Annotated in this window: 51 protein-coding genes (2 of these 51 cut by a window edge); 46 read left to right on the forward strand and 5 right to left on the reverse strand. The window is 47.9% G+C overall.

Features of this window, described 5'->3' with window-relative positions; genetic code table 11:
• From HZF10_RS08105 to HZF10_RS08115, 3 genes are all read left to right on the forward strand, one after another.
• Nucleotides 1–1,869 carry the 3' portion of a TonB-dependent receptor plug domain-containing protein gene (locus HZF10_RS08105; protein WP_176005693.1) on the forward strand. Its footprint begins 255 nt before the window's first position, so 1,869 of the gene's 2,124 nt are visible here — the last part of the coding sequence; its start codon lies off the left edge, out of view; it ends in the stop codon at nucleotides 1,867–1,869.
• On the forward strand, nucleotides 1,866–3,257 hold the full coding sequence (locus HZF10_RS08110) for an HmuY family protein (RefSeq protein WP_176005694.1): 1,392 nt from the start codon (nucleotides 1,866–1,868) through the stop codon (nucleotides 3,255–3,257). The genes HZF10_RS08105 and HZF10_RS08110 overlap by 4 nt, the downstream gene beginning before the upstream one ends.
• Before the next feature lie 68 nt (nucleotides 3,258–3,325).
• Complete coding sequence (locus HZF10_RS08115; protein ID WP_176005695.1) at nucleotides 3,326–4,567, forward strand: T9SS type A sorting domain-containing protein; 1,242 nt, start codon at nucleotides 3,326–3,328, stop codon at nucleotides 4,565–4,567.
• A 276-nt stretch (nucleotides 4,568–4,843) separates the two neighbouring features.
• Here the strand turns inward: HZF10_RS08115 and HZF10_RS08120 are convergent, their stop codons facing one another.
• The gene (locus HZF10_RS08120; protein WP_176005696.1) at nucleotides 4,844–5,473 is read right to left on the reverse strand and encodes a MarC family NAAT transporter; all 630 of its coding nucleotides are present in this window, start codon (nucleotides 5,471–5,473) and stop codon (nucleotides 4,844–4,846) included.
• Nucleotides 5,474–5,649: 176 nt separating this feature from the next.
• On the opposite strand from HZF10_RS08120, the gene HZF10_RS08125 reads away from it, so the two are divergent.
• Nucleotides 5,650–6,015, forward strand: a complete 366-nt coding sequence (locus HZF10_RS08125; RefSeq protein ID WP_176005697.1) for a CoA-binding protein — start codon at nucleotides 5,650–5,652, stop codon at nucleotides 6,013–6,015.
• A gap of 62 nt (nucleotides 6,016–6,077) precedes the next feature.
• Here the strand turns inward: HZF10_RS08125 and HZF10_RS08130 are convergent, their stop codons facing one another.
• The 3 genes from HZF10_RS08130 to HZF10_RS08140 form a co-directional block, all read right to left on the reverse strand.
• On the reverse strand, nucleotides 6,078–6,215 hold the full coding sequence (locus HZF10_RS08130; protein ID WP_176005698.1) for a hypothetical protein: 138 nt from the start codon (nucleotides 6,213–6,215) through the stop codon (nucleotides 6,078–6,080).
• Nucleotides 6,216–6,281: 66 nt separating this feature from the next.
• Entirely contained in the window at nucleotides 6,282–7,106 is an 825-nt protein-coding gene (locus tag HZF10_RS08135) for a TlpA disulfide reductase family protein (RefSeq protein ID WP_176005699.1), read from the reverse strand.
• On the reverse strand, nucleotides 7,106–8,611 hold the full coding sequence (locus HZF10_RS08140) for a sodium:solute symporter (RefSeq protein ID WP_176005700.1): 1,506 nt from the start codon (nucleotides 8,609–8,611) through the stop codon (nucleotides 7,106–7,108). The genes HZF10_RS08135 and HZF10_RS08140 overlap by 1 nt, the downstream gene beginning before the upstream one ends.
• A 487-nt stretch (nucleotides 8,612–9,098) precedes the next feature.
• On the opposite strand from HZF10_RS08140, the gene recR reads away from it, so the two are divergent.
• From recR to HZF10_RS08265, 25 genes are all read left to right on the forward strand, one after another.
• On the forward strand, nucleotides 9,099–9,719 hold the full coding sequence (recR, locus tag HZF10_RS08145; RefSeq protein ID WP_176005701.1) for a recombination mediator RecR: 621 nt from the start codon (nucleotides 9,099–9,101) through the stop codon (nucleotides 9,717–9,719).
• A gap of 73 nt (nucleotides 9,720–9,792) precedes the next feature.
• Entirely contained in the window at nucleotides 9,793–10,578 is a 786-nt protein-coding gene (locus HZF10_RS08150) for a polysaccharide biosynthesis/export family protein (RefSeq protein ID WP_176005702.1), read from the forward strand.
• A gap of 10 nt (nucleotides 10,579–10,588) precedes the next feature.
• Complete coding sequence (locus HZF10_RS08155; protein ID WP_176005703.1) at nucleotides 10,589–13,051, forward strand: polysaccharide biosynthesis tyrosine autokinase; 2,463 nt, start codon at nucleotides 10,589–10,591, stop codon at nucleotides 13,049–13,051.
• Between the two features lie 11 nt (nucleotides 13,052–13,062).
• A complete protein-coding gene (locus tag HZF10_RS08160) occupies nucleotides 13,063–14,046 on the forward strand; it encodes an SDR family oxidoreductase (RefSeq protein ID WP_176005704.1) in 984 nt (327 codons plus the stop codon).
• 74 nt (nucleotides 14,047–14,120) lie between these two features.
• Complete coding sequence (locus HZF10_RS08165) at nucleotides 14,121–15,506, forward strand: UDP-glucose 6-dehydrogenase (protein ID WP_176005705.1); 1,386 nt, start codon at nucleotides 14,121–14,123, stop codon at nucleotides 15,504–15,506.
• 3 nt (nucleotides 15,507–15,509) lie between these two features.
• Nucleotides 15,510–16,787, forward strand: coding sequence for a nucleotide sugar dehydrogenase (locus HZF10_RS08170; protein ID WP_176005706.1), 1,278 nt, complete (start codon nucleotides 15,510–15,512; stop codon nucleotides 16,785–16,787).
• Between the two features lie 9 nt (nucleotides 16,788–16,796).
• Nucleotides 16,797–17,846, forward strand: coding sequence for a dTDP-glucose 4,6-dehydratase (gene rfbB, locus HZF10_RS08175; RefSeq protein WP_176005707.1), 1,050 nt, complete (start codon nucleotides 16,797–16,799; stop codon nucleotides 17,844–17,846).
• Between the two features lie 3 nt (nucleotides 17,847–17,849).
• On the forward strand, nucleotides 17,850–19,361 hold the full coding sequence (locus tag HZF10_RS08180; protein ID WP_176005708.1) for a lipopolysaccharide biosynthesis protein: 1,512 nt from the start codon (nucleotides 17,850–17,852) through the stop codon (nucleotides 19,359–19,361).
• The gene (locus HZF10_RS08185) at nucleotides 19,354–20,640 is read left to right on the forward strand and encodes a hypothetical protein (RefSeq protein ID WP_176005709.1); all 1,287 of its coding nucleotides are present in this window, start codon (nucleotides 19,354–19,356) and stop codon (nucleotides 20,638–20,640) included. Before HZF10_RS08180 ends, HZF10_RS08185 begins: the two co-directional genes overlap by 8 nt.
• Nucleotides 20,637–21,614, forward strand: a complete 978-nt coding sequence (locus HZF10_RS08190; protein ID WP_176005710.1) for a polysaccharide pyruvyl transferase family protein — start codon at nucleotides 20,637–20,639, stop codon at nucleotides 21,612–21,614. Before HZF10_RS08185 ends, HZF10_RS08190 begins: the two co-directional genes overlap by 4 nt.
• Nucleotides 21,615–21,617: 3 nt before the next feature.
• The gene (wecB, locus tag HZF10_RS08195; RefSeq protein WP_176005711.1) at nucleotides 21,618–22,739 is read left to right on the forward strand and encodes a non-hydrolyzing UDP-N-acetylglucosamine 2-epimerase; all 1,122 of its coding nucleotides are present in this window, start codon (nucleotides 21,618–21,620) and stop codon (nucleotides 22,737–22,739) included.
• Nucleotides 22,736–23,461, forward strand: a complete 726-nt coding sequence (locus tag HZF10_RS08200; RefSeq protein ID WP_176005712.1) for a glycosyltransferase family 32 protein — start codon at nucleotides 22,736–22,738, stop codon at nucleotides 23,459–23,461. The genes wecB and HZF10_RS08200 overlap by 4 nt, the downstream gene beginning before the upstream one ends.
• Nucleotides 23,458–24,612 (forward strand): glycosyltransferase family 4 protein, encoded by a 1,155-nt coding sequence (locus HZF10_RS08205; RefSeq protein WP_176005713.1) that lies wholly within the window; start codon nucleotides 23,458–23,460, stop codon nucleotides 24,610–24,612. Before HZF10_RS08200 ends, HZF10_RS08205 begins: the two co-directional genes overlap by 4 nt.
• Nucleotides 24,609–25,706 carry an EpsG family protein gene (locus HZF10_RS08210; RefSeq protein WP_176005714.1) on the forward strand — a complete coding sequence of 366 codons (1,098 nt, stop codon included), beginning with the start codon at nucleotides 24,609–24,611 and terminating at the stop codon, nucleotides 25,704–25,706. The genes HZF10_RS08205 and HZF10_RS08210 overlap by 4 nt, the downstream gene beginning before the upstream one ends.
• On the forward strand, nucleotides 25,703–26,602 hold the full coding sequence (locus tag HZF10_RS08215; RefSeq protein WP_246282510.1) for a glycosyltransferase family 2 protein: 900 nt from the start codon (nucleotides 25,703–25,705) through the stop codon (nucleotides 26,600–26,602). Before HZF10_RS08210 ends, HZF10_RS08215 begins: the two co-directional genes overlap by 4 nt.
• Entirely contained in the window at nucleotides 26,599–27,741 is a 1,143-nt protein-coding gene (locus tag HZF10_RS08220) for a CapA family protein (RefSeq protein WP_176005715.1), read from the forward strand. Before HZF10_RS08215 ends, HZF10_RS08220 begins: the two co-directional genes overlap by 4 nt.
• Nucleotides 27,741–28,805 (forward strand): glycosyltransferase, encoded by a 1,065-nt coding sequence (locus HZF10_RS08225; protein WP_176005716.1) that lies wholly within the window; start codon nucleotides 27,741–27,743, stop codon nucleotides 28,803–28,805. Before HZF10_RS08220 ends, HZF10_RS08225 begins: the two co-directional genes overlap by 1 nt.
• Nucleotide 28,806: 1 nt before the next feature.
• Nucleotides 28,807–30,201 (forward strand): phenylacetate--CoA ligase family protein, encoded by a 1,395-nt coding sequence (locus HZF10_RS08230; RefSeq protein ID WP_217703362.1) that lies wholly within the window; start codon nucleotides 28,807–28,809, stop codon nucleotides 30,199–30,201.
• Nucleotides 30,201–31,358 (forward strand): glycosyltransferase family 4 protein, encoded by a 1,158-nt coding sequence (locus tag HZF10_RS08235; RefSeq protein WP_176005717.1) that lies wholly within the window; start codon nucleotides 30,201–30,203, stop codon nucleotides 31,356–31,358. Before HZF10_RS08230 ends, HZF10_RS08235 begins: the two co-directional genes overlap by 1 nt.
• Before the next feature lie 43 nt (nucleotides 31,359–31,401).
• A complete protein-coding gene (locus HZF10_RS08240; protein WP_176005718.1) occupies nucleotides 31,402–32,007 on the forward strand; it encodes a sugar transferase in 606 nt (201 codons plus the stop codon).
• On the forward strand, nucleotides 32,007–32,654 hold the full coding sequence (locus HZF10_RS08245; protein ID WP_176005719.1) for an acetyltransferase: 648 nt from the start codon (nucleotides 32,007–32,009) through the stop codon (nucleotides 32,652–32,654). Before HZF10_RS08240 ends, HZF10_RS08245 begins: the two co-directional genes overlap by 1 nt.
• Nucleotides 32,651–33,799: a DegT/DnrJ/EryC1/StrS family aminotransferase gene (locus tag HZF10_RS08250; protein WP_176005720.1), complete on the forward strand. Its 1,149-nt coding sequence runs from the start codon at nucleotides 32,651–32,653 to the stop codon at nucleotides 33,797–33,799. The genes HZF10_RS08245 and HZF10_RS08250 overlap by 4 nt, the downstream gene beginning before the upstream one ends.
• A gap of 138 nt (nucleotides 33,800–33,937) precedes the next feature.
• Entirely contained in the window at nucleotides 33,938–35,839 is a 1,902-nt protein-coding gene (locus tag HZF10_RS08255; protein WP_246282512.1) for a polysaccharide biosynthesis protein, read from the forward strand.
• Between the two features lie 41 nt (nucleotides 35,840–35,880).
• Nucleotides 35,881–36,645, forward strand: coding sequence for a polysaccharide biosynthesis/export family protein (locus HZF10_RS08260; protein ID WP_176005722.1), 765 nt, complete (start codon nucleotides 35,881–35,883; stop codon nucleotides 36,643–36,645).
• Nucleotides 36,645–39,038 carry a GumC family protein gene (locus tag HZF10_RS08265; RefSeq protein WP_176005723.1) on the forward strand — a complete coding sequence of 798 codons (2,394 nt, stop codon included), beginning with the start codon at nucleotides 36,645–36,647 and terminating at the stop codon, nucleotides 39,036–39,038. The genes HZF10_RS08260 and HZF10_RS08265 overlap by 1 nt, the downstream gene beginning before the upstream one ends.
• Here the strand turns inward: HZF10_RS08265 and HZF10_RS08270 are convergent.
• Complete coding sequence (locus HZF10_RS08270; RefSeq protein WP_176005724.1) at nucleotides 39,035–39,772, reverse strand: tyrosine-protein phosphatase; 738 nt, start codon at nucleotides 39,770–39,772, stop codon at nucleotides 39,035–39,037. The two genes, HZF10_RS08265 and HZF10_RS08270, sit on opposite strands and share 4 nt — an antisense overlap.
• Nucleotides 39,773–39,924: 152 nt before the next feature.
• On the opposite strand from HZF10_RS08270, the gene HZF10_RS08275 reads away from it, so the two are divergent.
• The 17 genes from HZF10_RS08275 to HZF10_RS08355 form a co-directional block, all read left to right on the forward strand.
• A complete protein-coding gene (locus HZF10_RS08275) occupies nucleotides 39,925–40,791 on the forward strand; it encodes an ABC transporter permease (RefSeq protein ID WP_176005725.1) in 867 nt (288 codons plus the stop codon).
• A complete protein-coding gene (locus HZF10_RS08280; protein ID WP_176005726.1) occupies nucleotides 40,788–42,062 on the forward strand; it encodes an ABC transporter ATP-binding protein in 1,275 nt (424 codons plus the stop codon). The genes HZF10_RS08275 and HZF10_RS08280 overlap by 4 nt, the downstream gene beginning before the upstream one ends.
• A 9-nt stretch (nucleotides 42,063–42,071) precedes the next feature.
• Complete coding sequence (locus tag HZF10_RS08285; RefSeq protein WP_176005727.1) at nucleotides 42,072–43,286, forward strand: TDP-N-acetylfucosamine:lipid II N-acetylfucosaminyltransferase family protein; 1,215 nt, start codon at nucleotides 42,072–42,074, stop codon at nucleotides 43,284–43,286.
• A 52-nt stretch (nucleotides 43,287–43,338) separates the two neighbouring features.
• Nucleotides 43,339–44,175 (forward strand): hypothetical protein, encoded by an 837-nt coding sequence (locus HZF10_RS08290; protein ID WP_176005728.1) that lies wholly within the window; start codon nucleotides 43,339–43,341, stop codon nucleotides 44,173–44,175.
• Nucleotides 44,169–45,062, forward strand: a complete 894-nt coding sequence (locus HZF10_RS08295) for a glycosyltransferase family 2 protein (RefSeq protein ID WP_176005729.1) — start codon at nucleotides 44,169–44,171, stop codon at nucleotides 45,060–45,062. Before HZF10_RS08290 ends, HZF10_RS08295 begins: the two co-directional genes overlap by 7 nt.
• Nucleotides 45,063–45,136: 74 nt before the next feature.
• Complete coding sequence (locus tag HZF10_RS08300) at nucleotides 45,137–46,159, forward strand: glycosyltransferase family A protein (RefSeq protein ID WP_176005730.1); 1,023 nt, start codon at nucleotides 45,137–45,139, stop codon at nucleotides 46,157–46,159.
• A gap of 12 nt (nucleotides 46,160–46,171) precedes the next feature.
• Complete coding sequence (locus HZF10_RS08305; RefSeq protein WP_176005731.1) at nucleotides 46,172–47,263, forward strand: glycosyltransferase family 4 protein; 1,092 nt, start codon at nucleotides 46,172–46,174, stop codon at nucleotides 47,261–47,263.
• Nucleotides 47,264–47,319: 56 nt separating this feature from the next.
• Nucleotides 47,320–48,342 carry an N-acetylneuraminate synthase family protein gene (locus HZF10_RS08310; RefSeq protein ID WP_176005732.1) on the forward strand — a complete coding sequence of 341 codons (1,023 nt, stop codon included), beginning with the start codon at nucleotides 47,320–47,322 and terminating at the stop codon, nucleotides 48,340–48,342.
• On the forward strand, nucleotides 48,339–49,499 hold the full coding sequence (gene neuC, locus HZF10_RS08315) for a UDP-N-acetylglucosamine 2-epimerase (protein WP_176005733.1): 1,161 nt from the start codon (nucleotides 48,339–48,341) through the stop codon (nucleotides 49,497–49,499). The genes HZF10_RS08310 and neuC overlap by 4 nt, the downstream gene beginning before the upstream one ends.
• A complete protein-coding gene (locus tag HZF10_RS08320) occupies nucleotides 49,499–50,197 on the forward strand; it encodes an acylneuraminate cytidylyltransferase family protein (RefSeq protein WP_176006070.1) in 699 nt (232 codons plus the stop codon). Before neuC ends, HZF10_RS08320 begins: the two co-directional genes overlap by 1 nt.
• Before the next feature lie 24 nt (nucleotides 50,198–50,221).
• A complete protein-coding gene (locus HZF10_RS08325) occupies nucleotides 50,222–51,298 on the forward strand; it encodes a DegT/DnrJ/EryC1/StrS family aminotransferase (RefSeq protein ID WP_176005734.1) in 1,077 nt (358 codons plus the stop codon).
• The gene (locus HZF10_RS08330; RefSeq protein ID WP_176005735.1) at nucleotides 51,292–51,945 is read left to right on the forward strand and encodes an acetyltransferase; all 654 of its coding nucleotides are present in this window, start codon (nucleotides 51,292–51,294) and stop codon (nucleotides 51,943–51,945) included. The genes HZF10_RS08325 and HZF10_RS08330 overlap by 7 nt, the downstream gene beginning before the upstream one ends.
• Before the next feature lie 86 nt (nucleotides 51,946–52,031).
• Nucleotides 52,032–53,441: a UDP-glycosyltransferase gene (locus HZF10_RS08335; RefSeq protein ID WP_176005736.1), complete on the forward strand. Its 1,410-nt coding sequence runs from the start codon at nucleotides 52,032–52,034 to the stop codon at nucleotides 53,439–53,441.
• Nucleotides 53,423–54,574 carry a glycosyltransferase family 4 protein gene (locus HZF10_RS08340; protein WP_176005737.1) on the forward strand — a complete coding sequence of 384 codons (1,152 nt, stop codon included), beginning with the start codon at nucleotides 53,423–53,425 and terminating at the stop codon, nucleotides 54,572–54,574. Before HZF10_RS08335 ends, HZF10_RS08340 begins: the two co-directional genes overlap by 19 nt.
• Entirely contained in the window at nucleotides 54,571–56,100 is a 1,530-nt protein-coding gene (locus HZF10_RS08345; protein ID WP_176005738.1) for a glycosyltransferase family 2 protein, read from the forward strand. The genes HZF10_RS08340 and HZF10_RS08345 overlap by 4 nt, the downstream gene beginning before the upstream one ends.
• A gap of 3 nt (nucleotides 56,101–56,103) precedes the next feature.
• Nucleotides 56,104–57,132 (forward strand): glycosyltransferase family 2 protein, encoded by a 1,029-nt coding sequence (locus HZF10_RS08350; RefSeq protein ID WP_176005739.1) that lies wholly within the window; start codon nucleotides 56,104–56,106, stop codon nucleotides 57,130–57,132.
• Nucleotides 57,129–57,671: the beginning of a glycosyltransferase gene (locus HZF10_RS08355; protein ID WP_176005740.1), read on the forward strand. It continues 582 nt past the right edge of the window; only the first 543 of its 1,125 coding nucleotides appear in the window; the start codon lies at nucleotides 57,129–57,131; its stop codon lies off the right edge, out of view. The genes HZF10_RS08350 and HZF10_RS08355 overlap by 4 nt, the downstream gene beginning before the upstream one ends.

The following is a 57,671-nucleotide window of genomic DNA, read 5'->3' on the forward strand; positions in this document are numbered from 1 at the left end:
GGAAAATCGACCGTCGAGATGTTCGGACTCAATTCGCAATACATCAAAATCCTAGTGGACAACGTGCCCGTGATCAACGACGAAGGTCTCGGAAATTTCACGGACCTTACGCAAATCAACCTCGACGACATCCAACAGATCGAGATCGTGAAAGGTTCGATGGGCGTCGAATACGGAGCGAATGCCGTGGCCGGAATTATCAACATCATCACCAAAAAAAGCTCGAAATACAAGTGGGAAGTCACGCCGTATCTGCAGGAAGAGACGATCGGCAAAGAGTACAACGGCATCAATAAGGGCCGTCACATCCAATCGGTGCGCGTCGGGCATAACATCAATCCGAAATGGTACACGTATGCGACGTTCACGCACAACGATTTTGACGGTTTCCTGAACAACAAACAAGGACAAAATCATTTATTCAACGACGGTTTGCGCGGATACGAATGGCTTCCAAAGGATCAAATCCACGCAAAAGCGTACCTCGGTTTCACTCCTAATACGAACCACCGTTTCTTTTACCGCTTCGAATTTTTTGATGAAGAGACCAAGTATTTCAACGATATAGTCGATCCGAATTACAATCCGGCGACCGATACCGACGACCCGATCGCAGCCGACGATATTTACGGTTCCCAACGTTTCGTACACCTTTTCAACGCGGCCGGTAAATTCACCAAAGGCCTGACGTACGATTTTTATCTGTCGTACCAACAGCAGACGCGCGACATCGAGAGTTTCCAGTACCGCATCCGCACCGGCGAAAAATTCGACGTCAAGGATTTTGAGTACGAATCGCGCAAAGCGTATTTCACCAAAGGAAGTTTGAGCAATTTCCTCGACAGCGACGTGATCGATTTCCAGGTCGGATACGAGGTCAACGAAATTCACGGATATGCCTCGTCTTTTGCAGGCGAGGGCATGTTTACCGAAAACATCAAACGCACGCTTGGTACGTACGATGTGTACGGTTCTACTGAAATCAACATCGGCAAACGTTTTTCGGTACGTCCCGGCGCGCGCGCATTGTTCTCGTCCAAATTCGATACGATGACCGCGCTTTCGTTGAGCGCCAAATACGATCTGGGCAACGGATATGATTTGCGCGGGATTTTAGGAACCTGTCCGAAACTGCCGACTTACGAGGAATTGTACACGTATTTCGTAGACGTGAACCACAACGTGCAAGGCAATCCGAATTTGCAACCCGAAAACGGAATTTCGGCCTTCCTACACCTGAACAAGATTTTCAAGTCGGGCGACAAAGTCAATTTCGACACCATATTCTCGACCTGGTACCTCAATGTGCGCGACCGCATCGAGCTCGTCGCTTTCCTGGACGACGGATTGCGCTACCAATACGGCAACATCGATATTTATCGCACATACGGCGCATCGTTGACGTCACAGATGACGTACGGCAACCTCGGTTTGAATGCGGGCTTCACGTTTTCGGGCGTTTCCAAAGTGCTCGACAGTGCCGAACTTTCCAACGACGATTATCTGCACAGCGTACAAGCCAATGGAAACGCGTTTTACCGCATCCCGAAATGGGGCACGACGCTTTCGGCTTATATCAAATACAACGGACCTGAATACCAATTCGTGACTTCGGAAGATTTGAACGGCGATCCTGTGATCGTACGCGGAAAACGCGACAGTTTCACGTCTGTCGACGCCACGGTTTCCAAAAGCTTCGACAAAGACCGTTTCCAGGTCACGCTTGGCGCAAGAAACCTCACCGACATCAAGCGTATCAACACCAATGCGTTGCAAGGCGGTGCTCATGAAGGCGCGGGAACTTCAGTCCTGTTGGGTTACGGCCGTTCCTATTTCCTCAAATTATTGTACAAATTCAATTTCGGATGATGAAAAAGCTACTGTTATTCTTCGTTTTATTCGCCGGATTTTTTGCCGGATGCGAGTCGGAAGATCAAATCGCCGACCAACCTTTCGTCGTGGCTTTCGAAAAGCGCTCGTACGATTATTCACGGATTCCGCAGCACCAAACCGTAAAGTTGGTTTTTTCGGAAAGCGCGAAGGCCGATGGTTTCGTCCGTATCCGCATTACGACGACCAATGCCGAAATGGGCGTCGATTTCGATATTTCGGATGCGACCGAAAACCACGAACTGCTGATTCCGATCTATCGCGGACAGACCGAGGCGGGCTTTGTGTTCGAAAACCTGATCTATCCGTTCGATTCGGACGACAAATCGATCAAACTCGACATCATCGCGATCGATTATCCGCAGCCGAGCAACATACAAGGTTATACGTCTACGCTGATTTCGTTCGAACGCTCGCTTGGCGCGACTACGGCTCCCGAAATCGGTGGCCCGAATGAAGGCAATCAGGTGTATTTCGATTTGAGTTCGGAAACTGCGACCCAGGTTTGGCGCGACAGCTGGGATTTGGGCTTTTACTGCGGAGACGAATTCCGCGTGGGCATAAACGGATCGATCTACATGGCCGTGAAAAAACTCGACGTCACGAATATCGACGCGGTTACCGAAAGCAGCGTTTCTCAATACCAATCGCAGGTTTCGGTCGGGACGTTCAATCCGGACAATGCGGCGTATATCGACTATCCGAGCGGACAGATTTCGGGAACGGCGATTTCCGAGATATCGTCCGACAATCACGTGTATCTGGTCAATCTCGGTTATACGGTAGGCACGACGACTCCGGCTCCGGGAAGCGTGGCGATTGCCGGTGAAGCGCGTGGATGGAGAAAAATCAAGGTCATCCGCGAAGGCGAAGGGTACAAACTGCAATATGCCGAACTCAACAGCGCGACGCACCAGGAAGTCTCGATCGCCAAAAATCCGGCGTACAACTTTACGTTTTTCAGCTTCAACACAAATTCGACGGTGAATGTCGAACCCGAAAAAGACAAATGGGACTTGAATTTCACCGTGTTCACGAACATCATCGACGGAGCGGGTTCTTATGGCTATTCCGATTTCGTACTCAACAACATCAAGGCCGGCATCAAGGCATATCGCATCAACGTTTCGGGCTCGGTCACTTACGACAACTTCGATCTTGCCGATGTGAACGATGCGAGTTTCCAGGACGACCAACGCGTGATCGGTGCCGATTGGCGCGACGTGTTCTCGGGTTCGGCCTATACCGACAGGTTTTACGTACTCAAGGATTCCGACGGGAATTATTACAAGATCAGGATGCTCGCCTTTTTGAACCAAAACGGGATGCGCGGGTATCCGAAGTTCGAGTACAGGCTTTTGCAATGACAGGCTAGCGTTAAATCATAGATAAATCAACATTCGACAACTAAATAATAATCATTAAATACTCTAACATGAAAAAAACAATACTTCTGGCTTTGGCCGTCTTCGGATTGGCTTCGAATGCACAAACTCCGGGTTTGGTTACCCAAGGCGCGGGTTACGCGAATCAGGTTTACTACAAATTTTCGTCGAACTCGACAACGGCAACCGTTCCGGCGGCATCTTGGGACATCGCTTTCTTGAGAACGAGTGCTTTCGCGATCTCCGTGCGTGTCAATGACAGCCGTATCCAGACCTATGAGGTTGGTGCTACATCGGTTTGGTCGACTGTAGACGTGGCTCAGGAAGCGAATTGGACAAGATTGTACAACAGCGACGTAGAATGGGAAACAGGTTCGTTCGACACAGGTTCGGCCACTTACGGCTGGGGCGAATACAACCCGGTAACGCACCACGTGGTAGGATCGAAAGTTTTCGTTTTGAAAACGGGATCGGGAGCGACGGCTGCTTACAAGAAAATCAAGATCGACGATTTCTTTGGCGGATATACGTTCACCTATTCTTCATGGGACGGATCGGCTTGGTCTGCAGACACGACCCAAACGGTCGCGAACTCGTTGAACACCGACCGTTTCTTCAACTATTTCAGCCTTACGACGAATGCGGTGGTAGAAGTGGAGCCTGCCAACACCAACTGGGATTTGCTTTTCACCCAATATGTAACCGATTACACCGGCGGAGTGGACAACAAGTACAAAGTGACAGGTGTTTTGACGCATCCTGACATCCAAGTGGCGCAACACGAACAACCCGACGGGCTTCCGGCAAACTTTACACCGACTTTCGGCGAGCAGATCAACGTCATCGGTTTCGATTGGAAAACCTTGAACGGAAACTTCCAGTACGATGTAGATTCAGACCAGGCATTTTTCGTGAAATTGGCCAACGGAACGGTTTACCGATTGACCTTCGACACATTCGTAGGTTCTTCAACAGGCGTAACTACGTTCAACCAGCAAGACGTGACGTCGCAATTGTCATCGGAAGAATTCGAGAATCGCGTTTCTTTTGGCATTTATCCGAATCCGTCCGTAGACAAGAAGATCAGCGTGCTTTATGACGGCGCACAAGCCGATGCGAAGAACAGCGTGAGCATCTTCAGCCTTACGGGTGCGAAAGTTTACGAAACGAATTTAGACAACAACGGTTTCGCCAATGCGGAATTGAACTTGTCGAACCTCAATGCAGGTGTTTATATCCTGAAGTTCCAATCGGGAGATTATGCCGCAACGAGAAAGATTGTGTTGCAATAGCAATTTATTTTGGTTTAGCTGCGCTCGATTCGGCCGTTGGTCTCGGGTGTTTTTGGCCTCGGGAAACCGGGGCTTTTTTTGTGGTAAGCCACGAATGTCTCGAATTTCACAAATTTGTCTGTGAATCGGTTAGCCCTAAAAACAATTGGAATGCATTAGTGTAATTCGTGCCATTCGTGGCTAAAATCATCAATCCATGTGTGATGGATTGTATGTTTCTAGGATAGCTTCAGCTTTATGAAGTGCTAAAGACATTAGTATAATTCGCGGCTAAAATCACATCAAGTATTCCTTAATGATGCTTACGATCGCACTTACGATATACTGGATCCCGATCGCGATTACGATAAATCCGACAATCCTCGAAATCGCAACGATTCCCGATGCGCCGAGTATTCTCGAAAGGTAATGCGCGCTTCTCAAAATCAGGAAAATCACTAAAGAAACGCCTGCCATTGCCAACACGGCCACGACCATTTCCATCATTTGATGGTGTTCCTGATAGAATGCGATAAGCAATGAGATCGATCCGGGACCGGCGAGCATCGGCATGGCCAAAGGCGTGAGCGCGATGTCGTTGCGTTGCTGTATGTCGCTTTCGACGCGTTTGTTGATCCCTTTTCTTTTCGAGATGTTGCCCGACAAGAGGTTGAAGCCCGAATTCACGATGATCAATCCGCCGGCAATCCTTAAAGCTTCAAGGCTGATGCCGAAAAACGACAATACGTATTTACCTATGAAATATGAAATGAGCAGGATGATGAAAACATTGATGGCCGTCCAGATCGAAAGGCGCGAACGCTCGGCTTTGCTGTCGTCTTGGGTCAATCCGACAAAAATCGGAACGGTTCCGATCGGGTTCAATACAGAGAAAAGCGCGGCGAACAGGTAAATGAAAAGCTCCATCGGTTTTGGTGCAAAATTAAAGGCGGAACAGGCGATCGGTGTAAAGCCGATGTGAACCGCAGGTTAAGGTTTCGGGCAAAATTTTATGCAGGCGTTAAGACAGCCTTCACGTTAAAGATACTAATTTTATGCAGAGTGCAGCCCTAAACCTGCGCCACGAACCCAAAACCTCGAAAATGACACCGAAAAAAACCTTAGTGCTCGGCGCTTCCGAAAACCCGATGCGCTATTCGTATCTGGCCATCAATAGTTTAGTCAATAAAAAACACCCGGTTGTCGCGGTCGGACTTAAAGAAGCCGAAGTCGCCGGAGTAAAAATATTGACTACGCCTGCGCCTTTCGCTGATGTGGATACTGTCACTTTGTATCTGAATCCGCAGCGCCAGCAACAGTATTACGATTATATCGTGGGCCTTAAACCCGAACGCGTGATTTTCAATCCGGGAACCGAAAACCCAGAATTATACTCAATCTTGAAAGAAAACGGGATCGAAATCGAAGTGGCGTGTACGTTGGTGATGTTGTCGACGAGCCAGTATTGATTTTTTGCCACGAATTACACCAAAATACAATATGAGATTGATGACATTCGTGTAATTCGTGGCTATTTAACCCAAGCTTCCAGTTCGGCTGGAGTCGGGTTTTTCGCGACCACGATACCGTCGGGATTGATTAGGTATTGCAACGGAATTCCACTGCCGTTAACGCCGAATATAGAACTCACCTCGTCACCTTTAGACAAATCGGTTCTCAGGTTTTTCCATGGGATGCCGAATTTTTCCGACGCCTTGAGCCACGATTGTTTGTTCTAGTCTATGGAAACCGAAACGATTTCGAGATTGTCTTTCGCATGAAGTTTTTTAAGGTTCGGGATTTGTTCGAGACAGCCCGTACACCAACTCGCCCAAAAATCGATCAGGATCCATTTTCCCGAAAACGTTTTGGTATTGAAAAGCTTGTCGTTTTGGTCGGGAAGCGTAAAGTGTTTCATCTTGCTATTTACGGCGATGACGTTTGCGGGAAACAATCTGTCGTAAATTTTCGCACAGGCGACCAAAACCTGAGCTTGGTTATTCGGTTTGATTTTGGCATGCAATTCTTGTAATGTCGTAAGCTCGGTTTCATAAAAGGTCTGGGCAAGTTTCTCAAGTATATAAATGCTGACAGCACTTTCCGGATAATCGTCAATATTCTTTTTTCCGTTTGAGAATAATTGCTCCTTTGACATTTTTCCGCCGCGATAGGATTGGTAATCGGACATGAATTTTACATATAGGTCTTGAGAAGCCGAGCCTTTTACCGACTTGAGAGCAAGATTCCAAAAACCTTTATAATCGGGATTTTGGGTTTGGGTGCAAGTCGCATCCAATGTAATTTCGCTTGATTCCAGAAAAAAACTGTCGACCTGATAGCGTTTTTCCAACCAAACACCGGCTTCGTAATTTTCATTTTCCAATTTGCCACGGAATTCGAACTTACGGTTTACGATTTGTACGCTGTCGACCTTGTCTTCATACACCAAATAAATCTTACCCGAATAATCGCAATCTAAAGTTCCCGTGACACGAAACGGATGGTTTTGTGCCCATGAAACGCAGCATGAAAACAACAAGATGAACGGAAGCGTCCGCATTAAAAACGAGTTTGGGTTTCGGCAGGTTTGCTGATCATCAACAATCCGATGAACGTTACAAGAGCGTTCACGATTATCAGTTCGTTGTCGAACACATATCCGAACCAATCCTTCGAATTTTCGCTAAGCCAAAGCGTAAGTAGAGGCGAGGCGATGCAGACCAAAGGCACGAACGCATCCTTGACGGTTTTGGTCTTGACGAATAATCCGAAGCAATACAACCCCAAAAGCGGTCCGTAGGTGTACGAAGCGATCTTGAAGATCATGCTCACGACCGAGCTGTCGTTGATGGCGTTGAAAATCACGATCGTAAGGAACATCAGCAACGAAAAACCGATGTGTACCAAATGGCGCGTGCGCACGACTTTCGCATCGTTGGGATTCGCTCCTTTATCCATGCCCAAAAAATCGACACAGAACGAGGTCGTGAGCGCGGTCAAGGCCGAATCGGTCGTCGCGAAAGTGGCCGCGGTCAATCCTAAAAGGAAAACCAACGAGGGAACGAAACTCAAATGATGGAACGCGATTTCAGGGAAAAGTAAATCGGTGCGCGGTTTGCCCGAGAGGAGATCGGTCGGTACGGCGATGTTGTTCTGTTCGGCGTAGATGTACAAAAGCGCGCCCACGCTAAGGAAAAAGATGTTGATAAGAACAAAAATTCCCGTAAACGTGAACATATTTTTTTGGGCTTCACCGATATTTTTGCAACTCAGGTTTTTCTGCATCAGATCCTGATCGAGCCCGACCATCGCGATCGTGACGAAAATCCCACCAAGGATTTGCTTGATTACGTGAAAACGGCTTCCCATGAAATCCTCGAAAAAGAAAACCTTCGAATAATTGCTTTCTTTCACTTTCTCGAACGCTTGGATTGCGCCCAGATCGAGGCTGTCGCAAATGAAATAAATCGTGAGGAAGACCGACGAGACAAGGAAAAATGTCTGTAACGTATCGGTGATGATAATGGTTTTGAGTCCGCCTTTGTAGGTGTAGGCGAAAATCAGCCCGAGCGAAATCAATACGGTGACCGCGAACGGCACGTGGTAATAATCGAACACGTAGCGTTGCAGTACGATTACTACGAGATACAATCGGAAAGAAGAGCCGATGGTACGTGAAATCAGGAAGATAAGCGCGGCCGTTTTATAAGAAATCGTGCCCAGCCGTTTTTCGATATAACCGTAAATCGACGTGAGGTTCATGCGGTAATACAACGGAAGTAGGATTGTAGCAATCAAGACGAACCCGATCGCGTTGCCCAACACGAATTGGAAATACTTGAATTGTTCGCCACCAGACGCCCCGACTTCGCCCGGAACCGAAATGAACGTCACGCCTGAAAGCGCCGTTCCGATCATCCCGAAAGCGACCAGATACCACCTTGAGTTTTTATTGGCTTTGAAAAAGGCGTCGTTGCTGCTGTCTTTTCGGCTTACGACATAAGAAATCAGGAACAATAGCCCGAAATAAACGAGCATTAGGGTTAAAATGGCGGCTGGAGTCATTCGTTAGGTTTGATAAGGCTTGGCTTAGGTGGTGAAAATACGAAGAATGTCGTTTGGTTGGGAATGTGATTTGATGATTTGGATTTTTGTATGTGGGTTTGTGGGTTTGGGGCCGAAGGATGGTTTTGGAGCTTAAGACCTAACAGGTTTTGAAAACCTGTTAGGTCTTACCAAGTTCGAGAGAAAAAAGATGTTGCTGCTATAGTTTTTCTGTATTTATTGTTAAAAAGAAAGATAATTTAAAGTGAATTTGATTTTGTCGCCTGCGTTTTGAGCGAATAATCCTTAAGACCTAACAGGTTTTCAAAACCTGTTAGGTCTTACCGAAAGTTAGTTGTTTAAATCCAAATCAAAGTACAGATTTTCTTCCTTTTTTGTTAATAGAAAATCTTCCGACACATTGTGTTTGCGCAACGGAATGCATCTCGCGGGCAACGTATCAAAGCCTGGCATCCAAAGCAAAGCGTGTCTTTACTATCTTTGCGACATGGAATTCTCCTCAAAACTTCTCGAACGCGCCGTAAACGAAATATCCCAACTTCCGGGTATAGGAAAACGCACAGCTTTGCGATTGGCTTTGCATTTGTTGCGGCAGCCTAAGGAACAGGCCGCATTTTTGACGGAAGCGTTGATTTCGATGCGTAACGACATCAAATCTTGCAGGGAATGCCACAATATTTCCGATCACGACATATGCGAAATCTGCTCAGACAGCCGAAGGAACCGATCGATCATTTGTGTCGTGGAAGATATACGCGATGTAATGGCGATAGAGAATACCGGCCAGTTTCGCGGCTTGTATCACGTGCTTGGCGGAAAGATCTCACCCGTTGACGGCATCGGCCCAAGCCAGCTCAATGTAACGACTCTCGTCGAAAAAGTAAGAGGCGGCAATGTACAGGAGCTCATTTTCGCCCTAAGCCCGACTATGGAAGGGGATACCACAAATTTCTACATTTATAGACAGATTAAAGATTTCGAAATTGTAACCTCGACGATAGCGCGCGGAATTGCCGTCGGGGACGAACTTGAATACGCCGATGAGGTCACACTCGGTCGAAGTATCCTGCAACGTGTACCCTTCGAAAATTCGTTAAAGAACAATTAGCGTTGAATTCACGCGTTTCTATGCTAGTTTAAAAATGAAAAACTATATTTGTCTGCTAAATTTTGCGAATCGGATGAAGAGGCTATCGGCTTATTTTCTATTGCTTGTCGGGTTATTGTTCACGTCCTGCATACCAACAAAAGATCTTATTTACCTTCAGGGAGAACCCAACCAATCGGCTCAGGCGGTCAATCCGGTAGTTTCGAAGCCTTACCGTCTTCAGGTCAATGACATCCTCAATATCACGATAAAGGCAATCGACCCACAATTCGTGAAGCTTTTTCAATCTACAGAAACGGGGCAGGTAAACAAATCAGAACAAAGTCTTTATTATGACGGTTTTGTGGTAGACGACCACGGAAACATCAGAATGCCAATCCTCAATGAGGTAAATGTTTTGGGATATACCTTGGAAGAAGCACGCCAATTAATCGAAAAGCGTCTGCTCGAGGAGTATTTCACCAAAGATGCCAATCTTTTCGTGAGCGTCAAACTTGCGGGGTTCCGATATACGATAAACGGAGAGGTCGCTTCTCCGGGAACGAAAACGCTCTTTCAGGAAAAGGTTAACCTTATGGAAGCGATCGCCAATGCAGGCGACATCAGTATTGTAGGCGACCGTAAAGCAGTGACGGTGATTCGTCAAACGCCAAGCGGTACGGAAATAAAAACGGTAGATCTTACCCAAAGGGATGCGATGTCGTCTCCCTATTTTTATCTGCAGCCTAACGACTATGTATATGTAAAGCCGCTGCCGCAAAAGACTTTGGGAACGGGAACCACGCTTGTGCAGTCCATGACCGCGCTTATTTCGGCGGCTTCACTGATTACCACAGTCATCGTATTAATGTCGAGATAGAACACAGAAGATGCTTGATACTAAAGATTTCTCGATTTTGGATAGCGGAAAGGAAAGCTTCGACTTTAAAGGTTTCCTGATAAAAACCCTGAGTTACTGGAAGTGGTTTTTATTGAGTCTTGTCGTGTGTTTTTTTATCGCCCACCAGGTCAACATCAGAAAAGAGAAAGTCTTTGGCGTAGAAACCACGATTTCGGTCAAGGAAGAAAACAACCAGCTTTTCACTTCGAATACAAGTCTCGTGTTTAATTGGGGCGGTATATCGGACGAGGTTCAAGGTATCGCCTTTACACTTAAATCAAGAACACATAACGAAAAAGTGGTCGATTCTCTCGATTATTATATCGATTACTTGCAGCAAAGCGAATATTACATGCAGGATGTTTACGGTGAAGTTCCGTTCCGCATCGTGCTCGACAAAAAGAACGCACAGATTTTCGGGTCACTTATCGGTATAAAATTCGTTTCGCCGACGGTTTATGAAATCGAATATACTTTCAAAGGAAATTCTGTTCCCGTAGTCTATTATAATGAAAACAAGATCGGAACGATAAACGTCGAACCATCGGTAATGCGCAGGCGTTACAAAGTAGGACAGATGGTAGATCTTCCTTTCCTGCATTTTTCGGTAGAGCTAAAGGAAAATCCGGAAGCTTACCTGAACAATCCTTATTTCATACGTTTCAACCATTTCGATGAAGTTGTCTTGCGTTATCAGGGCATCCGAGCCGATATAGATGAGAAAGCAGGATCCATATTGAGGCTTTCATTGCAGGGAAGCAACAAGGCCCGAATGGTCGAATACCTGAATACTACCGTAGGTGTGCTGATCAAAGATCAACTCGATCACAAAAACCAATTCGCGCTCAACACCATAAATTTCATCGACAAAACCCTTGAGGATCTCGATGCCCAATTGACCAAAAGCGAGGGTGAGATCAAAGATTTCTCGCGCGGCAAAAACCTGTCCGATATCGAGAATACAAGCGATAAATTCTCAGGCCAACTCTTGGAATACGACACGCAGCGCGACGGTATATACCGTAAAATCGCATATTTGAATTCGTTGAAATCCTATCTGCAGAACAGTGTCGATTTCTCTAAACTGATCGCCCCGACTTCTGCCGGAATAGACGACGCGAACATCAATGCCAACGTTTCCCAATTGGTCGCGCTTTCTATACAACGTTCCAAAATGGCCTACGCGGTGCATAACGAGAAAGCGTTCCGCGATTACGACAAGGATATTGAAGCCGTAAAAAGGGCGTTGCTGGAGAACATTAAAGCCGTAAGGAGTTCCGTCGATTATGACCTGAACCTCGTGCAATCCAAAATCGGCAAGGTCGAAAGTACAATCAGCCAATTGCCCGAAGACAAGCAGGAATATTTTCGCCTGAAGCGCAAGTTCGATCTCAATGCCAACGTGATCAACACGTTTATGGCCAAAAGACTTGAGGCCAGGATTATCAAGGAGTCCAATATTTCAGACATCCATTTCATCGATTCGGCCAAAGATGTCGGCAGCGGCCTTATCGGTCCTAATACGAGCGTAAATTATGTGATGGCATTTTTCCTCGGATTGCTTATTCCACTCATTTTCATTTTCGCCATTTTCTTCCTTGAAAACGCCATTTTGAATACGGACGACATCACGAGATTTACCAAAATCCCGCTTATTGGAGTTGTCGGAATAAAATCTACCAAATCGAACCTTGCCGTATTCGAGAAACCGAAATCGGCTTTGGCCGAATCATTCCGCGCGATCCGTTCATCGCTGCAATTCCTTTACAAGAAAAGGGGAGATTCGTCCGACGCGGGCAAAACCCTTATGCTGACCTCGTCTGTGAGTGGCGAAGGAAAGACATTCTGCTCCATAAACATCGCCACGGTGTTCGCGATGAGCGAGAAAAAAACAGTCATCGTAGGATTGGATTTGAGAAAACCGAAAATTTTCGACGATTTCAAAGTGCGCAACGAAATTGGTGTCGTCAATTACCTGATCGGACAAAAATCGCTTGCCGAAGTGATCCAAAGCACGCATATTCCGTTTCTCGACGTGATTACATCAGGGCCGATTCCTCCGAATCCGTCCGAGCTTATCATCAGCGAGGCCATGCACGAATTCGTGCGCGAACTCAAGTCGAAATACGATTACGTGATTTTCGACACGCCTCCGGTCGGATTGGTGGCCGATGCGCTCGAACTGGCCCAGTTTGCCGATGTGACGCTCTACATCATGCGCCAGAACTACACCAAGAAAGAAATGGTGCTGTTGCTCAACAACCGATTCAAGCGAGGTGAGCTCAACAATGTAAGTATCGTGTTCAACGGCTACCAGAACAAGGCCAAGTACGGCTCGGGTTACGGATACGGATACGGTTACAGTTATGCCGACTATTCCGAAGGCTATCACGAAGAAGACAAGCCGCAAGGTCTTTTCAGACGATTTTTGAACCTTTTTGGCCGTAGATAACGGTAATCATAATGTCCCAAACCACAACACAAAAAATTCTTATTACAGGCGGTGCCGGCTTCATCGGTTCAAATCTTTGCGAATATTTCGTTTCTAAAGGCTATCGCGTGGCTTGCCTTGACAATTTCGCGACGGGCCATCGCCATAATATAGAAGCACTTCTCGGCAATCCGCTTTTCGAGCTTATAGAAGGTGATATCCGGAATACCGAAGATTGCCAAAAAGCCGTACAAGGCGCAGATTATGTATTGCATCAGGCCGCATTGGGTTCAGTGCCGCGTTCCATTAACGATCCGGTGACGAGCAACGAAGTCAATATTTCAGGTTTCCTGAACATGTTGGTTGCCGCGCGCGACGCGAAAGTGAAGCGGTTCATATACGCGGCGAGTTCGTCTACGTACGGCGATTCCGAATCGTTGCCCAAAATCGAGGAAAAAATCGGGAAACCACTTTCGCCTTACGCGATCACCAAATACGTGAACGAACTGTACGCCGAGATTTTCTCGAAGACATACGGTATCGAAACCATCGGATTGCGTTATTTCAACGTTTACGGAAGAAAACAAGATCCGAACGGAGCATATGCCGCCGTGATCCCCAAATTCGTGATGCAGCTCATGAAGCACGAAAGCCCTGTGATCAACGGCGATGGTTCGTACTCTCGCGATTTCACGTATATCGACAACGTGATCCACATGAACGAACAGGCTATGCTTTCACAAAATCCCGAAGCCGTCAATACCGTGTACAATACGGCCTTCGGCGAACGCACTTCGCTGAACGAATTGGTCGTGAAGCTAAAACAATACCTGTCGGAATACGATGCTTCGATCGCCGATGTCGAAATCGTGTACGGCCCGAACCGAACCGGAGACGTCGCCCATTCGTTGGCAAGCGTAGACAAAGCCAGACGATTGCTCGCATACGACCCGCAATTCTCGTTCGCCCAAGGTTTGAATGAAGCGGTCAGTTGGTACTGGGAAAACCTCAAATAATTAATCAACAGATAAACGTCTATCGTCCAAGTGTCGATTGTCAGTCGTATATTTGCAACCCGAAATAAACACTAATGAGCATTACGAAAATTTGCTGCATCGGAGCCGGTTACGTAGGAGGTCCTACGATGGCCGTCATTGCACAAAAATGTCCGGATATACAGGTGACCGTAGTCGATCTCAACGAGGAAAGGATTGCGCAATGGAACAATCCCGACGTAGAGAAAATTCCGATCTACGAACCCGGATTGAGCGAAATCGTCGCCAATACGCGCGGTAAGAACCTGTTTTTTTCTACCGAAGTAGACAAGGCCATAGACGAGGCCCAAATGATTTTCATATCGGTCAATACGCCTACCAAGACGTATGGTTCGGGCAAAGGCATGGCCGCCGATCTCAAATACATCGAGCTTTGCGCGAGGCAGATTGCACGCGTGGCCAAAAACGACAAGATCGTCGTCGAGAAATCGACGCTTCCCGTTCGTACGGCCGAAGCTATCAAAAGCATACTCGATCATACCGGAAATGGTGTGCAGTTCCAAATCCTTTCGAACCCGGAATTCCTTGCAGAAGGAACGGCCGTACAGGATTTGCTGAATCCCGATCGCGTACTTATCGGAGGCGATACCACGCCCGAAGGTGAAGCGGCGATCCAATCGCTCGTAAACATTTATTCGAATTGGGTAAGCAAAGACAAAATCCTGACCACGAACGTATGGTCTTCGGAACTGTCGAAACTGACCGCGAACGCTTTCCTTGCGCAGCGCGTTTCTTCGATCAATGCCATCTCGGAATTGTGCGAAAAAACCGGTGCAGACGTAAACGAAGTTGCGCGAGCGATAGGCATGGACAGCCGCATCGGCCCGAAATTCCTCAAATCGTCGGTAGGATTCGGAGGCTCGTGCTTCCAGAAAGACATCCTCAACCTCGTCTACATCGCCAAAACGTTCGGATTGCGCGAAGTGGCCGATTATTGGGAACAAGTCATTTTGATGAACGACCACCAAAAGCGCCGTTTCGCCAACAAGATCGTCCAGACACTTTACAATACCGTAGCCGACAAGAAAATCTGCTTCCTCGGATGGGCATTCAAGAAAGACACGAACGATACGCGTGAATCGGCTGCGATTTACGTGGCGCGCGACCTGGTGTCCGAACAGGCCAACATTGCCGTATTCGATCCTAAAGTCGAGGAATACCAAATCCAGTCCGACCTCGATTATCTCAATGTCTCGGAACGCAGCAAAAAAAGAGTCACTTCATACGAAAACCCATACGATGCGTGCCATTCGGCCCATGCGATCGCCGTCCTTACCGAATGGGACGAGTTCAGGGATTACGACTGGCAACTCATCTACAAGAATATGCAGAAACCGGCTTTCATTTTCGACGGCCGCAATTTGCTTGACGGAAAGAAACTTACCGAAATAGGTTTCGTGTATAAATCGATCGGATCGTAAACCATGGAAAAGAAAATAGGCGTCATAGGATTAGGCTATGTAGGATTGCCGCTCGCAAGGCTTTTCGCCACCAAATACCCGGTCGTGGGCTTCGACATCAACCAAAATCGTATTGACGAGCTCAATTCGGGAAAAGACAGTACGCTCGAAGTCGAGGACGACTTGCTTCAGGCCGTGCTCGCAAAATCTGCGCTCGACGGAAACGGTTTGTACTGTTCGTCGAACATCAACGATATAAAAGACTGCAATTTTTACGTGGTCACGGTTCCGACACCGGTCGACAAGAACAACCGCCCAGATTTGACACCTTTGTACAAATCGAGCGAAACGGTCGGAAAAGTCCTCAAAAAAGGCGACATCGTGATTTACGAATCGACGGTGTATCCCGGCGTGACCGAAGAAGAGTGTATTCCCGTGCTCGAACGCGTGAGCGGACTCAAATTCAACGTCGATTTCTTCGCCGGATATTCGCCTGAGCGCATCAATCCCGGAGATAAAGAACACACGGTCGAGAAAATCCTCAAGATCACATCGGGTTCCAACCCAGAAACAGCCGAAAAAGTAAATGACTTATATAAATCGGTGATCACCGCCGGAACGCACCTCGCGCCATCGATCAAAGTGGCCGAAGCCGCGAAAGTCATCGAAAATTCACAGCGCGACATCAACATCGCGTTCGTGAACGAGCTCGCGAAGATTTTCAACATCATGGGCATCAACACGCGCGATGTACTCGAAGCCGCGGGCACGAAATGGAATTTCCTTCCGTTCAAACCCGGATTGGTCGGCGGACATTGCATCGGGGTCGATCCGTATTACCTGGCGCAAAAAGCACAGGAAATGGGTTATCACCCCGAAATTATCCTTGCCGGAAGACGTTTGAACGATTCTATGGGCGAATATGTCGCTTCATCCGTCGTAAAACTGATGATCCGCAAAAACATCAAGGTCAACAGCGCCAAAGTGTTGTTGCTCGGATTCACGTTCAAGGAAAATTGCCCCGATGTGCGCAATACGAAAATCGTCGATGTCGTGCATGCGCTCAACGATTTCAAACTCAACGTGACGGTGTACGACCCGTGGGCGAATCCTGCCGAAGTCAAGCACGAATACGGATTGCACACCACACAGCAGATCCCGGCCGATAAATTCGACACGATCATACTCGGCGTGGCCCACAAGGAATTCCTTTCGCTCGACCTAGATCAATTCAAAAAGGAAACTTCGGTGGTGTACGATGTAAAAGGCGTTTTGAAAACAGAAGTGGACGGTTACCTCTAAAATTGCGATATGAAAAAGATATTGATTACAGGCGGAGCAGGTTTTATCGGATCTCATGTCGTAAGACGTTTCGTCAACAATTACCCCGATTATCAGATTTTCAATCTCGATGCGCTCACGTATGCGGGCAACCTCGAGAATATTTCCGATATAGAGAACGCACCGAATTACACGTTCATCAAAGGCGATATCACCGATGCCGCGTTCATCGACGCGCTTTTCGCCGAACATAGTTTCGACGGCGTGTTGCACCTGGCCGCCGAATCGCACGTAGACCGTTCGATCACCGATCCGCTCGCGTTCGTGAAAACCAATATTTTCGGTACGGTCAATCTTTTGAACGCCGCGAAAAACACTTGGAAGGACAACAAGGATGGGAAGCGTTTCTACCATATTTCTACCGATGAGGTTTACGGTTCGCTTGGTGCCGAAGGTTTCTTTACCGAAACGACCGCTTACGATCCGAATTCGCCTTATTCCGCGTCGAAAGCCGGTTCCGACCATTTCGTACGCGCTTACGGAGAAACATACGGATTGCCTTACGTGCTTACGAATTGTTCGAACAACTACGGGCCGAACCATTTCCCCGAGAAACTGATTCCGCTTTTCATCAACAATATCATCACCAACAAGCCGCTTCCGGTTTACGGTGATGGAAAATATACACGCGACTGGCTTTTCGTAGAAGACCACGCGCGTGCCATCGATTTGGTTTTCCACGAAGGAAGAAACCACGAAACGTACAACATCGGCGGTTTCAACGAATGGCAGAACATCGATCTCGTCAAGCTTTTGTGCCAATTGATGGACAAAAAACTCGCACGAGAAGCCGGGACTTCCGAACAATTGATCACGTACGTGAAAGATCGTCCGGGCCACGATTTGCGCTATGCGATCGACGCGTCCAAAATCAACAAGGAATTGGGTTGGAAACCGTCGGTTACGTTTGAGCAAGGACTCGCGCTTACGATCGACTGGTATCTGGATAACCAGGAATGGCTCAACCACGTGACTTCGGGCCAATACGCCAATTATTACGACAAGCAGTACAATCAATAGTCGATGAGCCAACTCAAAAAAGGGGCAGCGCTTTCCTATGTCACCATTATACTGACAAATGGGATCGGATTGCTGTTGACGCCTTTCATCATCAAGCATCTCGGCGATAGCGAATACGGATTGTACACGTTGATCGGCTCGCTTATCGGCACGATCAGCGTACTCGATTTCGGGCTCAACAACACCATCGTAAGATTTGTGGCCAAGTTCCGCGCCAAGCAGGACAGGCAGGCCGAAGACAACTTTTTGGCGACCGTGATGATCATTTACGGCATCATTTCGGCTGTTATCGCCATTGTCGGGATCGGCTTGTATTTCAACCTCGCCGACGTTTTCGAAAAGCTCACGCCGGCCGAACTCGAGAAGGCCAAAATCATGTTTTCGATCCTGATTTTCAACCTTGCGATCACGTTGCCCGGAGGCGCGTTCACGGCAATTTGTTCGGCTTACGAGCATTTCGTGTATCCGCGCGCGCTCAACATCATCAAGTATTGCGTGCGTTCGCTTATGGTCGTCGGATTGTTGCTTTGGGGCGGCGATTCGGTTTCGATCGTCGTTTTGGATACGGTGATCAACGTGATCGTCATTTCGATGAACGCGTATTACGTGCTGCGCATCCTCAAGGCGCGTTTCAAATTGTACAGTTTCGAGATGCAGCTCGTGCGCGAGATTTTCAAATATTCGATCTGGATTTTCATTTTCGCGATGGTCGGCCAGTTCCAATGGCGCGCCGGACAATTGATTTTGGGCGATATGATCGGACCCAAAGCGGTCGGGATTTACGGCGTAGGGATTTTGCTGGGCACGTATTACGGTGCATTTTCCACGGCGATTTCGGGGGTTTTCCTTCCTAGGGCGACCAAAATGACGGTACTCGAAGCCAAAGCGGACGAACTCACCGACCAAATGACGCGCATCGGACGTTTCTCATTGATCATACTTCTGATGATCCTCGGCGGATTCCTGCTCTACGGACGCCAGTTCGTTCATTTGTGGGTTGGCGACAATTACCGCGATTCGTTCATCGTGGCGATCATCATCATGTTTTCGTATACGTTGCCGCTCGTGCAGTCGTTTGCGAATTCGATACTTGAGGCACGAAGCATGTTTTCGTTCAAGGCCGTCACGTATATTTCGCTGATCGCCATCGGAACCGGAATAGGTGCGTGGCTCACCCAATTTTACGGATTGGTCGGCATCATTTATGGTTCGGCAGGCGGATGGATTTTGAGCCAGATCATCATGAACATCTATTACAAACGCGTCATAAGGCTCGAGATCGGACGTTTTTTCAAGGAATTGTTCGGCGGATTGTTGCCGGCGTTTCTCGTAATTTTGCTTATCGGATACGGAATCGACTTCCTTCCCGGAAAAAATTGGCTCAACCTCGTACTCAAGATTTCGGCTTTCGGGATCGTGTACTGCGCGTTGGTCTACAAATTCGGGATGAACGCTTCGGAACGCGCCGTCATATCGAGTTCCATTCCGTTCCTAAAAAAGAAATCACATGCTTAAGCTAGACGGATTGCGGTTCGAAAATGGCGGAAAGCGCATCGTTTACGACTATTCGTACGGTGCTGCGCTTTCGCACTATTTCAATAAAAAGCAATCGTATTTCGTTGAATATACAGTAGATGTAAGCCAGATTCCGGCCAGCATTGCCGTTGTTCCTTTCCTTGCGAATTTTACGCCCATATCGTGGTTTGCGGGCTTTGATATCGAAGTTCCCGAAGCCGACGCGACATTCTTACATTCCCTCGAAGAGCTCAAAAAAGAATTCGCGGTGCATTTTGCCAAAGTGAAACCGAACACGAAAGTTTTGGCTACCAAAGTCGTGAGCAATAAAATTGAAGGAGACGAAACGGCCTTGCTTTTCAGCGGCGGACTGGACGCTTTCGAAGCTTTGACGCGCAACATCGACAACAATCCTTATCTGGTTTCGGTTTGGGGCGCCGATATCGAACTTACCGATACCAAACGCTGGGACGAATTCCAACGGTTCAATAAAGAGGAAACCATAATTGCCGACGATCGTGTGCTGTATGTGAAAAGCAACCTGCGTACCTTCTATACACACAAAGTCGATCTGTTGGTCGATATTTCGTGGTGGGGGAAAATCCAGCACGGCATGGCGCTCATCAGCATGATCGCTCCGTTGAGCTGGCTCAAAGGCATCAATACGGTGATGATCGCTTCGTCGAATACGGGCGAGGTGTCGTTCGGTTGGGGTTCGACTTCCGAAACCGACGAGAAAGTGAAATGGGCATCGATGAGCGTCATACACGACGGTTTCCACCTTCGACGCACCGAAAAAATCGAAAATATCGTCGAATTCGCGAAAAAAACCGGACACAACACCCAGTTGCGCGTGTGTTATTCTGAATTGAGAAACGGCAAGAACTGCAGTAAATGCGCCAAATGCCAACGAACCATGCTCGGTTTTATATTGTGCGGCGAAAACCCCGACGATTACGGGTTTAACATTCCGTCAAATTTTTATGAACTGCTGTTTAAGAATTTTGGCGAAAACGCGGTGATGACTACCGGAGTCGCTTATGAATGGCGGTGTTTGCAAGAAAAAGCGGCATCTGCCCAAAACCTGCATTTCATCGAAAATCCCGAAACGGAGAAAAATAATATAGCTACCTTTGCCGCGCTGCCGTTGGAAACCATGGTCAACCGCAATATTGATGCGCAATTGGGCAAGAAAAAGCTCAAGTTTACACTCATCAGCAAATTCCCGCGTTTGTTCCAATGGTATCTCAAAATCCGCCGCGCTCTAAAGACAACATGAAATACGGACTGCTCTCTTACGACGAAAACAAACGGTTCTACAATGTAGGCGATAACATCCAAAGCCTTGCCGCCAAGCAATATCTTCCGCAGGTAGACGAATTGGTCAACCGCGAGCACATGGCCGATTACCACAAAGGAAAGACCAAAATCATTCTCAACGGCTGGTTCACGCACAATACCAAAAATTGGGTGCCGAGCGACGACATCGTACCTTTGTTCGTGTCGTTCCACATCAACAATACGGCAGCTCCAAACATGCTATCCGAAAAAGGGATCGCCTATCTCAAGAAGCACGAACCGATCGGTTGCCGCGACCAGTTTTCTGCCGATACGCTCAAAGCAAAAGGAATCGACGCCTATTTCACAGGTTGCTTGACGTTGACTCTTGACAGTTATAAAGTCGATGATTCCGAACGCGGGGACGACATCTACATCGTCGATCCGTTGTACAGTTATCCGAACTGGGCCAAAGTGAACTACAACTGGAAAACGCTTTTGCGCAGCGTACAAAACGGCAAGATTTTCAAATTGGGCGACAAGAAAAAGCACCTCAGAGGCTTTATCGATGCCGATTTGCTGGCAAACGCGAAATACGTCGATCAGGAACCGCCTGCCGGAATCCATACAGACGAGCAAAAGTTCGCGATGGCCGAAGACATCCTCAAAAAATATGCGAAAGCCAAATTGGTGATCACCTCTAGAATCCATTGCGCACTGCCTTGCCTTGCTTTGGGGACGCCCGTAATTTTCGTGAACGGATTTGACAGTTTCGTCGATTCATGTAGATTTGACGGAATTCTCGATCTTTTCAACCGCGTAGACGTAGACGCCAAAACCGGAAAATTCACGACGAATTTCGGGCTTGAAGGTAAAATCGACCGCAACACCATGGTCAAAAATCTTGAAAAACACCATGCGCTGGCCGAACCTTTGAAGGCGAAATGCCGGGAATTCATAGCTTTGAACCAGTAGCATATGGCAAAAAAAATACTCGTTTGTTTCGGAACGCGACCTGAAGCCATCAAAATGGCCTCGCTTGTGCATGAATTGCGCACGACCGATTTCGAGGTCAAGGTTTGCGTGACGGCACAACACCGCGAAATGCTCGATCAGGTGCTTGAATTTTTCGAGCTCGTACCCGACTTCGACCTTAACCTTATGACCAAGAATCAATCGTTGAACGCTTTAAGTGGCCGTATCTTCAAGGAAATGGATGCCGTTCTCGAAAGTTATAAACCCGATTTGGTGCTCGTGCACGGCGACACGACGACTTCGAGCATTTGCGCGTGGTCGGCGTTCCATCGCGGCGTCGCTTCGGGCCATGTCGAGGCCGGATTGCGCACGTACAACAAGTACGCTCCTTTTCCCGAAGAGATCAACCGCCAGATTACCGGACGCATCGTCGACTATCATTTCGCGCCTACCGAAACGTCTAAAAACAATTTGCTCAGTGAACATATATCTGCCGATGCTATCGCCGTGACCGGAAATACCGTGATCGATTCCTTGCTGTGGACGGTCGCCAAACTCGATAACGACTTTACGAACGACAGGATTTCGGAATTGGAATCCAAGGTAGACTTCAGCAAAAAAGTGGTGCTCGTAACCGGTCACAGGCGCGAGAATTTCGGGGAAGGCTTCCTCAATATTTGCAAGGCGTTGGCCGAAATCGCAGACCGCGATGATGTAGAGATCGTATTTCCGGTGCATATGAACCCGAACGTGCAGCAACCCGTGAACAATTTGCTTGCGGGCCATCCGAACATACATTTGACCGAACCGCTCGATTATCCGTCGTTCGTTTGGATCATGAAACAAGCTACATTGATCATCACCGATTCGGGCGGCGTACAGGAAGAGGCACCATCGCTGGGGAAACCGGTTCTGGTGATGCGCGAAACCACCGAAAGGCCCGAGGCTGTCGAAGCCGGAACCGTTAAATTGGTGGGCACGAACGCCGACGCGATCGCGAAAAACGCTTTCGAATTGCTCGACAACCGCTCGGTGTATGAAAACATGTCGAAAGCCTACAACCCATACGGAGACGGAAAAGCCAATGAGCGCATCGTCGAATTCCTTAAAAAGAGACTCACATGATTCCCAAAGTCATCCATTATTGCTGGTTCGGACGCAATCCTTTGCCACCATTGGCCGAAAAATGCATCGCATCCTGGAAGAAATTCCTGCCTGAATATGAAATCATCGAATGGAATGAAGACAATTTCCCGATCGACGATTTCATTTTCACCAAACAGGCGCTCGAGAACCGCAAGTTCGCTTTCGTTTCGGATGTGGCACGTTTGTACGCCATGGACAAAATGGGCGGCATTTACATGGATACCGACGTGGAAGTGTTGAAACCGCTCGACGAATTCCTGCATCACACCGCGTTTTCGGGTTTCGAGAACGACGATTTCGTCCCGACGGGCATCATGGCCAGCGAAAAAGGCGGTGCTTGGGTCAAAGAATTGCTTACGTATTACGACGACAAGCCGTTCGTGAACGCCGACGGATCGATGGAAACCACTTCGAACACGTTCATCATCACGCAAATGATGAAGAAAAAAGGCTTCAAGATGACTAACACCTTCCAGGAAATCGAAGGTTATGTGACGTTTTATCCGAACGATTATTTTTGCCCGAAAAGCTATAAGACGGGAAAATTGGAGCTTACCGAAAATTCGGCCTGCATCCATCATTTCGCCAAATCGTGGATTCCCGCAAAAGCGCGTTGGCGCAACAACTTCAAGATGAAGGTCATGAACATCGTCGGACCGAAACCCGTTCAATTTGTCATCGACATCATAAAACGCCGATGAGACTTTTGTACCTCACAGACCAGGTTTACCTGCACGGAGGTGCCGAAAAGATCCTGATCCAGAAGCTCAATTATTGGGCAGAGGTTTATGGCTACGAGGTTGCGCTTTTGACTTGCGTCCAAAAAGGTAAACCGTCGTTTTTGCCGATTTCCGAAAGAGTCAAACAATTCGATTTAGGCATAAATTATCCCGGCGGAAGTTTGTACCACCCGAAAAATTTCGGGCTTTTCAAACAACACTACCAAAAACTCAAAGCGTTCGTTTCGGACTACAAACCCGACGCGGTTTTCGTGGTTTCGCAAACCCTGACGCACATTATAACGCCATTTGCCGCCAAAGGCTTTCCGACGTATTTTGAATACCACACCTCTTGGTTCGGATTCAAGATGGGTTATGAAAGACTGTCGTTCCCGCACAAAATCAAAACGCGTTTCATAAAGGCAATCACGCGTTACGCCGAATCGAAATACACCAAAATCGTATTGTTGAACCAGACCGAATTCGACAAATTCAAAAAGAAAAACGCGGTTGTCATTCCGAATTTTTATGACGAAACTGCAGAAGTCTATCCGTTCGAGCGTAAAAAAACGGTCATCACTTTAGGTCGATTGAGCCGCGAAAAAGGATACGATCTGCTCATCGAAGCCTGGAAAAAACTCGACGGCAAAATCGAAAATTGGGAATTGGTCGTGTACGGAGAAGGCGCGGAGCGTCAAAAAATCGAAAACCAGCTTTCCCAAAACACATTCAGGAATCCTGTAAAATTTCCCGGTGCGACCGACAACATCAACGAAAAACTAGCCAAAGCTTCGATTTATGTGATGAGTTCGCGCACCGAAACGTTCCCGATGTCGCTGCTTGAAGCCTTGTCGAACGGTTTGCCTGTCGTATCTTTCGATTGCCCGAGCGGGCCGAGACACATCATTACCCAGAAATCGGACGGATTTTTGATGCCGCCGAATGATACGCAAGCCTTGGCAGATCAATTGCTCGCGCTGATGAATAATGAAGGCTTACGTATCCGGATGAGCGAAAATGCGATCGAAAACGTAAAACGGTTCAGCGCAAAATCGGTGATGAAGCAATGGGAAGACCTTATAAGAGCCAACCGTAAAGACTCGGCATTTAATATAAACCTCGTATCGAAATGATTACGTTTGTTCCTTTACCGTTCTACGAGGCCATTTATTACTATGCTTTATCGCTCGTGATATTGATAGCCTACCTGCAGTCGTTCCAGTCTGCAATAGACGACGAAAGGAACGTCAAGCGAAAGATTATAGTAGGTAAGATACTGTTCGGATTTGTGATTTTGTACATCGGCTTGCGCCCTGTGAGCGGTTTTTATTTCGGCGACATGCGCACCTATGCCGTAACTTTCGAAGGATATGCAGACGGGCTTCCCGCGATCGAAACCAAAGATTGGGTGTTCAACTATTTTATGAAATTTTGTTCGGGCATCATGACCGTCGAGGTCTTTTTCCTGCTTTGCGCGTTCATGTATATCATTCCGCTGTACGTTGCCGTAAGGAGAATGTTCCCCGAATACTGGTTTTATGCTTTTGTGATGCTCGTCGTCTCCATGTCTTTTTGGGCATACGGCACGAACGGGATCAGGAACGGGATCGCCACCTCGTTCTTCATTTTGGCTATGACCAGACGCAACCTGTTGGTCATGGCGATCTGGATGCTTATCGGTGTGTCGTTCCACAAATCGTTGTTGATCCCGATTGCGGCTTATATCATTACGCGATACCATGCAAAATCTGAAAATTACCTCAAAATATGGTTGATAGCGATTCCGTTGTCGCTGATTTTGGGCAAGTTCTGGGAAAATTTCATCATGGGTCTCGGCCTGGTTGAAAACGACAGGCTTGCCGGCTATTTCGAAGAGGACAGCCAATTTACCGAACAATTCAGCCAAACGGGTTTCCGATGGGATTTCTTGCTGTACAGTTTCACGGGTGTGTACGCCGGATGGTATTTCATCATCAAGAAAAAATTCCAGGACGCGCTTTATATCAGGCTTTACAACATTTACCTGATCGCAAACGCTTTTTGGATTTTGCTCATACAAGCGACGTTCTCGAACCGTTTTGCGTACCTGTCTTGGTTCTTGCTTGGGATCGTGATCATTTATCCGTTTCTCGTCAATAAATTTTTTGAAAAGCAGCATATAATCGTCGGAAGAATCCTGCTCTCATATTTCATGCTCTCGTTTATTTTGAATGTTATTTTAGGATGATGACCAACGCCACATTAACCGTTTTTACGCCCACTTTCAACCGTGCGTATTGTTTGGGCCAGCTTTACCAAAGCCTGCTGCGACAGACGAGTCGCGATTTCGTCTGGATGGTCATAGACGACGGTTCTTCGGACGATACGAAAGAATTGGTTCAAAGCTGGATTTCCGAAGATAAAATCCGAATCGAATACATCTATCAGCAAAACCAGGGCATGCACGGCGGCCACAACACGGCTTACCAAAACATCACGACCGAGCTCAACACCTGCATAGATTCGGACGATTTCATGCCCGATGACGCCGTAGAAAAAATCGTCGCACACTGGAACAAACACAAAAACGACGGTGCGAATATCGCTGGCATGGTCGCACTCGACGCGTATCAGGACGGAAAAGTCATCGGTAAGAAAATCCCCGAACATCTCAAGACGTGCAAGCTTGGCGAGTTGTACCAAAAACACAACGTAACCGGCGACAAGAAACTCATTTACCGCACGGAAGTCGTCAAGAAATTCCCTTTGTATCCGATATTCGAAGGCGAGAAGTTCGTGCCTCTCGGTATTTTGTACCTGATGATCGACCAAGAATACGACCTTATTCCGCTTAACGAAGTCGTGTGCATCGTCGAATATTTGCCCGACGGTTCATCGCGCAACATTTTCAAGCAATACCGTCGTCATCCGCAAGGATTCGCCTATTCGCGTACGATTACTATGAAATACGGCGTCACGTTCAAGCAAAAGTTCCGCAACGCGATCCATTTCGTGGCCAATAACATACAGTTGAAGCGAATTTCGCCTCTTTTCAAAAATCCGAATGTACCTTTGACGTTGCTGGCCGTGCCTTTCGGCGTTATCGTGTATTTTTATATCAAGCAAAAAGCAAAGAACCAATGAGCGTCAAAATAGTCATCACCGGAGATTTTTGCCCGATAAACCGCAACCAAGGTTTCATCGACAACAACGATTTTGACAGCGTTTTCGGTTCGTTTTCACCCATTTCGAAGTCGGCCGATCTGGCGATCACGAATCTCGAGTGCCCGCTTACCGAAACCAATAATCCGATAGAGAAATCCGGTCCTTGCATCAAGTCCAAACCCAATGCGATCGAAGCTTTGAAATTCGCGGGTTTCAATCTTGCGACTTTGGCCAACAACCACATCATGGATTTCGGTTCCGAAGGGTTGAAATCGACGCTTGACGTTTGTAAAAAAGCGAATATAGAAACCGTCGGTGCGGACAGGAATTTGTCCGAAGCAAGAAAACCGTTCACCACGACGATAAACGGAATCAAGATCGGCGTTTTGAATTTTGCCGAAAACGAGTTCTGCACAACCACGGGAGATGAATACGGTGCGAATCCGCTCAATCCGGTTTCGAATTTTTACGACATATCGGAAACCAAAAAACAAGTCGATTTCCTTATCGTCATCGTTCACGGCGGCCGTGAGCATTACGAATTGCCAAGCCCGCGCGTTCGCGAGAATTTCCGTTTTTTCGCCGATGCCGGAGCCGACGCCGTCGTAAGCCATCATACGCATTGTTTTTCGGGATATGAAACCTGGAACGGAAAGCCGATTTTCTACGGGCTCGGGAATTTCATCTTCGACTACAAAAAGAAATACCAAAAAGGCAAATGGACCGAAGGTTATGCGGTCGAATTCGGTCTTGACAACGGAAAGCTCGGTTTCGAAATCATCCCGTACAAGCAAGGACGCGAAGAAAAATCGACGTTGGAACTGTTGTCCGAATCCGAAAGGAAAGACTTCGATTCGCGACTCGAAGCATTGAACGAGACCATCGCGGACGACAAAAAGTTCGGCGAAGCTTGGCAAAACTACCTCAAGACGCAAAAAGACAGTTACAAGGCGTTGCTGTTCGTGCAGAATAAATACGTGCGCGCGTTGATGGCGAAAAAGCTGTTTCCGAAACTGTTTTTCCAATCGGAAAGCCATAAAAACGTGGTGCTCAATTTGTTCAAATGCGAGACGCACCGCGAGATCATGATAGAAACGCTTAACAAGAAAATCGACTGATGCGGTTGCTTTACATCATAAATTCGCTAGGAACGGGCGGTGCGGAAAAACTCATCGCCGACATGTTGCCACTGGTAAAAGAACAAGGTTTCGACGTCGAATTGCTGTTGCTGCGAAAAGTGGACAGTTTGTTCATCAAGCCTATAGAAGACGCGGGAATCAAGATCCATTACAGCCCGTTCGGGTTGTACTCGTTCAAAAACATCGGCTTCATCAAGAAATTGAGCAAGGATTTCGATTTGGTGCACGTGCATCTTTTCCCGGCCCAATATCTCGCTTCGGTGGTTTTCGGGAAGACACCGATGATCGTGACCGAACATTGCACGACGAACAAAAGACGTTCGAAAGCCTATTATCGACCGATCGAGAAATTCAGTTACGGCCGCTACAAAAAAATCGTTTCGATAAGCAGCAAAGCCGATGATTCGCTCAAGAAATGGCTCGGTTTCCCCAAAGATAAATTCGCCGTGATCGAAAACGGGATCAACCTCGAAACGTTCTACAACGCCAAACCGAAAGCTATTCCCGAAGTTCCCGCGGATGCGAAGAAAATCATCATGGTCGGACGATTCAACGCGACCAAAGACCATCCGACGGCGATAAAAGCCATGACGTTGCTGCCCAACGACATCCATTTGTTGTTGGTAGGCGAAGGCAACCTCAAACAAGACTGCATCGCTTTGGCCCAAACGCTCAAAGTCGACCACAAAGTCCATTTTTTAGGATTGAGAAGCGACGTGGCCGAATTGCTCAAAAGCTGTGACATCAACCTGATTTCGTCACATTCCGAAGGCTTGTCGATTTCTTCGCTCGAATGCCTGGCGAGCGGAAAGCCTTTGATTACAAGTAATGTGAACGGTTTGCGCGAAATCAACCAAAATGCGGGTTTGATGTTCGAAGACAACAATCACGAGCAACTGGCCGACTGCGTCACGCAATTGCTGGGCGACAAGACGTTTTACGATCAGGTCGTCGAACGCTGTCTGGAGCGCGTCAAACAATACGACATCCGCAAGACCGTGGCCGAACACATTGCCGTTTACAACCAGATTTTAGCGAAATAACATGCATCCGATCATCGAAAAATTCTTTGCCAAAAGCCCCAATTTCGTACAGGAATGGATGGTGACGTTCTACAATATCAAAGCCTACAAAAAACGCTATGGCGGAAAATACCACGATTACCTGCAAAAGGCTCGTGAAAACCGCAACCTGACGTTGCCGCAACTCGAGGCGATCCAACGCGAGCGGTATGCCGAATTCATCCGCAAGGCCGTTTCCGATTCGAGATTCTATCAACAGAAATTCGCGGGAATCGCCGATGCCGAAAATCTCGACAACATAAGCAAACTTCCGATTCTTGGCAAAGAGGATTTGAGAAGCCATATCGACGACGTGTACACGATTTCGAAAGACCAGGGCAATCTCGCCAAAACCGGAGGCACTACCGGAAAATCGCTTCAGGTGCTGTACAAACCAGAGAATACGCAGGAGCGATTCGCGATGCTCGACGAGTTCCGATCGCGCGCGGGCTATGAATTGGGTAAAAAGACGGCTTGGTTTTCGGGTAAAAGCTTGCTGACTTCGAACGATATCAAGCGCAACCGTTTCTGGAAAACCGATAATTGGTACAAGGTGCGTTATTATTCGACGTTCCACATCCACGAAAAGTTTTTGGGATATTACGTGCAAAACCTGATCGATTTCAAACCCGAATTCATGGTCGGATTCCCGTCGACGATGCTCGAGATCGCGAGATACGGCAAAAATCACGGCATCGAGTTTCCGGCGAATACGATCAAAGCCATTTTCCCGACGGCCGAAACCGTGACGCCTTTGTTGCGCGAAACGCTAGAGAGTTATTTCAAGACCAAGGTTTACGACCAGTACGCTTCGTCCGAAGGCGCGCCTTTTATTTTCGAATGCGGGAAAGGCAAGCTTCACATCGAGCTCCAAAGCGGTGTTTTTGAGGTTTTGGATGAAAACGACAACCCGACAAGCAACGGCCGTTTGATACTCACATCGTTCACTACCGAAGGCACGCCGCTTATCCGGTACGACATCGGCGACAGGCTCGAACTCAGCGACGAAACCTGCAATTGCGGCAACCACAACCCGCTTGTGAAAGCCATCCACGGAAGAATCGACGATTATGTGTATTCGCCCGAAATCGGAAAGATCAACCTCGGAAATGTGTCCAATACGCTAAAAGACACCAAAGGAATCGTGCGTTTCCAGGTGTTGCAGAACACTCTCGATACGATCATCATCAAACTCGTAATCGACGAAAAAATATATACGCCCGAAATCGAGGCGAAATTCCTTTCGAACTGGCGCGACCGCGTGGGTCAAAAAATGACCATTTTGCTCGAAATCGTAGAGGAAATTCCGGTAGAGAAAAGCGGAAAATACCGCATCGTAAAGAACAACATCAGGCATTTGCTCGAAAACCAGTCCTAATGTCAGAAAAGAAAAAAATCATACGCGTCACGACTGTCCCGATTTCGCTCGAAAAATTGCTTTCGGGCCAAATCGGATTCATGAAAGAACATTTCGAAATCAAGGCGGTTTCTTCAGAACCCGAACGTTTGGCCGCTTTCGGAAAAGCCCAAAAAATCGAAACCCATGCCGTCGGACTCACGCGAAAACTCACACCGATCCAGGATCTGAAAGCGTTGTGGCAATTGTACCGCTACCTCAAAACAGAAAAACCGTTCATCGTGCATTCGCATACGCCAAAAGCCGGAACCGTCGGCATGATGGCCGCGAAACTGGCCGGCGTTCCGCATCGTTTGCACACGGTCGCCGGATTACCGCTGCTCGTCGCGAAAGGAAAGAAACGCAAACTGCTCGATTTCGTAGAGAAAATAACGTATTCGGCGGCGACGAAAGTCTATCCGAATTCGTACGGATTGCGCGACATCATCATCCAAAACGGTTATTGCAAACCCGAAAAACTCAAAGTTTTGGGCAATGGGAGTTCGAACGGAATCGATACGTCGTTTTTCGACCCAAGCCTATTTTCCGAAAAAGAGGTTTCAGATTTGCGCCAAAGTCTTGGAATTGCAAGCGATGATGTCGTTTTTATCTTCATCGGAAGATTGGTAAAGGACAAAGGAATCCGCGAGTTGATTTCGGCTTTCGACCGAATCGGTTCCGAAAACCCGAAAGCGAAACTATTGCTCGTCGGACGATATGAACCCGATCTCGATCCGCTGGACGAGCAGACGAAATCGAAAATCGCATCCAACAAAAACATCATAGAAACGGGTTACCAAACCGAAGTACGCCCGTACTTTTTGGCGAGCGACATCCTTACTTTCCCGAGTTATCGCGAAGGTTTTCCGAATGTCGTGCTTCAGGCCGCGGCCATGCGACTTCCGGCAATCGTGAGCGACATCAACGGATGTAACGAAATCATAACACAGGGCAAAAACGGTCTGATCGTACCCGTAGAAGATGAAAACGCGTTGCATGACGCCATGTTGAAACTGCTAAACGACAACGTTCTGCGCCAGAAAATGCGTGACAATTCACGACAGGAAATCAAGGAACGTTACGAACAAAGCTTCGTCTGGAACGCCATTTTAGAAGAATATCGCGCGCTCAAACCCTGATTTTTCTCGAATTTGCCTACCTTTGGCCAACTTAAAAAACGACATGTATAAAGGTTTTCTTAAGCGTTGCATCGATTTTTTGGCCGCCCTCGTCGGATTGCTTTTGCTGTCGCCGATCTTTATAGTCGTCATTGTGATCCTGTCGATCTCGAACGACGGAAAACCGTTCTTTTACCAATTACGCCCCGGAAAAAACGAGCGCATCTTCAAGATCATCAAATTCAAGACGATGAACGACCGCAAGGATGCCGACGGGAATTTGCTGCCGAACATCGAGCGCATCACGCCACTCGGCGCATTTGTGAGGAAATCGTCGCTGGATGAGATTCCGCAGCTCATCAACGTTTTGAAAGGCGACATGAGTTTGATTGGGCCGCGTCCGCTTTTGCCCGAGTACATCCCGCTTTATAAGCCAGAACAGCGTCATCGCCACGACGTGCGTCCGGGAATTACGGGTTGGGCACAGATCAATGGCCGCAACAGCATCAGCTGGCAACAGAAATTCGCTTACGATTTGTATTATGTCAATAATTTGAGTTTCGCTTTAGATATGAAGATTTTGTTCAAAACGGTCGGAAAAATCGTCGGCGCGAAAGACGTCAACGCGAGCAAGGAACTCATCATGCCAAAATTTAACGGAGAGAACTAATGGATTGCATCATCATAGGCGCCGGAAATTACAGCAACGTTCTGTATAATTACATGCTCGACCAGAACGAGCCCGTGCGCATCGTAGGTTTTGTAGACGATAACGAAGCGCTGCACGGCACCGAGATTTTGGGCGTTCCCGTTTTGGGAGGTGTCAAATTGCTCGAGGAATTGCACGATAAGGCGCAAGGCGTCTATTGCCCGATCGGAAACAACAAAATCCGTGTGAAGCTGCTTAAGTATGCGCGTTCTTTGGGATATGAATTGCCGAATTTCATCCATAAATCATCGGTCGTAGGCCCGAATACGAATATGGGAAAAGGCAATTACGTGATGCCCGGAACGGTCGTGATGCCCAATGCGACCTTGTCCGATTACGTAATGTTGAGCATGTGCATCAGCGTAGGTCACGATACGTTTTTCGAAGAAGGCGTTTTCGTCGCCAACGGATGCAACCTCGGAGGTAATATACATTTTCGCAAAGATACGTTCGTCGGAATGGGCGCGACAATCATTTCGGGTGTGAAGCTGATAGGCGAGAAATGCATCATCGGTGCCGGAGCCGTAATCATCAAAGACGTTCCCGATTTTTCTACCGTCGTCGGAAATCCCGGCAAAGTAATCAAAACAGCAGTACCCCAATCATGACACAACCTTCAAAAATATGGTTGTCTTCGCCTCACATGGGCGGAAACGAGCAAAAATACGTCCAGGAAGCTTTCGATACGAATTGGGTAGCACCTTTAGGGCCTAACGTAAACGGATTTGAAAGTGACCTCGAGAATTTCCTGGGTAACGGATCGCATGTCGCGGCGTTGAGTTCGGGTACGGCGGCGATTCATCTGGCTTTGATCCTTCTCGATGTGAAACCGTCGGATATCGTGGTTTGCCAAAGTTTTACGTTTTCGGCTTCGGCCAATCCGATTGCCTATCAATGCGCGACTCCGGTTTTCGTGGACAGCGAGCCCGAAACCTGGAACATGTGCCCGAAAGCGCTCGACGAAGCCTTGCTCGACTTGAGCAAAAAAGGCAAAAAGCCAAAAGCGATCGTTGCGGTACATTTGTACGGAATGCCTTTTAAGGCCGATGAATTGCGGGCGGTTGCCGACAAATACGGCGTTCCGATCGTAGAAGACAGCGCCGAGGCTTTGGGTAGTACGTACAAAGGCCGAAAGTGCGGCACGTTCGGCGACATTTCCATCTTGTCGTTCAACGGCAACAAGATCATCACGACTTCGGGCGGAGGCGCTTTGGTGTCCAAACACAAGAACATCAAGGAAAAAGCGGTGTTTTTGGCCACTCAGGCACGCGACAACGCGCCGCATTACCAACATAGTGAAATCGGTCACAATTACCGTTTGAGCAACATTTGCGCCGGTATCGGACGCGGCCAGATGGAAGTGCTAGAAAAGCACATATCGCTCAGACGAAAGGTCAATTCGTTCTATTCCGACTATTTTTCGGCAATCGAAGGTGTTACAGTTCTAACTGAGCCGAATGCCGATTATTTCTCGAATCATTGGCTCAGCGCTATCGTTATCGACCCGATCGTGGTGGGCAAAACGCGCGAAGATTTGAGGCTTGCACTCGAGGCGGCGAACATAGAAAGCCGTCCGCTTTGGAAGCCAATGCACTTGCAGCCAGTTTTTTCCGAAAGCGACTACTACGGAACAAATGTAAGCGAGACACTTTTTGACAACGGTTTGTGTCTTCCGTCGGGTTCTAATCTTCAGATTGAAGAAATTGAAAGGATTAAACAGGTTTTCGACGATTTTTTTGTGAAAAAGATGTAACTTATCGATTTTTCGGCAGAGATGCATTGAAAAAGTTATAATTTTGGCAACAGTTAAGGGGTAAAGAAGATGAGTAGTTCAATTTTTGCGGAAATAATGAAAGGTGTCTCGGGCAGACGTTTTCGCAATATAGGCTATTTGCCACGCTGGATCATTTTCCTGATTGACGTATGTATCGTCGTTGCGGCGAATTTCGTCACCTACATCATCGTTTCGAGCCTTACCGAACTCCACCCGCATTATCGAACGTTGAACCTTCCGATCCGCTACGGGCTCATCATAGGTGTCAACGCTTTATTTTTCCTTTTTTACCGCACGTATTCCGGGATCATCAGGCACTCCACGTTCATCGACGGGGTGAAACTGTTGGTTTCCGCTTCGTCTTCGTTCGTCGCTTTGCTCTCGATCAATTATCTGTGGCAAATGTACTTCGGCAAGAAATTGTATTTGAGTACGGGGCTTTTCATCAGTTATGTGATTTCGTTTTTGCTGTTGTTCCTGTTCCGCATCATGGTCAAGTACATGTTCGAGCGATACATGAACATCGAAGACGGCAAGAAGTTGATAGGAGCGGTGATTTACGGTGCCGATGCCAATGCGATTTCGGTCGCCAACGCGTTAAAATCCGAAGTTCCGGCGCGATTCCGTCTTTTGGGCTTTGTCGATAAGTTCAATCAGACGAAAACGTCGAAGAGTATTCTGAACGTGCCGATCATCAACCAAAATCGCAGCATACACGTAATCATGCGTGCGATGAAGGCCGATGCGATCATCATTGCCGAAAAAAGCATGACCAAGGAAGAGACGATCAAACTCGTCGAGGAATGCCTTGAGTACAATTTTAAAGTCTATACGGTTCCGTTGATTTCCGATTGGGAAGACACGCAGCAGATATCCAAACAACTCAAATCGTTCGAAATTGAGGATTTGCTCGAACGCAAACCGATCGTACTCGATACCAAAGCCATTTCGAACCAGCTTCACGGCAAAACGATACTGATTACCGGAGCTGCAGGTTCTATCGGTAGTGAAATCACGCGTCAGGTGTATCAGTTCGGACCTTCGCGCATCATCATGCTCGACCAGGCCGAAACGCCTTTGCACAATTTGACGCTCGAGATTGCCGAAGCCCAGGACAACGGCACTCAGATTTTCAGCGTGCTTGCCGATATCAGGAACAAACAAGCGCTCGAACAGGTATTTTCGACGTATAAGCCCGATGTGGTTTATCATGCGGCGGCTTACAAGCACGTTCCGCTCATGGAAGAGCATCCGGACCAAGCCATTTATACCAACGTGGCGGGAACAAAACACCTCGCCGACCTGTCGCTCAAATACCACGTGGAGCGATTCGTGATGGTGTCGACCGACAAAGCCGTCAATCCTAGCAGCGTAATGGGCGCGAGCAAGCGCATTGCCGAGAAATACGTGCAGGCGCTGCATTTCATGTCGCAAAAGAAAAACAAGGTCGTCACCAAATTTATTACGACGCGTTTCGGAAACGTATTGGGTTCGAACGGGTCGATCGTGCCATTGTTTACCAAACAAATTCAGGAAGGCGGTCCGATAACGATCACGCATCCCGAAATCATACGGTATTTCATGACGATTCCCGAAGCTTGTCAACTCGTTCTCGAAGCGGGCGCAATGGGCAACGGAGGTGAAATCTACATCTTCGACATGGGCCAACCCGTAAAAATCATCGACCTGGCCAAGAAAATGATACGTCTTGCGGGTTATACGCCAGACAAGGAAATCGAGATCAAGATCATAGGATTGCGTCCGGGCGAGAAATTGTACGAGGAATTGCTCAACGATAATTCAAAGACGTTGCCGACGCACAACAACCAGATCATGATCGCGGTCGATACTTGGGACGATTTCGAAGATGTAAGCAATTCGGTCGAAGATCTTCGCGAGATTTGCGGCAAAGTGTCGAACGAGGAAATCGTGTTCCGCATGAAGAAAATAGTGCCCGAATTCAAGAGTATGAACTCTGTTTTCGAAACCCTCGATTTCCGCGAAAATATTTCCCTGTAAGACCTCGGTCATTTATATTTGTAAAGCAATCAATCTAATTTATGCTGCGTTTTAAAGGTGTTTTTGTCCTTCTTTTTCTTGTGATCGCCACTTCTTGTGCTACCCGAAAGGATATAGCGTATATGCAGGATGCCGACAACGCCAAGCAAAGCCAATTGCAGAATTACGAGCCTACGCTCAAACCCGACGACTTGTTGAGCATCATCGTTTCGGCCGAGACGCCAGAGGTGACCGTACCGTTCAACCTTCCGGCGATACAGGGCAATTATCAGGTAGACAACAACCAGAATGGCATCAAGACCTACCTGATCGATAATTTCGGCAATATTGATTTTCCCGTGATCGGAAAAGTCCAACTCGGAGGTTTGACACGTACCGAAGCGGTCAATAAACTCACACGATCGGTTTCGGAATACATTACCAATCCTTCGATCAACTTGAGAATCCTGAATTATAAGGTTTCGGTACTCGGGGAGGTTTCCAAACCCGGAAGTTTCACCGTGCCAAGCGAACGCATCACCTTGCTCGAAGCCTTGAGCAACGCCGGCGATTTGACCATTTACGGCAAGCGCAACAACATTCTCGTGATCCGCGAGGCCGAAGGTAAAAAATCGTTCACGCGCGTCGACATCACCAACACTGATTTCGTCAATTCGCCTTACTACTATCTTTCGCAAAACGATGTGATCGTCGTCGAGCCGAACAATACGCGGGTCAAATCGTCTTCGGTCGGACCCAATACTACACTTTACATTTCGGTCGCGTCGATTCTCGTGACGATTGCCACCATAGTAATTTTAAGATAATGCTGCCCGAACACTCTTCTCTTTCGTCAAAACCCGCACAGGACGACAGTCTGAACATCCGCGAGGAACTCGAGAAATACCTCGTATACTGGAAGTGGTTCCTGCTTTCGGTAATCGTTTGCGTCGTGCTGGCGATGCTTTTTTTGCGATATAGTGTGCCGATGTACAAAAGTTCGGCCTCGATTCTAGTCAAGGACGATCGCAAAGGCGGATTGGCTTCCGAGCTTACGGCACTTTCCGATCTTGGTTTGGCTACAGGCGTGAAAAGCGTACTCGACAACGAGATCGAAGTGATCCAGTCGCGTTCGATCGTCGAAAAAGCCGTGAAAGAGCAATTCGGGAATGTCGAATATTACACACAAGGTCGCGTCAAAACGATCGAAATGTACAAAGACAAGCCGGTCGACATCTATTTTTTCGGCGTAAGCGAGAAATTCTATCAAAAGGAAAGATCGTTTACGGTCAAATCGGTCTCTGATTCCCAATTCGAATTATTGTCAGCCGGAGGAACGTCATATGGTAAATTCCGCTACGGACACACGATTGCTTTCGATGCATTTAAGATAATCGTGACCAAGAATCCGACGATTAAAGACAAATCCGACCTCGAATTCGAATTTACCGTCAAAATCAAGAAACTCGCCTCGGCCGTACTTCGATACAAAAACAGCCTTGAACTCGCGCCAAAAGGCAAGAACTCAAGCGTAGTGGAATTGACGCTTACCGATCGCATAAAAACAAGATCCGAAGACATGCTCAACGCAATCATTGACATGTACAACAAGGACGCGATCGCCGATAAGAAATACATTTCCGAAAACACCGAAAAATTCATAGCCGACCGTCTTGATTCGATTTCGGTACAACTTGGCGACGTCGAAAAGGACGCGGCCCGTTTCAAGCAGTCGAACCGATTGACCGATATCGCTTCGGATGCGGGGATTTACCTGCAGAATTCGGTGATATTCGAAAAGGAACTCATCGAAACGGAAACCCAGTTGCGTATTGTCCAGTCGATGATCGATTATTTGGAAACCGCACCCAAATACGACCCGATTCCAATCAACCTTATTCCGAACGATGCGCCTGCTGCGGCTTCGATTACGACTTATAACGAGCAAGTGATCCAATTGGCGCGTTACAGGAAAGGCGGAACAGAAAAGAACTCCGTTGTACAAGTGGCGATGCGCAGCCTTGACGATCAACGCACGACGATCGCTCAAAACCTGCAACGTTTGCTGGCTTCGTTGAGGATCAGGAAGTCGGATCTTGAAAAGCAAGTGAACATGGTCTCGGGTAAAATTTCGCAGATTCCGAGTCAGGAACGTGAATTCCGCGTAATCGACCGCCAGCAGAAAATCAAGGAAGCCCTTTATATCTATTTGTTGCAAAAGCGCGAGGAAATTGCAATTTCGCTTGCCGTGACCGCTCCTAATGCCAAGGTTATCGACGCGGCTATGGCTACCGATTCTCCGGTCGCGCCAAAGAGAAACGTGATTTACCTAGCCGGATTCGCGTTAGGATTGATCATTCCGTTCGTGCTCATTTATCTTAGGAATCTTCTTGATACCAAAATCAAGACCCGCAGCGATGTCGAGTCAAAAATTGGCGCGCCATTCCTTGGCGACATCCCGAAATCGGAAACCGAGAACGAGATCATCAACGCGAGCAGCCGTTCGAGTTCGGCCGAAGCGATCCGCATCGTACGCACGAACCTCGAATTCCTTTTGGCCCATGTTCCTGAAGGAAAAGCCAAAACCGTTGCCGTGACCTCGACCGTTCCCAAAGAAGGCAAGACGTTCATCGCGATCAACATGGCGAGTACCATTGCGCTTTCGGGTAAAAAAGTATTGCTTGTGGGTCTCGATATCCGAAATCCGAAAATCGACAAATACGTAAAACTGCCTTCAAAAGGACTTACGAACTATCTGGCCAAGAACAATGAGGATATTTCGAATTATCTCGTCAAGCTCGAAGGTTACGATCATTTCGACGTGTTACCGTCGGGCGTTGTGCCGCCAAACCCGGTCGATTTGCTCATGAACAGCAAATTGTCGAATCTTTTCGACGAGCTCAAGACCAAGTACGATTACATTATTGTCGATACGGCTCCGGTTAGTCTGGTTACCGATACGTTATTGATCGCCAAACACATGGATGCGTTCATTTACGTGATGCGTGCGAATTATTTCGACAAGCGTTTGTTGCGCATCGTACAATCGTTCTACAACGAAGGCAAGCTGCCTAACATGGCCTTGTTGCTCAACGATACCATCTGGGCCAAATCGTACGGCTATGGTTACGGCTATGGTTACGGCTATGGCTATGGATACGGCTACGGTCAGGAAGAAGAGAAGAAACCTTGGTGGAAGCGGTTTACCGAAAAGCCTTAAAACTTGAAAATCGCGTTGTTCAACAGCGCTTGTTCGAGTTTTTTCTCGGATTTGATGACCAGTCGTTTGGAAAAGGCGGCGATGTGACGCGAATGATGTACGTCCGATCCCGCAAAATCGATATAATCCTCGCTGAGCAAACGATCGGCAGTTTCGGCGACGCTTTGTCCGTAATAACCCACAGCAGAAAGCAGGTTCACCTGGAACTTGCAACCGGCGTCCTTGAGTTTCGCATATTCCTTGAAATTCCGATGGTAGAAAGAATACCGTTCGGGATGTGCCAAAACAGGAGTGTATCCGGCCAGCTGAATCTCGAAAATGATGTCGTACAATTGGATAGGCGCATTGAGATACGACATTTCAACGAGCACATGATTGCCTCCGATCGTCAACAACTCTTCCGATTTTAGCCTTTGGACGAAAAAACTGTCTATCAGGTATTCGGCTGCGGCGCGTACCGGTATCGAAACCCCGTGCTGTTGCAGCATGGTTTGGGTTTGTTTCAGACGTGACAGTATGCCTTCGGACGTGTTCTCCCAAACCGAATACATCACGTGAGGCGTGGTGATCAATTGGGAGCAACCTTTGTCCTGAAGCGACTTTGCGAGCAAAAGCGAATCTTCGGGCGTCTTGGCGCCGTCGTCTATACCGAAAAGTATATGGGAATGGAAGTCGACGTGGTCTTTCGGGATCAGGTCGTCGAGAACGGTTTTATTTTTGAAGAATGAAAACAAGGCGATGAATTATTGGCAAAAGTAATCGAAAATGTGCATTTTTACGGTATGCCGACAATTTCCTCAACATATCGCCGATCATCATTTTAATGCCGCGCCGTTGCTTCATTTTGCTATCTTTGCGGCCAGTTCAAAAAATCAACCCATTTAGCATGGATTCAAGAGCTAAAGACGAGAATTGGGATTTGGTCATCAAGGGGCATTCTTCCCTTTTCGACTTGAAATTCCGCGACGTCTGGCGGTATCGCGATTTGCTTCGCATGTTCGTCAAACGCGATTTCATCAGCTTTTACAAGCAGACCGTTTTGGGTCCGTTGTGGTTTTTCCTGCAACCGATGTTCACGACGATCGTGTACACTTTCGTTTTTGGCAGCGTCGCCGGAATCAGTACCGATGGTTTGCCCAAACCGCTTTTTTACCTGTGCGGGATTACGGCCTGGCAGTATTTTTCGGAATGTCTCACCAAGACCAGCACGGTTTTCAGGGACAACGCGAGCATTTTCGGAAAGGTGTATTTTCCGCGCCTTATCATGCCGTTGAGCATCGTGGTGAGTAATTTGGTGCGATTCGGAGTGCAATTGCTGTTGCTTTTGTGCTGTATGGTGTACTTCTACCTCAAAGGATACGATTTCGGATTCACTTCGGCGATTTTGTTGTTTCCGATACTCGTCGTGATGATGGCGTTGCTAGGGTTAGGCACAGGACTGATCATTACTGCGCTTACTACCAAATACCGCGATTTGACGTTTCTCGTAGGTTTTGGCGTTCAGTTGCTCATGTACGGGACGACCGTGGTCTATCCGTTGCACACCGTGCAGCAAAAGCATCCGGATTTCGCATGGATCGTGGAGCTCAACCCGATGACGGGCATCATAGAAGCGTATCGCTACGCTTTTTTGGGAAGCGGCGCATTCGATTACGCATCCCTTTTTTATTCGGCTGTGGTAACGCTTGTTTTGTTGCTCGCCGGCGTGCTGATATTCAATAAAACCGAACGCAACTTCGTCGATACGATATGAAAGGAGATACAGTCATCAAAGTCGAAAACGTTTCCAAGGCATATCAGATCGGGCAAATCGGAACAGGAACGGTTTCCCGCGATGTCGAACGCTTTATCCGCACCCGAATTCTTGGTCAGGAAGACCCTTTTCTCAAAATAGGCGAAACCAACGACCGCAGTATCAAAGGCGAAAGCGACATCGTATGGTCGTTGCGCGACATCAATTTCGAAATAGCACAAGGCGAAGCGGTCGGGATCATAGGCCGAAACGGAGCCGGAAAAAGTACGTTGCTCAAATTGCTTTCACGTGTCACGGCGCCCACGACGGGTTCCATTAAAGTGAAAGGTCGCATCGCGAGTTTGCTTGAGGTGGGAACAGGATTCCATCCGGAACTGACGGGACGTGAGAACATCTATCTCAACGGCGCCATTCTCGGAATGCGCAAAAAAGAAATCACGCGCAAACTCGACGAAATCATCGACTTTTCAGGAGTCGAACGCTATATAGATACGCCCGTAAAGCGTTACAGCAGTGGAATGTATGTGCGTTTGGCTTTTGCGGTTGCTGCACACCTCGAAAGCGAAATCCTTATCGTCGATGAGGTTTTGGCAGTAGGTGATGCCGAATTCCAGAAAAAATGCCTCGGAAAGATGGGCGACATCAGCAAAGGGCAAGGCAGGACGGTTTTGTTCGTAAGCCACAACATGGCTGCAGTGAAAAGTTTTTGCAACCATGGGATCGTGCTCGAGAACGGTTTGGTCAAGATCAATTCGGAAGCCGATAAAGCCGTGGCGTTCTACCTGGGCTCTGGAAATGCCGAGACGAACAATAGCCGCCAATACCAAAACGTAGGCGTACGAGGGATTTTCGACCTCGAAGAAATCGCTTTGAGAAACACTGGTAAAGACGTAGACGATCCGTTGGCCGAAGATTATCCGATAGAAATTACCACGCGCATCCGTTTCAATACCAGCGAAGCGCACCGCTATAACATCACCTATCACCTGTTCAACGACATCGGTGAGGCATTGTTCTCGTTTCACGACGGCGACAATCCGATCTCGATGCAGGAAGGCGAGAACCGCATCAAATGTGTGATTCCCAAAGATTTTTTCCAGTCGGGCAATTTCAGCCTCGCGATTTATGTAGTCGAGAACAGGCGCAAATCGATTTTTTCGCAGCGCGATATCATTTCGTTCACGGTGGTCGACGGCGAAAGGCGAATGGGTATCTTCATGGGACGCGAGCCCGGATACATCAAGCCTAAATTCGAATGGTCCAAAGCCTGACGCAGCGTTATGGCAAAAATCATCCACATCTTCAACGACGACAAGTTCATCGATCCGGCCATTGAGCTCTTCGAGATTGCCGCGGCGGGATGTTCCGAATATTTCGTGCTTAAAAACACAGGCGAGGCCAACCGTTATTTCAAATCCGAAAAGGTGCGGACGGTACATTACAAAGAAAAAGGGTATCCCCAATTTTTTGTCGACATCGCCAAAGAAAACGAAGACGCGCTGTTTTTTTTCCATGCGCTCAACGCACCCAAACAACAAATCGTAAATGCTTTGCCCGATAAAACCCTGAAAGTATGGTTCGTTTGGGGTTATGATCTGTATAATTCGTGGGAAATGTTCCGGCGTGAGATGTACGGAAAAACCACGCGTAAGCAAACCCAAAGCGCCCCGAGTTTCAAAGACCGGCTTAAAGTGAACCGTTTCATGTTTTTCCTGATGCGCAAATTCCAAAAAGCGAATGCGAAAAACGCGTTGAGACACAGGCTCGAATCGTATTTCGGCGCCCAACTGCTCCAAGCTTTGAAACGGATCGACATGGTCGTACCCATCGTTCCTACAGAATACGAACTGGTCCGGCAAATGGGTGTTTCTCCTATCGAGGCGCCATTCACATACGGTTATCTCGAACAGTTCGCAAGTCCCGATGTTCCGTTAAATACGGGCAAGGATATTCTTGTCGGCAATTCGGCCAATCCGACCAACAACCATGTTGAAGCCTTCGGGAAACTGGCAAGATTGGATCTTGGCGACCGAAAAGTCATAGTGCCTTTGAGTTACGGCGGAAGCGAAGAATACGTGGCCTTCGTAATCGAATCCGGAAAAAAACTCCTGGGTAAGAATTTCGTGCCCGTGGTCGATTTCATGCCATTGGACGCTTATATGGAATTGGTGTCAAATTGTGGCGTACTGGTCTTCAATCACATTCGCCAGCAAGGCGTAGGAAACATAATCGCCATGGGAATGCGTGGCGCCAAATTATTCCTCAATGCCAAAAGCCCGGTCTATCGCTACTATAGGGATATCGGTATGCACATAGAAAATATCGAAGGGTTGCGGTCAGAGATACAACTTCGTGCGCTTTCCGATACTGAAAAAGAACATAACCGCCAACTTTTCACGACTTTGTATTCGAAGGAAAGAAGCATAGAAAAAGTAAAGGAATTGTTGCAGATTGCCGATGCCGAAAACCAACGCAAGGCGCAACGGCATAAGTAATACTGATATTATCACTACCTTCGCATCGCCTTTTTTGGCAGATTTGAAAGCTATGTCGCAAGATAAATTGAAAATCCTGGCCGTTTTGGTCAATTACGGGGACGAACAGTTACACTACCTGGCCCAGGTAGTGGGCGGATTGAAATGTTTCCGCAATTATGAAGTTACCGTTGTCGTGAATTCCAATATAGCGTTGGATATTGCAGGAATCGACAAGGTAAATGTGTTCAAGCTCGACAACTACCAACTGCTTCCGCTTACATGCCGCAAAGTGATTTGGGAAAATCGCGATGCCTACGATATCTTCATCTATGGCGAAAACGACCATTTGTTCACCGAAACCCATGTCGACAAGCACCTCGAATACGAGAAGATATTGCCAAAGGACAGGATTTCCGGTCTGATCCAATACGAAGATGCGGGATCGGGCAAGTATTATCCGGGTTACCATCTCGACTTTGAATGGGACTTCGCTTCGGTAGAATGCCACGGCGGAAAGAAATTCGCCTATTTCTCGAACCTGCACCAGGCCACGTTCATCATTACCAAAGCGCAATTGGTGCGAGTGGGCAAGAAATTCGATTTCACCAGTCTCGTAAACGATTTTACGCCGGCTTTGCATGTCCGCATCCTCAACAAATTGCGCAAAAAACTCAACATGGCCGTACCGCGACGCAATGTATACAGCGTGAAATGCAAGGTCAATACCGATATTTTCAAATACGGAGGCTTAAAAAAAATGATCTGCATTTCCGATTTCGACCAAAACCTGATCCACCATTTGCCGAATCTTTACATAGAAGGTTTGAAAGGCCGTAAACAATTGCGTGCCGACGGAGACAGGATGGCTCTGGCTCTCGAGAAACTCAATTCGGCGGTCGATTGCTAGCGATCGTCATTCCATATTACAAAGCCGTTTTTTTTGAAGACGCGCTTGAGTCTGTCGCCAATCAAACCGACAAAAGGTTCCGGCTTTACATCGGCAACGACAACAGCCCCGAAAATCCGACGGCAATCCTCGACAAGTTCCGCGACCGCTTCGATTTCGAATATCGTTTTTTCGATACAAACCTTGGCGGAACGAGCCTCGTAAGCCAATGGGAACGTTGCCTGGCGATGATCAGGGACGAAAGCTGGGTGATGATTTTAGGAGACGACGACCAATTGCAACCCAATGTTGTCGGTACGTTCCATGCCAATATCGATAAAACCGAGGGTGTAAACGTGATCCGGATGGCGTCGGTTAAAATTGACGATTCCGGACGTACTATTTCCGAAGTCTATACACATCCCGAATTGGAGAAGTCGACCGATTTCCTGTTCCGCGAAAGCCGGAGCTCATTAGGCGAATACATTTTTCGTGTTGAAAAGTTGCGGGCAACCGGTTTTGCCGATTTTCCGCTCGCGTGGTATTCCGATCTTATGGCCGTATTGGAAATATCCGATTTCGGCAACGTGTTGAGCCTTGACCAAGGTGTGGTCAACATCAGGATTTCGGGTCACAGCATTTCGGGAAACAAAGGACTGCAGCAATCCAAAAACAAAGCCGCGGCGGCCTTCTACCTTAAACTTTGTTCCGTTTACCGTTCTCGCTTCGATTCCGCACAACTTGCACAACTCGAAGAAAAATTAGAGAAATTGTACGTATGGGATAAGTCAAATTTGAAATTGTTTGTAAAAATTGCGACTTTGCACCTTAAATACAAATCGCCGGGTAAAATCGCAAGGCTCGTCAAAAAAGCAATTGTTGCAGTAACCAGGTCCCGGCGTCAGTAAATACGGCTTATCTTGGCTTCCCGATGACCCGAAGCGATCGTCAAGTCGTATTTTTATCAACCAAACAAACCACTATGAGGATCGGTTTCAATCCGCATAAAGACAAAAAAGAACTACTTTCAGGTTACTGGCACCAGATAATCGTTCCCGTGTATCTGCCGTCAGAAGGCGATTATTTCAAGGATGGGCTTACGATCTTGAAATTGTGCCTCGAATCTTTGATCAAGACCGTACATAGCCATACTTTCATAACGGTCATCAACAATGGGAGTTCGCAACAAGTAGCCGATTATCTCGAGAACCTGTTCCGCGAAAAGCAAATCCACGAACTTACGCATACGACCAATATCGGCAAGCTCAATTCCATTTTGAAAGGTCTTTCGGGTGGAAATTTCGATTTTGTGACCATAGCCGATGCCGACGTGCTTTTCCTCAACGGATGGCAACAGGCCGCCTACGACATTTTCCTTGCGTTTCCCAAGGCGGGAGCCGTTTGTCCAACGCCGTCGTCGAAATCCTTCCGCGAAAATACCGCGAACATTTGGGGAAGCCTGATGTTCTCATCAAAGCTTAGTTTCAGGCCGGTCGCCGATCCGGAAGGACTTAAAGCCTTTGCGCACAGTATCGGAAATCCGGGTTTTTACAACGAAGAACATCTCAAAAAATATCTTACGGTAAAAAATGCCAAATCGGAAGCCGTGATCGGGGCCGGGCATTTCGTAACCACATACAGAGGCGATATTTTCAGCAAACTGAACACGCGATTCACGCCTTACAAACTCGGTGGCAAAAGCGAAAACCAGATTCTCGACCTGCCTGTAGTGGGCCAAGGTTTTTGGAGGCTTTCCACTAAGTACAATTACGCTTTCCATATGGGAAATGTTTTCGAGCCCTGGATGCACGATGCTTTCACACAAGTAGACCGACAGCAAGCCGAAGTTTGGCCCGTAATGTTGTCCTCAAAACCATACAAAGGGTTGATGTACCACACCAAGTACGATTTGCTGGTTTGGTTGCTAAGACGTAAAAGCATCATCAGGAAGTTGCTGCCATTCAAAGGGCTTGAACGCCAAAACACTCAAAAATATCTGTCTTAACCAAAGGACGTCATGTCAAAAGTCATTCTCATTTCGCAGTTTCCTTTGCCTTTTTCCGGAATAGGAAGCTGGACGACCTTATACGGCAACTATTTCGAATCGGGTCACCGACAGATCGACCATATCATTTGCCCTGAACCCGAAAAGCGGTTTGACGCAATTCAATACGGCATCGTCAAATCGGGCATTTTTTCCAAAATCAACGAAAAAATGCAGTATTTCCGTGTCGGATTCGTGAACAAGCTCGAATCGATGATTTCGAACGATGAAAAATGTGTGATCCAGATCATCGACAGTTTTCATTTGGCAGGCCATGTACATCGCATGTTGCAAAAGAAAGGCATCCGGCACAATTGCCACATCCAGTTTTTCTACCACGGTTTCGCCCCTTTCTGGAGGTCAGGACTAACACCCGATTTTTACCGTGAGATAGACGAGATCGTGCTTCTGACGAACGACAGCTATAAAGCGCACCTGAACCATTATATCAATTTCCCGTTCAAGGTTTCCGTTCTTTACAATGGTGTGGATGTAAATCGTTTCCGTCCGTTATCGCCCGAAAAGAAATCGGAACTCAAAAGCGAATTTGGCGTGTCGGGCAAGAAAGTTTTTCTGTGGTGTTCGAACAACCGCCCTAAAAAAGGACTTCACGTGGTTCTCGAAGCTTGGAAAAACATCCATCGCGAGCACAAAGACGCGATGTTGTTTGTGGTTGGTGCCGAAAAGGCAAATCCCGAATCAGGAGTGAAATATTTCGGACGCATCCCAAATAAAGAACTCGCCAAATATTACCAGGTCGCCGATTGTTATCTGTTCCCGACTTTGTGTCAGGAAGGTTTCGGAATGAGTCTTGTAGAAGCGCTCAATTGCGGTTGTCACTGCATCGCCTCGCATCAAGGCGGCGTACCCGAAGTGCTGCAATACGGCAAACTCGGCAAACTAATAGACCGCCCGAATTTCGCATCGGAATGGGAAAAAGCCATAAGCGATTACCTGACCGGAAAAGAACCTGCGATCACTCTTGAAAAGCCCATGTATTCGATGCAAGATTGGAACGAAGGCATGGATCGCATCGTTTTGTCGGCAAAGCAGGCCATTTCCTGAATTTACGTGCGATCTTGTGTGGAGAAGCTCTGCAAAAAATGCCTATTTTTACGCCCATGTCATTTCTATCCGACCATAAAAAACCGTACCTGATAGCCGAAATCGCCCAAGCCCACGACGGCAGTCTCGGCATATTGCATTCGTATATCGACGCCGTGGCCAAAACAGGCGTCCAGGCAATCAAGTTCCAGATGCATATAGCCGAAGCCGAAAGCAGCGCGGCCGAACCGTTCCGCATCAAATTCTCTTACGAAGACGATACGCGTTTCGATTACTGGAAGCGCATGGGGTTCACGCTCGACCAATGGAAAGGCATCAAGTCGCATTGCGATGAGGCAGGACTCGATTTCATCTGTTCGCCATTCAGCAATCTGGCCGTGAGCTGGCTCGAGGAAATAGGCGTGAAGGCGTACAAGATCGGTTCGGGCGAAGTCAATAATTTATTGATGTTGCAAAAGATTGTCGAAACCCGAAAACCTGTAATCCTTTCTTCGGGCATGAGCGATTTTTCGGAACTCGATGCGACCGTCGCATTTCTCAAAAGCAAAAACGCCGACTATTCGATTCTGCAATGCACGACGGCCTATCCGACAAAACCGTCCCAATACGGACTCAACGTGATGGCCGAATTGCGCGACCGTTATCAGGTTGCGATCGGTTATTCGGATCATTCCGCACAGGTTTCCACAGGAATCGCCGCGGTTGCGCTCGGAGCGGAAATCCTCGAATTCCATGTGGTTTTCCATCGCGACCTTTTCGGGCCCGACGCCAAAGCTTCCTTGACGCTCGAGGAAACGGCCGAACTCGTGACAAGCGTGAACATGGTTTACGAATCCCTGCAACATCCGATCAATAAAAACGACAATTCCGAATACGACGGGCTCAAAGCCATTTTCGAAAAATCCATAGCCGTGAACAAAGATCTGCGCGAAGGCCACATTCTTTCGATAAACGATTTGGAAGGCAAGAAACCCAAAGCAATGGGTATTTCCGCATCCGAATTCCAATCGGTAATCGGCAAAAGATTAAACAAATCCCTTAACCAGTGGGACTTTTTACAGTTTGAAGACATAGTATGAGCGATATCAGGAAAATAGCGGTCGTGATTACCGCAAGACCTTCTTACAGCCGCGTGAAATCGGTTCTGACGGCGATCAAGAAGCATCCGAAACTCGAATTGCAGCTCGTCGTGGCGGCGTCGGCTTTGCTCGACCGATACGGAAGCGCCGTGAATTACATCGCCAACGACGGATTCGACATCAGCGCGCGCGTGTTCAATGTACTCGAGGGCGAAAATTTGACCGCAGCCGCAAAAACGACAGGAATCGGAATTCTCGAACTCTCGACCGTTTTCGACAATTTAAAGCCCGATGTCGTCGTGACCGTCGCGGACCGTTTTGAAACGATGGCGACCGCGATCGCCGCGACGTATATGAACATTCCGCTCGCACACATCCAAGGAGGTGAAGTCACCGGAAATATAGACGAAAAAGTAAGGCATTCGATTACGAAACTCGCTGATTATCACTTCGCCGCTTCCGAAAACGCACGCGACCGCATCGTCAGACTCGGCGAAAATCCAGATATGGTTTTCAATACCGGATGTCCGTCGATCGATTTGGCGCACGAAATAACAGGCAAGACCGAATTGGGTTTCAATCCGTACGAAAAATACGGTGGCGTCGGTTCTCAACCCGATCTGTCCAACGGTTACATTGTCGTGATGCAGCATCCGGTCACGAACGAATATCAGGCGTCGCGCAAACAAATCGAAGCCACGCTCGAAGCGGTGCGCAAACTCGATAAACCCGCACTTTGGTTTTGGCCGAACGTCGATGCGGGCGCAGACGGAACTTCGGGCGGCATACGCGCGTTCCGTGAAAAACACGAACTCGAAAACGTGCATTTTTTCAAGAACATGAAAGGAGACGATTTCCTCGAGCTTCTGTATTTCTCGGATTGCCTTATCGGAAACTCGAGCGTCGGGATCCGCGAATGCTCGTTTTTGGGCGTTCCCGTGGTCAACATCGGCTCGCGCCAGAACAGGCGTGATCGCGGTGCGAACGTGATCGACGTGGGGTATGACGAGAACGAAATCACACAAGCCATCAACACCCAATTGTCTAAAAAAGACCGATTGGGTTCTAATGTTTACGGCGGTGGCGACGCAGGCGAACAGATTGCCGACCTGCTCGAAACACTTCCGCTCGTGTTCCATAAAACCATCTCGTATTGATGCGTATCCTCGGACTCATACCGGCTCGCGGCGGCTCGAAGGGAATTCCCGGAAAGAACATAAAACCGTTGGCAGGAAAACCGGTTTTGGCCTATACGGCCGAAGCTGCGCTGCAATCCGATCTGCTGGTCAAAACCATACTTTCTACCGATGACGAAGCGATTGCCGAAGTCGGGAATCGATTTGGGATCGACGTTCCTTTTTTGCGTCCGTCCGAATTCGCGCAAGACGGTTCGCCTACGCTTGGCGTCATTCTTCACGCGTTGGAATTCCTCGAAAATTCGGGTGAACATTTCGATGCTGTTTGTTTGTTGCAACCCACGACGCCTTTCCGTGTCGAAGGATTTGTGGACGAAGCTATATCGAGATTCGTGCAGTCAAATGCCGATTCGTTGGTGAGTGTGCTTCCCGTGCCTCACGAATACAATCCGCATTGGACGTTCGAAGCCGATGACTTGGGGCTTTTGAAGATTGCGACGGGCGAGCAAACCATCATTCCGAGACGTCAGGAATTGCCGCAGGCTTGGCATCGCGACGGATCGGTTTACATCACGAAGACCGACGTGTTGAAATCGGGAAGTCTATACGGAAATTCGGTTGCTTATATCGAAAACGATCCCAAATCCCACGTCAATCTCGATACCCAAGCCGATTGGGAAAAAGCCGAAATACTGGCCAAAGCCTTGTTTAATTCGTAATTTGCGCATCCAAACCCATTTGAAATGATCAACGTAACCCGAACTTTCCTGCCGCCGATCGAGGAATACGAACGCTTGCTGCAACGGGTCTGGAAAAACCAATGGCTTACGAACCGAGGCGAATTGGTGCTCGAACTCGAACAAAAACTTAAGGAATATCTTTCGGTCAATTCGATTTTGATCACCAATAACGGTACGGTCCCGATTCAGATCGCACTCAAGCTTTTGGGGTATTCGGGCGAAATCATCACGACGCCTTTCAGTTATGTGGCGACTACGGCGGCGATCATTTGGGAACATTGTACGCCGGTTTTCGTAGACATACATCCGGAATATCTTACGATAGACGAAACCAAGATCGAACAAGCCATCACGCCCAAAACAAAGGCGATTTTGGCGACCCACGTTTTCGGGAATCCGTGTCATTTAGAAGAAATCGAACGCATCGCCCAAAAACACGGATTGAAGGTGATTTACGATGCGGCCCACAGTTTCGGCACGACTTACAAAGGCAAAAGCGTTTTTGAATACGGAGACGTGAGCACGTGTAGTTTCCATGCGACCAAAATTTTCCATACGGCCGAAGGCGGAGCGGTTTTCTGCAACGACAAAGAGCTTATGGACCGTATTTTTTACAGCCACAATTTCGGGCACAACGGACCGCTCGATTTTCACGGTCTTGGCATCAACGGAAAGATTTCCGAATTGCAGGCCGCAATGGGATTGGCAGTGTTTCCGCACCTTCCCGAGATCATAAGGCAGCGCGCCGAAGCTGTGTCGTATTACGATGCCCATCTCGACTTCGATCACTTGCAAAAACTCAAACTACGCGAACACACCGATTGGAATTACAGTTATTATCCCGTAATTTTCGAAAACGAAGAGGTTTTGCTCGAAGTGCAGAAGCGATTGGCCGCGATTTCGGTTTTTCCGAGGCGTTATTTCTATCCGTCGCTGAACACGATCAAATACGTTTCGGGCGGTGAAATGCCGATTTCGGAAGCCGTGGCGAAATCTATTTTATGCCTCCCGCTTTTCGCCGGATTGACCGACGAAGAACTCGACATGATCGTAACCACCATAAACGAAACGATATGCTAATCATCGGAGCTAAAGGTTTTGCCAAGGAAGTGCTTGAGGTTGTCTATCAGGAAAATCCTCAAGCCGAATTGTTTTTCTATGACGACGTAACGCCCGACATGCCCGAAAAACTGTACGATCGTTACCCGATTTTGCGTTCGGAACAGCAGGCCGAAGATTATTTCGCATCGTCCGGAACCAAAGCGTTTACGATTGGCATAGGCGATCCGAAACTGCGCTTCCGGTTGTACAAAAAGTTCACGGCAATGGGCGGACGCTTCACTTCGACGATTTCCCCGTTGGCGCAAATCGGCCATTTCGACAACCATATAGGCGACGGCTGTAACATCATGACGGGAACGATCTTGACCAACAGCATCACACTTGGCGAAGGCTGCCTGATCAACCTGAGCTGCACGATCGGACATGATTGTGTGATCGGCAAATTCGCCGAATTTTCACCCGATGTGAACATCTCAGGCAATTGTACGATCGGTGATTTCGTGACGATCGGGACCAATGCCGTCGTGCTTCCGAAAATCAAGGTCGGACGCAACGTCATAATCGGCGCGGGTTCGGTCGTGACAAAAGACGTTCCCGACAACTCTTTGGTCGTCGGCGTTCCCGGAAAAGTCGTACGCGAGCTCGACCCTTTCGACGAGGTGTAAACCCTTGTAGTTTCCCTTTTTCTTTTCAGTTAATTAAGCGATATTTGCGCACCCGAACCACGCATCGGGAAACGTAAAATCCGACTATGTCTAATCGTTCCATTTTCATTTTGCTTCCCGATGGTGTCGGACTGCGGAATTTCGCGTACAGCAAGTTCCCCGAAATCGCCAAAGCCGAAGGATTCGATTTGACGTTCTGGAACAATACGCCTTTCGATCTCACATCGTTGGGATTGACCGAAATTAAAGTCGAAAACGCCCGTCCGAGGCCGCTTACGGATATATTGCGTCGCGCACGCAGCATTATCGACCTCAATCGGAACATCGCGCGTTCGAACGATTCGGTTTACGAGGCGTATCGCCAGAAATTATCGTCGGACGGCTTGAAGAATAAACTCAAATCATTCGCTGTAAAGCAACTTTCAAAGCGTCACGATTCTGAAAAAGGATTGGAAACATTGCGCCGGAAAATCAAGGACAGCGAACGCAAAAGCGCCTATTACGCTTCGTGTGTGGAGACGTTGAAACGCGAAAAACCGGCGGCCGTTTTTTGTACGAACCAACGTCCGCTTACGGCAATCGCACCGATTTTGGCCGCACAGGATTTGGGAATCCCGACGATCGCGTTCGTTTTTTCTTGGGATAACGTACCCAAAGCCACGATGGTCATCGAAGCCGATTTTTATTTTGTGTGGAGCGACCATATGAAACAGGAACTGCTGTTTTACTATCCTTACATTCCGGCCGAAAATATTATCGTGACCGGAACGCCCCAATTCGAGTCGCATTTCGACAAATCGTTGCTGCAAACCAGGGAAGCGTTTTTTGCTGAACATCGACTCGACCTTTCCAAAAAATACATCTGTTATTCAGGAGACGACATCACGACGTCGCCGAACGATCCGCAATATTTGGCCGATGTCGCGAAAGCCGTGCGTCAATTGAACGAAAAAGGGCACAACCTCGGCATTCTTTTCCGTCGTTGCCCCGTCGATTTTTCGGATAGGTTCGATGACGTGCTGCAATCCAACAAAGACCTGATCGTTCCCGTCGCTCCCGAATGGAAAAAACTCGGCTCTGTGTGGAATACGGTCCTGCCGATGCGCGAAGACGTGGCGCTACAAGCCAATACGATCGCGCATACCGAAATGGTCGTCAACCTGGGTTCGTCTATGGTTTTCGATTATGTGTCGCACGAAAAGCCGTGTGCGTTCGTCAATTACGATCCGACGAACAACAAACGCGCGGGTTGGTCGGTCAAAAAGATCTACAATTACGTGCATTTCCGTTCGATGCCCGATAAAAAAGCGGTCGTGTGGCTCAATTCGCCCGAAGAAATCGCTTCGAAACTCGAATCGGCTTTGACCGATAAAACACAAAACGTCGCACACGCCCACGATTGGTTCGGGAAAATCAACCAACATCCGCCGACCGAAGCTTCACGTCGCATTTTCAACAGCCTAAAAACCGTCATCGGATGCACATCGGTTTCCTGACTCCGGAATTTCCGCATCCCAGAACCGGGAACTCGGGCGGCATAGGCACAAGCATCGCGAATTTGTCTGCCGGATTGATAGCGCTCGGGCACAAAGTCAGTATTTTGGTGTACGGACAAAAAGAAGACGTTCGGCTTGAGCAGGACGGAATGTCGATCCATCTTATCAAGAATAGGAAAATCAAGGGATTGTCGCGATTCCTTACCCAAAAGAAAATCCGAAAACTTATAAACGGTTTGGTTCTCAACGAGCAACTCGATTTGATCGAGGCGCCCGACTGGACGGGAATCACATCGGGAATAAAACCCAAATGTCCTGTCGTGGTAAGACTTCACGGCAGCGACACCTATTTTTGCGACCTCGAGAATCGCCAAGTGAAACCGATTAACCGTTCGCGTGAAAAGCGCGCGCTCGAAAATGCCGACGCCATCGTCTCGGTAAGTCGTTTCACGGCCGACCGCACATTGCAGATTTTCGGGTTGAACGCCGATATAACCGTAATCCCGAACGGCCTCGACGCCGAAAAATTCACACCGTCTCAAACCGAAATGCCTGAGCGTACGGTTTTGTACTTCGGGACGTTAATCCGCAAAAAAGGGTTGCTCGAACTTCCGCACATTTTCAACAAGGTAGTCGATGTCGTTCCCGATGCGAAATTGGTTTTGATAGGGCGCGATTCCTACGATATCCAAACCCAAAGCACCTCGACGTGGCAGCTCATGAAACCGATTTTTACCCCAAAAGCATTACAAAATGTCGAATGGGTCGGGCCGGTCGAATACGCCAAAATAAGAAACGAAATCCACAAGGCCCAAGTATGCGTTTTCCCTACCTTTGCCGAGGCGCTTCCGGTTTCCTGGATCGAGGCTATGGCAATGGGAAAAGCGATCGTGGCTTCCGATATCGGTTGGGCGCCCGAAATCGTTTCAAACCGCGAGGACGGATTTCTCGTACATCCTACAGATCACGACGGCTTCGCGTCGGTCATACGAACCTTGCTCGAAGATGCGGAATTGAGAAAAAATATAGGCCAGGCCGCCGCCTCAAAAGCGCGTGCCGTGTTTTCGAATCGAATTGTCGCCAAACAGAACGAGGTATTTTACCTCAAAACCATACAGGAATACCGTAGATGATCATTCTTTTCCATAAAGACGATAAAGTACTCCAAACAGAAGGATTACAAGGAATTGACGGCATGTCTATTACCAAGGCTTTGCTGGCCGTCGCGGCTAAATTTCCTTTCGAGACGATCGTTTGGTGCGATGTGCGGCTTAAAGAAAATCTCAATAGGGAAGTGCTTCCGACCATTTTGCACCATAAGCGCCTTTTGTATTCGTTCAATGCTTCGGAATCGAATTATCTGGATGGCATCATCGGTTTTGCCGAAGAAGCCTCGCCTTTCATCCCCGTAAAAAAAGACGTGAAATACCCGACTTGGCAGATGAGTTCGCATGTAGGCGTCGTCCATGCCGAAATAGTGAACGCGTTCGCCGAATTCCTGTACGTAAGTGACGGGTTCGATTATTTCCTGAATTCGTTCGCCAAACGCGCGATGCGTGCCGGGTTGTTATGTTATTCGGAGCCCGATCTGCTTACCGGAACAATAACCGAATCCGATTGGAAACGAGCCGATATTTTCGACACGTTCCGATTCGTACGCCAGCATTACCGCATGCGCTGGACGTCGTTGTTGCTTTTGGACATGATCCTTTTCAAACGGAAATTCCCGATTTTGCCGTATCTGGTTTCGGTGTTCCACAAAAAACGAGAGTCCGACGAAAATGCATTCTCGGCCATCGCGATCTCGTCGTCCAAAAACATCATACAAAGCGGTACGATAGACGTAATTATTCCTACTATCGGAAGGAAACCGCACCTGTATAACGTACTCAAGGATTTGGCTGCGCAAACCTATATGCCAAAGAAAGTCATCATCGTTGAGCAGAATCCCGACCCGTCGAGCGCATCCGAACTTGATTATCTGACGACCGAAAAGTGGCCTTTTGAAATCGATCACATGTTTACACATCGTTCGGGAGTTTGTGCCGCAAGGAATGTGGCCTTGATGCGTACCGACAGCGATTTTGTGTTCATGGCCGACGACGATATCCGCTTCGATGCCAATTTGATCGCCGATGTTTTCGACTACTTCAGGATGACCGGAAACGAAGTGATCCAGGTCGCAGGTCCGCAGCCCGATGAAAAAATCAAGGAAAACCAGATTTTGCAATATTCGGTACTGAGTTCGGGCTTAGTTTTTCTCAAGCACAAATGTCTCGATGGGATTTGGTTCAACCCGGGATTCGAGTTCGGCTACGGAGAAGACAAGGATTTCGGCATGCAATTGCGAAACAAGGGATACGACATCTTGCTTGTACCTTTTGTACGTGTAATCCATTTGAAAGCGCCGATGGGTGGTTTCCGCGTTAAGCCACCGTTTGCATGGGCCGATGAGGTACCGCTTCCGAAGCCGTCGCCTACCGTTATGCTGTTCATGATCCGGAACTTCACGCTCGAACAGGTTTTGGGTTACAAACTGATTTATTTTTTCAAGAACTACGGAAAGAAGAACAGCCTGAATCCGTACACAGCCTATCGCAACTTCAAAAAGCAATGGGAAAGGAGCGAATTTTGGGCAAAGGAACTCGGTAAACGTTAGGCTATGCGGTTCACGTTGATCATCTGTACGTACATGCGGCCACACCAATTGCTGCAATTGCTCGAATCGGTGAAGATCCAGTCGGTTTATCCCGATGAGATCCTTATCGTAGACGGATCGACAAACGATGCGACGGCCAGGATACTCGAAGCCAATCCGATGCCGAACCTTCGCTATCACCTCGTTTCACAAAACGACCGAGGCCTTACGAAACAACGTAATTTGGGGATTACACTTTCCGACAAGAATTCCGAAATCTTGTGTTTCCTCGACGACGACACCATTCTCGAGCCCGATTATTTTTCGAATCTGATTGCCACATATGCAAATTTTTCCGATGCTATCGGAGTCGGCGGCTACATCACGAATGAAGTGAATTGGACTAAAACAGATGAAACTACACCCGTTTCCGCTTCCGATTTCACCTACGACGGATGGAAGCGCAAAGACGGCAGCCGCTTTCTCACCCGAAAGAAATTAGGTCTTGACAGCGACCGTCCTCCAGGTTTTGCGCCCGAATTCTCAAACGGGAGAAGCATCGGTTTTTTGCCGCCTTCGGGTAAAGTATACGAGGCCGAACAGCTCATGGGAGGCGTTTCGTCTTTCCGACGCAGCATTTTCGGGGCGGTATGGTTTTCTAACTATTTCGAAGGTTACGGATTATACGAAGACGCCGACTTTTGTTACCGCATATTGCATTTAGGAAAACTCTACGTCAATACGGCCGCGAGGCTGGAACACCATCATGCGCCTTCGGGTCGTCCGAACCAGTTTCAATACGGGAAAATGGTCGTGCGCAACGGTTGGTACGTATGGCGCGTGCGAACGCCGAAACCATCGGCCAACGCGAAACTCAAATGGCATGCGATTACAATCTTGCTTGCGGCGATACGATTTACAAATGCTATATTTGGCAAGAAAGACAGGACAAAAGCCCTCACCGAAAGTGCAGGACGTTTCGCGGCTTATGCCCGACTGTTTTTCGATAAACCAAAAGCGCCGGCCGCCGATAAAGCGGTTCAAGACCAATGAGGTTTGCCATCATCACACATGTTCCGCATCATTTTTCCGACAGCCGATACTTCGCGTATGGGCCTTACGTGCGCGAGATGAACATTTGGGGCGATTTCGTCGACGATATCGAAATTGTCGCGCCTTTGCTGGATTCCGCACCCGGAGCTATCGATTTGGCGTATTCCCATCCGAAAATCGCTTTTACGGAAATCGCAGCGTTCAACCTGATCGGATTTTCGAATAAACTCAAGGCCGTTTTTCTGTTTCCGATAATAGCCGCACGCATTTTCAAGGTCATGGCGAAAGCCGACCACATCCATTTGCGTTGTCCCGGAAATATTGGTCTTATCGGATGTTTGGTGCAGATTTTTTTCCCGTCGAAACCCAAAACGGCAAAATACGCCGGAAACTGGGATCCGTCTTCGGCACAGCCGTGGAGTTACAGGTTGCAGAAATACATCCTCAACAACACCTCGCTGACCAAAAACATGCAAGTGCTTGTGTACGGTGATTGGAAAGGCGATTCCAAAAACATAAAACCTTTCTTTACCGCGAGT

This window comes from Flavobacterium agri (genome assembly GCF_013401995.1).
Classification (GTDB): domain Bacteria; phylum Bacteroidota; class Bacteroidia; order Flavobacteriales; family Flavobacteriaceae; genus Flavobacterium; species Flavobacterium agri.

Bases quoted from the DNA above. Each gene is read 5' to 3' on its own strand.
- HZF10_RS08110 (WP_176005694.1), top strand. From the start codon at position 1,866: ATGATGAAAAAGCTACTGTTATTCTTCGTTTTATTCGCCGGATTTTTT.
- HZF10_RS08115 (WP_176005695.1), top strand. From the start codon at position 3,326: ATGAAAAAAACAATACTTCTGGCTTTGGCCGTCTTCGGATTGGCTTCG.
- HZF10_RS08120 (WP_176005696.1), bottom strand. From the start codon at position 5,473: ATGGAGCTTTTCATTTACCTGTTCGCCGCGCTTTTCTCTGTATTGAAC.
- HZF10_RS08125 (WP_176005697.1), top strand. From the start codon at position 5,650: ATGACACCGAAAAAAACCTTAGTGCTCGGCGCTTCCGAAAACCCGATG.
- HZF10_RS08135 (WP_176005699.1), bottom strand. From the start codon at position 7,106: ATGCGGACGCTTCCGTTCATCTTGTTGTTTTCATGCTGCGTTTCATGG.
- HZF10_RS08140 (WP_176005700.1), bottom strand. From the start codon at position 8,611: ATGACTCCAGCCGCCATTTTAACCCTAATGCTCGTTTATTTCGGGCTA.
- recR (WP_176005701.1), top strand. From the start codon at position 9,099: ATGGAATTCTCCTCAAAACTTCTCGAACGCGCCGTAAACGAAATATCC.
- HZF10_RS08150 (WP_176005702.1), top strand. From the start codon at position 9,793: ATGAAGAGGCTATCGGCTTATTTTCTATTGCTTGTCGGGTTATTGTTC.
- HZF10_RS08155 (WP_176005703.1), top strand. From the start codon at position 10,589: ATGCTTGATACTAAAGATTTCTCGATTTTGGATAGCGGAAAGGAAAGC.
- HZF10_RS08160 (WP_176005704.1), top strand. From the start codon at position 13,063: ATGTCCCAAACCACAACACAAAAAATTCTTATTACAGGCGGTGCCGGC.
- HZF10_RS08165 (WP_176005705.1), top strand. From the start codon at position 14,121: ATGAGCATTACGAAAATTTGCTGCATCGGAGCCGGTTACGTAGGAGGT.
- HZF10_RS08170 (WP_176005706.1), top strand. From the start codon at position 15,510: ATGGAAAAGAAAATAGGCGTCATAGGATTAGGCTATGTAGGATTGCCG.
- rfbB (WP_176005707.1), top strand. From the start codon at position 16,797: ATGAAAAAGATATTGATTACAGGCGGAGCAGGTTTTATCGGATCTCAT.
- HZF10_RS08180 (WP_176005708.1), top strand. From the start codon at position 17,850: ATGAGCCAACTCAAAAAAGGGGCAGCGCTTTCCTATGTCACCATTATA.
- HZF10_RS08185 (WP_176005709.1), top strand. From the start codon at position 19,354: ATGCTTAAGCTAGACGGATTGCGGTTCGAAAATGGCGGAAAGCGCATC.
- HZF10_RS08190 (WP_176005710.1), top strand. From the start codon at position 20,637: ATGAAATACGGACTGCTCTCTTACGACGAAAACAAACGGTTCTACAAT.
- wecB (WP_176005711.1), top strand. From the start codon at position 21,618: ATGGCAAAAAAAATACTCGTTTGTTTCGGAACGCGACCTGAAGCCATC.
- HZF10_RS08200 (WP_176005712.1), top strand. From the start codon at position 22,736: ATGATTCCCAAAGTCATCCATTATTGCTGGTTCGGACGCAATCCTTTG.
- HZF10_RS08205 (WP_176005713.1), top strand. From the start codon at position 23,458: ATGAGACTTTTGTACCTCACAGACCAGGTTTACCTGCACGGAGGTGCC.
- HZF10_RS08210 (WP_176005714.1), top strand. From the start codon at position 24,609: ATGATTACGTTTGTTCCTTTACCGTTCTACGAGGCCATTTATTACTAT.
- HZF10_RS08215 (WP_246282510.1), top strand. From the start codon at position 25,703: ATGATGACCAACGCCACATTAACCGTTTTTACGCCCACTTTCAACCGT.
- HZF10_RS08220 (WP_176005715.1), top strand. From the start codon at position 26,599: ATGAGCGTCAAAATAGTCATCACCGGAGATTTTTGCCCGATAAACCGC.
- HZF10_RS08225 (WP_176005716.1), top strand. From the start codon at position 27,741: ATGCGGTTGCTTTACATCATAAATTCGCTAGGAACGGGCGGTGCGGAA.
- HZF10_RS08230 (WP_217703362.1), top strand. From the start codon at position 28,807: ATGCATCCGATCATCGAAAAATTCTTTGCCAAAAGCCCCAATTTCGTA.
- HZF10_RS08235 (WP_176005717.1), top strand. From the start codon at position 30,201: ATGTCAGAAAAGAAAAAAATCATACGCGTCACGACTGTCCCGATTTCG.
- HZF10_RS08240 (WP_176005718.1), top strand. From the start codon at position 31,402: ATGTATAAAGGTTTTCTTAAGCGTTGCATCGATTTTTTGGCCGCCCTC.
- HZF10_RS08245 (WP_176005719.1), top strand. From the start codon at position 32,007: ATGGATTGCATCATCATAGGCGCCGGAAATTACAGCAACGTTCTGTAT.
- HZF10_RS08250 (WP_176005720.1), top strand. From the start codon at position 32,651: ATGACACAACCTTCAAAAATATGGTTGTCTTCGCCTCACATGGGCGGA.
- HZF10_RS08260 (WP_176005722.1), top strand. From the start codon at position 35,881: ATGCTGCGTTTTAAAGGTGTTTTTGTCCTTCTTTTTCTTGTGATCGCC.
- HZF10_RS08265 (WP_176005723.1), top strand. From the start codon at position 36,645: ATGCTGCCCGAACACTCTTCTCTTTCGTCAAAACCCGCACAGGACGAC.
- HZF10_RS08275 (WP_176005725.1), top strand. From the start codon at position 39,925: ATGGATTCAAGAGCTAAAGACGAGAATTGGGATTTGGTCATCAAGGGG.
- HZF10_RS08280 (WP_176005726.1), top strand. From the start codon at position 40,788: ATGAAAGGAGATACAGTCATCAAAGTCGAAAACGTTTCCAAGGCATAT.
- HZF10_RS08285 (WP_176005727.1), top strand. From the start codon at position 42,072: ATGGCAAAAATCATCCACATCTTCAACGACGACAAGTTCATCGATCCG.
- HZF10_RS08290 (WP_176005728.1), top strand. From the start codon at position 43,339: ATGTCGCAAGATAAATTGAAAATCCTGGCCGTTTTGGTCAATTACGGG.
- HZF10_RS08300 (WP_176005730.1), top strand. From the start codon at position 45,137: ATGAGGATCGGTTTCAATCCGCATAAAGACAAAAAAGAACTACTTTCA.
- HZF10_RS08305 (WP_176005731.1), top strand. From the start codon at position 46,172: ATGTCAAAAGTCATTCTCATTTCGCAGTTTCCTTTGCCTTTTTCCGGA.
- HZF10_RS08310 (WP_176005732.1), top strand. From the start codon at position 47,320: ATGTCATTTCTATCCGACCATAAAAAACCGTACCTGATAGCCGAAATC.
- neuC (WP_176005733.1), top strand. From the start codon at position 48,339: ATGAGCGATATCAGGAAAATAGCGGTCGTGATTACCGCAAGACCTTCT.
- HZF10_RS08320 (WP_176006070.1), top strand. From the start codon at position 49,499: ATGCGTATCCTCGGACTCATACCGGCTCGCGGCGGCTCGAAGGGAATT.
- HZF10_RS08325 (WP_176005734.1), top strand. From the start codon at position 50,222: ATGATCAACGTAACCCGAACTTTCCTGCCGCCGATCGAGGAATACGAA.
- HZF10_RS08330 (WP_176005735.1), top strand. From the start codon at position 51,292: ATGCTAATCATCGGAGCTAAAGGTTTTGCCAAGGAAGTGCTTGAGGTT.
- HZF10_RS08335 (WP_176005736.1), top strand. From the start codon at position 52,032: ATGTCTAATCGTTCCATTTTCATTTTGCTTCCCGATGGTGTCGGACTG.
- HZF10_RS08340 (WP_176005737.1), top strand. From the start codon at position 53,423: ATGCACATCGGTTTCCTGACTCCGGAATTTCCGCATCCCAGAACCGGG.
- HZF10_RS08345 (WP_176005738.1), top strand. From the start codon at position 54,571: ATGATCATTCTTTTCCATAAAGACGATAAAGTACTCCAAACAGAAGGA.
- HZF10_RS08350 (WP_176005739.1), top strand. From the start codon at position 56,104: ATGCGGTTCACGTTGATCATCTGTACGTACATGCGGCCACACCAATTG.